The sequence below is a fragment of the Streptomyces sp. NPDC085946 genome (assembly GCF_044540485.1).
Taxonomy (GTDB): Bacteria; Actinomycetota; Actinomycetes; order Streptomycetales; family Streptomycetaceae; genus Streptomyces.
In genome coordinates this window covers 917,492-974,441 of sequence record NZ_JBITSF010000001.1, presented here as the reverse complement: position 1 = coordinate 974,441, position 56,950 = coordinate 917,492, and the positions used below count along the sequence as shown (strand labels likewise).

Here is a 56,950-nt window from a genome sequence, read left to right as displayed (position 1 = left end):
GCTGGCCGGGGCGGTGGCGGCACCGGGCGCCGAGGCGGCCGAGGCGCGGGACGCCGGCGGGAAGAAGTCCGCCAAGCGGTACTCCTTCACCGTGATGGGGACGACCGACCTGCACGGAAACGTCTTCAACTGGGACTACTTCACGGACGCCGAGTTCGACGACAAGGCGCACAACGACATCGGCCTGGCGAAGATCTCCACGCTGGTGAACCGGGTGCGGGCCGAGAAGGGCCGCCGCAACACGCTGCTGATCGACGCGGGCGACACGATCCAGGGCACGCAGCTGTCGTACTACTACGCCAAGGTCGATCCGATCACGGCCGAGGGCGGCCCGGTGCACCCGATGGCGCAGGCCATGAACGCGATCGGGTACGACGCGGCGGCGCTCGGCAACCACGAGTTCAACTACGGCATCCCGGTGCTGCGCAGGTTCGAGGAGCAGTGCCGCTTCCCGCTGCTGGGGGCGAACGCGCTGGACGCGAAGACGCTGCGGCCGGCGTTCCCGCCCTACAGCATGCACCGGTTGCGGACGCCGTTCGGGCGGGACGTGAAGGTGGCGGTGCTGGGGCTGACGAACCCGGGGATCGCGATCTGGGACAAGGCGAACGTGCAGGGGAGGATGACGTTCCCGGGTCTGGAGGAGCAGGCGGCGAAGTGGGTGCCGAAGCTGCGGTCGATGGGCGCGGACGTGGTCGTCGTCTCGGCGCACTCGGGCTCGTCGGGGACGTCGTCGTACGGTGACCAGCTGCCGTACGTCGAGAACGCGGCGGGGCTGGTGGCGGAGCAGGTGCCGGGGATCGACGCGATCCTGGTGGGGCACGCGCACACCGAGATCCCCGAGTACTTCGTCACCAACGAGCGGACCGGCAAGCAGGTCGTGCTGTCCGAGCCGCTCAAGTGGGGCCAGCGGCTCACCCTCTTCGACTTCGAGCTGGTGTGGGACAAGGGCCGCTGGACGGTCGAGAAGGTGGGCGCGCAGGTCCTGAACAGCAACGCCGTCGAGGAGGACCCGAAGATCGTCGGGCTGCTGTCGGACGAGCACGAGAAGGTGGTGGCGTACGTCAACCAGGTGATCGGGACGAACGCGGCGGAGATGACGTCGGCGCAGGCGCCCTACCGGGACGTGCCGATCATCGACCTGATCAACCACATCCAGGCGGACACGGTGCGGCAGGCGCTGGCGGGCACGGAGTACGCGTCGCTGCCGGTGCTGTCGCAGGCGGCGTGCTTCTCGCGCACGGCGCGGATCCCGGCGGGCGAGGTGACGATCCGGGACGTGGCGGGGCTGTACGTGTTCGAGAACACGCTGGAGGCGCGTCTGATGACGGGCGCGCAGATCAAGGCGTACCTGGAGTTCTCGGCGAACTACTACGTGCAGACGCCGGCGGGCGCGCAGGTGGATCCGGCGAAGCTGACGAACGCGAACGGGACGCCGGACTACAACTACGACGTGGTGAGCGGTCTGACGTACGAGATCGACATCGCGAAGCCGGCGGGGTCGCGGGTGACGGACGTGCGGTTCGAGGGGGCGCCGCTGGCGGACGACGCGCGGTTCGTGTTCGCGGTGAACAACTACCGGGCGAACGGCGGCGGCAACTTCCCGCACGTCGCGGCGGCCCGGCTGCTGTGGTCGAACTCGGACGAGATCCGCAACACCATGATCGCCTGGGTGAAGGCGAAGGGCACGCTGGACCCGGCCGAGTTCGCGTCGGTGGACTGGCGGCTGACGCGCGACGGCGTGCCGGTGTTCTAGGGCGCGGTGTTCCGGCGCGCCGCGGTCCGGGGCGCGCCGGGGCGTGGCCGGCCCTCCTGCCTCCGGTCGTCGAGGAGGGGGATGAGCTCCGGTGCCCGCCGGGCGGGCGGTACCTGCGGTCGCGGGTCGAGGCCGAAGGTGGTGAAGGCGGTGCGCCGGGGCAGGGGGTAGCTCTCCTTCCCGGTGAGGGAGTTGAGGATGGTGGCGCTGCGCCACGCGGCGAGGCCGAGGTCGGGGGCGCCGACGCCGTGGGGGCGGTTCCCGGCGTTCTGGACGTACACGGTGCCGGTGACGGACGGGTCGAGGACGAGCCGGTGCTGTGCGTCGACGCGGGGGCGTTCGCCGCCGTCGCGGCGCAGGTAGGGGTCGAGGCCGGCGAGGACGCGGTCGAGGGGGCGCTCGCGGTAGCCGGTGGCCAGGACGACGGCGCCAGTGGTGAGGCGGGAGCGGGTGTCCTGCTGGACGTGTTCGAGGTGGAGTTCGATCCGGGTGGCGGCGATGCGGCCGGCGGTGCGGACGCGGACGCCGGGGGTGAGGACGGCGTCGGGCCAGCCGCCGTGCAGGGAGCGGCGGTAGAGCTCGTCGTGGATGGCGGCGAGGGTGTCGGCTCCGATGCCCCCGTGCATCTGCCACGGGGAGGCGGCGAGGCGGTCGCGGACGGGTTCCGCGAGGGCGTGGAAGTAGCGGGTGTAGTCGGGGGTGAAGTGCTCCAGGCCGAGCTTGGAGCACTCCGTGGGGGCGAGGGCCTCGGTGCGGCCGAGCCAGTGGACCCGCTCGCGGCCGGCGGGCCGGTGCCGGAGCAGGTCGAGGAAGATCTCCGCGCCGGACTGTCCGGTGCCGACGACGGTGACGTGGTCGGCGGCGAGGAGGGCGTCGCGGTGCCGGAGGTAGTCGGCGGCGTGGAGGACGGGCACGCCGGGGGCGTCGGCGAGGGGTCTGAGCGGTTCGGGGACGTGGGGTTCGGAGCCGATGCCGAGGACGACGTTCCTGGTGCAGGTGCGGCCGGGGGCCTCGGCTTCGCCGTCGGGGCCGAGCCGGGTGTGGTCGACTTCGAAGAGGCCGCGTTCGGGGTTCCAGCGGACGGCGTCGACCCGGTGGCCGAAGCGGAGTCCGGGCAGGCGTTCGGCGACCCAGCGGCAGTAGGCGTCGTACTCGGCGCGCTGGATGTGGAGGCGCCCGGCGAAGCAGAAGGGGTAGAGCCGCTCCCGGTCCTTGAGGTAGCTGAGGAAGGTCCAGGGGCTGGCGGGGTCGGCGAGGGTGACGAGGTCGGCGAGGAACGACCCGTGGACGGTGGTGCCGTCGAGGAGCAGGCCCGGGTGCCAGGTGAAGGCGGGGCGCTGGTCGTAGAAGACGGCGTCGAGTGCGGTGAGCGGGTGGGCGAGGGCGGCGAGGGAGAGGTTGAAGGGGCCGATGCCGATGCCGACGAGGTCGCGGGGGGCGTCGGGCTCGCGGGGCGGCGGGGGTGCGGCGGGGGTGTGCGGGGCCGGGGAGGTCATGCGGGGGTGGTTCCTTCCGCGAAGGGGGCGTCGGCGGGGCGTCAACCGGGGGGCGTGGCCGTGGGGGCGCTCAGGCGGGGGGTGCGTCCGTGCGGGGCGCTGCCGCGGGGGTCGTGTCCGGGCGGGGCGCTGCCGCGGGGGTGGCGTCCGTGCGAGCCACGTCCGCAGGGGCGGCGTCCGTACGGGCCGCTCCCGCAGAGGCAGCGTCCGTGCGAGCCACGTCCGCAGGGGCGGCGTCCGTGCGAGCCGCTCCCGCAGGGGCGGCGTCCGTGCGAGCCGCTCCCGCAGAGGCAGCGTCCGTGCGAGCCACGTCCGCAGAGGCAGCGTCCGTGCGAGCCACGTCCGCAGAGGCAGCGTCCGTACGGGCCGCTTCCGCGAGGGTGAGGAGGGCGGCGAGGTCGTCGGGCCGGGCGGTGGGGTTGAGGAGGGTGGCCTTGAGCCAGAGCCGGCCGTCGGGGCGGGCGCGGCCGAGGACGGCCCGCCCGTCGGCGAGGAGCGCGCGGCGGACGGCGGCGACGGTGTCGTCGCAGGCGCCGGCGGGCCGGAAGAGGACCGTGCTGAGGGTGGGCCGGTCGTACAGCTCGAACGCGGGATGGTCGCGGACGAGGTCGGCGAAGTCCTGGGCGAGGGCGCAGACCCGGTCGACGAGGTGGCCGAGACCGGTGCGGCCCAGGGTCTTGAGGGTGACGGCGATCTTGAGGACGTCGGGGCGGCGGGAGGTGCGCAGGGACCGGCCGAGGAGGTCGGGCAGGCCGGCCTCGGTGTCGTCGTCGGCGTTGAGGTAGTCGGCGCGCTGGTGGAGCGCGGTGAGGTCGCGGGGGTCCTTGACCGCGAGGAGACCGGCGGCGACGGGTTGCCAGCCGAGTTTGTGCAGGTCGAGGGTGACGGTGTCGGCGGTGCCGAGACCGGTGAGCCTGCCGCGGTGGCGGTCGCTGAAGAGCAGGCCGGCGCCGTAGGCGGCGTCGATGTGCAGGCGGGCGCCGTGGGCGGCGCAGCGGGCGGCGATCTCGGGCAGCGGGTCGATGAGCCCGGCGTCGGTGGTGCCGGCGGTGGCGGCGACGACGGCGGGGCCGGTCAGGCCGGCGAGGGCCCTGTCGAGGGCGGCCGGGTCGAGGATGCCGCCGGGTGCGGGGACGATCACGGGGTCGGGCAGGCCGAGCAGCCAGGCGGCGCGGGGCAGCGAGTGGTGGGCGTTGGCGCCGCACACCAGTCGTACGGTGCCGCCGCGCGCCTCGCGGGCCAGCAGGAGGGCGAGGTGGTTGGACTCGGTGCCGCCGGTGGTGACGAGCGCGTCGGCGTGGCCGGCCAGCCGGGCCAGGGCGCGGGTGACGGCGGCCTCCAGCTCCGAGGCGGCCGGGGCCTGGTCCCAGGAGTCGAGGGAGGGGTTGAGGGCGGAGGCGGCGAGGTCGGCGGCGGTGGCGACGGCGAGGGGCGGGCCGTGCAGGTGGGCGGCGCACCGCGGGTCCGCCGGGTCGGCGGCGCCCTCGGCGACCGCGTGCACGAGGGCGTACAGGGCGTCCGGGTCGCCCTCGTCGGGCAGCACGTCCCCCAGGGCGTGCCGTATCCGCGCGGCGACCGCCTCCGGGCCGCCCGCGGGCAGGGGTCCCCCGCGCGCCCGCGTCCCGGCGCGCAGCGCGTCGAGCACGGTGTGGAGCAACGGCCCCAGGGCGTCGGGGCCGTGGGGGCCTGAGGCGAGGGGCGGCGTGCTCATGGGTGTCCTCCGGGGCGCGGGGCGGGATGTCCGCAGGGAGGGGTCCAGCTTGTACCCGCTGAGCACGGCCGCGTCCGGAAAGCGGGGCGATCGGACCCGAAAGGGGGTAGCGGGGTGGAGTTCCGGCCGGCCGGATGCCTACGGGGCCCCGGGGCGGCCGGCCCGGGCCCGGCGGCCCGCCGGGCCCGGGCACGCCCGCGCCCCGGCCACGGGCGGCGCTGCTTCCGTCGGGGCCGGACGGGGCGCCGCGCGGGCCCGCCCCCGGTGAGGCCCGCGGGCGGGGGGACCGTGCGGGTCCGCGGGGGCTACGCCTCGCGGACCCGCAACGCCCGCTCCAGGTCGTCCAGTTGGTCGACCAGCTTGCGGCGCAGGGCGGGCGTGGGGTCGGTGTCGCGCAGGCAGTCCCGGCCCCAGCGGAGGTTCTCCTCGTCGACGGCGTGGGCGGGGAAGGCCCAGCGGCCGGCGGCCTCGGCGATGGCGGGGCCGCGGCGGGTGCCGACGGCGACCGCGTCCTGGTAGAAGCGCGGCACGTACTCCCGTACCAGGTCGGCCTGTTCGGGCTGCCAGAAGCCGCGGGCGGTGGCGGTGAAGAGGTAGTTGGACAGGTCGTCGCCGTGGAACATCGCCTGCCAGGCCCGCCGCTTGGCCGCCTCGTCGGGCAGGGCGGCGCGGCAGCGGGCGGCGCCCTCCTGGCCGGTGGCGCTGGGGTCGTGCGCGAGTTCGGCGGCGATGGTGTCCTCGTCGACGGCGCCGAGGACGGCCAGGCGGGCCAGGATCCGCCAGCGCAGTTCGGGGTCGAGCTCCGGTCCGCCGGGCACGACGCCGTCGGCGAGCCAGGCGGCGATCGTGTCGGGGTGGGCGGCGACGTCGATGAAGTGGCGCACGGCGATCAGCCGCAGTCCGGGGTGGTCGCCGTCCTCGGTGCGGCGGATGAGGTCGCGGCACAGGTCGGTGAGGGTGGCCAGGGCGGCGGGCCGCTGCTCGGGCGCCAGGTAGTGGTCGGCGATGTCGGTGGCGGCGAAGGCGAGGACGCCCTGGACGACGGCGAGGTCGGTCTCGTGGGGCAGGTGGGCGCGGGCGGTCCGCAGGTAGGTGTCGGGCGGGAGTTCGCCGTCGCGGACGGCGTCCCGCAGGGCGTTCCAGGCGACCGCGCGGGTGAGCGGCTCGGGCAGGCCGGACAGGCCGGCGCGGACGGCCTCGAAGGACCGGGGGTCGAAGCGGATCTTGGCGTAGGTGAGGTCGCCGTCGTTGAGGAGGACCAGGGCGGGGCGCGGGCCGAGCGGCTGGGGCGCGGTCTGCGGCAGGTCGAGGTCGAGGCGCTCGCGCAGGGTGAAGCGGTCGGGGTCGGTGAGGTCCCGGTCGTACAGGCCGACGGCGACGCGGTGCGGACGGCTGCCGGTGCGGTCGACGGTGAGCACGCCGGTGCCGTTGGCGCCGGAGGCGAGGCGCGGGACGAGGGTGTCGGCGCCGGTGGTGCGCAGCCAGGCGTCGGCCCAGGCGTGGACGTCGCGGTCGGTGGCGGAGGAGAGGGAGTCGATGAAGTCGGCGAGGGTGGCGTTGGCGAAGCGGTGGCGGGCGAAGTGGGTGTTGATGCCGGCCAGGAAGTCCTTCTCGCCGAGCCAGGTGACGAGCTGGCGCAGGGCCGAGGCGCCCTTGGCGTAGGAGATGCCGTCGAAGTTGAGCAGGGCGGAGGCGGTGTCCTCGACGGCCTCGGGGGCGACGGGGTGGGTGGAGGGGCGCTGGTCGGCGTCGTAGCCCCAGGCCTTGCGGTGGACGCCGAACTCGGTCCAGGTGTCGGTGAAGCGGCTCGCCTCGGTGAGGATCTGGTAGCCCATGTACTCGGCGAAGGACTCGTTCAGCCAGATGTCGTCCCACCACTTGAGCGTGACGAGGTCGCCGAACCACATGTGGGCCATCTCGTGGGCGATGACCATGGCGCGGGTCTGCCGCTCGGTGTCGGTGACGGCGGAGCGGTAGACGAACTCGTCGCGGAAGGTGACCAGGCCGGGGTTCTCCATGGCGCCCCCGTTGAACTCGGGGACGAAGGCCTGGTCGTAGGAGTCGAAGGGGTAGGGCTCGTCGAACTTCTCGTGGTAGCGGTCGAAGCAGGCGCGGGTGACGTCGAGGAGTTCGCCGGCGTCCGCGTCGAGGTACGGGGCGAGGGAGCGGCGGCAGTGCAGGCCGAAGGGCAGGCCGCGGTGTTCGGTGCGCACGGAGTGCCAGGGCCCGGCGGCGACGGCGACGAGGTAGGTGGCGATGAGCGGGGTGGTGGCGGCCCGCCAGCGGCCCCCGCCGAGGTGTTCGGTGACGCCGTTGGCGAGGACGGTCCAGTGTTCGGGGGCCGTGACCGTCAGGTCGAAGACGGCCTTGAGGTCGGGCTGGTCGAAGGCGGCGAAGACGCGCTGCACGTCGTCCAGGAACAGCTGGGTGTAGACGTAGGTCTCGCCGTCGGTGGGGTCGGTGAAGCGGTGCATGCCCTCGCCGGTGCGGGAGTAGCGCATCGCCGCGTCGACGCGCAGCTCGTGCTCGCCGGCGGCGAGGTTCTTCAGGGGCAGCCGGTTGCCGTCCAGCGCGTCCGGGTCCAGGGGCTGTCCGTCGAGGGTGGCGGAGCGCAGCTCGGCGGGCCTGAGCTCGACGAAGGTGTCCGTGTCCGTGCGCGCGGTGAAGCGGATCAGGGTGCGGGAGTCGAAGGTCTCCTCCCCGGTGGTCAGATCGAGTTCGATCGTGTACCGGTGGACGTCGAGGTGCTCTGCTCGGATCTGCGCTTCGTCGCGCGTCAGTACGGACATGCAGGACATGCTGCCTGATGCCGCGGACCGGGCACAGAGGCGGATCGGTACGCGCGCTATGTCCGTTCTCCGTACGGTCTCGTCCGAGCTCTCCGGCGTGCGCCCCGGGGACCGTCGCGGGGGTGCGCGCGCGTCGGGGTGGGACGCGGCGGGACGCGGACGGCGGTCGGCCGTCGGCGGGGTCTCGCGGCGGGGCGCGCAGGTCGTGCATCTCGCGCCGGAGGGCCGGGGGCGCTGGTGGGCGTCGTCCGGACAGCGGATCTCGCTGCGCGGCGGCCGGGGGTCGGCGGGTCCGGTGACGGGACCGGCGGCACCGGGCCGGAAGGCGGCGGGGGTCAGTCGCCGTTGACGGCCTCCTCGGCGATCCGCTCGTGGTGGCGGATCACCTCGGCGACGATGAAGTTGAGGAACTTCTCGGCGAACGCCGGGTCGAGTTTGGCGTTCTCGGCGAGGGCGCGCAGCCGGGCGATCTGGCGGGCCTCGCGGGCCGGGTCGGCGGGCGGCAGCTGGTGCTCGGCCTTGAGGTGCCCGACCTGCTGGGTGCACTTGAAGCGCTCGGCGAGCATGTGGACGACGGCCGCGTCGATGTTGTCGATGCTGTCGCGCAGCCGGGCGAGCTCCTCGCCGACGGCGGGGTCGACCTTGCGGATGTCGGTGTCGCTGGTGGTCATGGGGCGTCAGCCTACGGGTCGGGCGGGCGGTCGCCCACTCGGCGCGTCCCTGGCCGGGGCGGGTGCGACGGCCTTGCGGACGTGCGCGCCGGCGTGGCCGCCGGGGGCGCCCCGGCGCGGCCGGCCTCCGTGGAACCGGGCCTTCGGCGGAAGCCGGGGCCTGGGAGGTGTACGGGGAGACGGCCGTGCCGGTGCGGCCGCGCCGGGCGCCCTCCTCCTCGGCCGCCCGCGCCGGCCGTGTGCCCCGGCCGGCGTGCCGCCGGTCCGCGCGGACCCACGGCGTGCCGACGGAGCACCGGCCGCCCCGGACGCGGACGGCGGGGCCGCCGGCGAGGCCGCCCGCACCGTCCGTGACGCGGACGGCGCGCGCCCCGGGCCCGGTCGCGCCGGTCGCGCCGGTCACTCCGGCGCCGAAGGCGGTGAGTTCCTCGTCGAGCCGCTTCCCCGGGGCGTGGTCCTGGCCGTCCGCCCGCGGGGCGCGGGGTGCCGGTCGTCGCTCACGGTGCGGATCGTGCCGGGCCGCCGGGGTGCCCGGCGGTTTCCGGCCGACGCGCGCGGGTCCGTGCCCGGGGGCGTCCCCGTACAGTGGAATCGGGTTCCGGGCGTCTGGGGGTGCGGCGTGGCGAACGACGGACCGGTCGAGCACGGCTACCCGCACCTGCGGACGGTGCGGGCCGCCGTCACCGCGCTGTACAGGCGCCTGTCGTACGACACGATCCAGACGTTCTCGGCGAGCGTGGCCCCCGCCGACGTGGCGTTCTGCGACACCGACGACCTGTACCTGGGGGCGCAGCGGGTGGCCCGCGAGCTGGTGCGGCACTACCGGCTGCCGGATGCCCGGCTGATCGTGTCCTTCCGGGAGATGTCGCACGCGGCGAACATCGAACTGGCCGCGGGCCCGGAGTACTTCGTGGAGCTGAACGACCGGTTCCGCAGGCACCGCCGGGACATCGGCGCGGCCCTGGCCCACGAGATCATGCACGTCTACCTGCACCGGCTGGACCTGTCGTTCCCGGGCACCCGGGAGAACGAGATCCTGACCGACACGGCGGCGACGTACCTGGGCGCGGGCTGGCTGCTGCTGGACGCCTACCGGGAGGACGCGGCGTCGTCGCAGAAGCTGGGCTACCTGACCCCGGAGGAGTTCGGGTACGTGCTGGCCAAGCGGGCGCTGCTGTTCGGCGAGGACCCGTCGGTGTGGTTCACCAGTCCGCAGGCGTACACGGCGTACGTGAAGGGCCTGGCGCGGGCCCGGCACGACGGGCAGCAGCCGCCGCTGACGGCGGCGGGCTGGGCGGGGCGCCGCCGCTACGCGCGCGACCGGCGGCACGCCCAGGACCGGGCGGACCTCCCGCCCGAGGGCGGCGCCCCGTACTCCTTCACCCCGGACGGGCACGGGCCGCTGCGGGTCAGCTTCCCGTGCCCGACGTGCCACCAGCGGATCAGGGTGCCGGTGCGGGGGCGGGTGCGGGCGCGGTGCGCGCTGTGCCGGACGGTGCTGGAGTGCGACACGTGAGGCCGGCGGGCCGCCCCCGTGCGCCGGGCCCGCCCGGCGGGCCGGGGGTGCTCAGTGGGGCTCGCCCCGGGTGAGTTCCCGGTACTCCTCGGCCGTCGGCTTCTCGATGCGCGCGTCGGGCCCGAACATGGCCTTCGACAGCCGGGCGCGCAGCCGCTGCGACCGCCTGACCCGGCGGCGGACCCCGCCCGCGTCGACCAGGGGCCCGATCTCGTACGGCGGGTTCTGCTCGTGCTGGGTGAGGGTGAACAGCTCCGCCTGCGACAGGGGGGCGTGCGTCTCGACGTACTCGCCGTTGGGGAGCCGTTTGACGGTGCCGGTCTCCCTGCCGTGCAGCACCTTGGCGCGGTCCCGGCGCTGCAGGCCCATGCAGATCTTCTTGGTGACGACGAAGGCGAGGACGGGGACGGCGAAGACGGCGATCCGCACGAACCAGGTGATGGCGTTGATGGACAGGTGCAGGTGGGTGGCCACGATGTCGTTGCCGCCGCCGATCAGCAGCACGGTGTACAGGCTGAGCCAGGCCACGCCCAGTGCGGTGCGCACGGGCGCGTTGCGCGGCCGGTCCAGGATGTGGTGCTCGCGCTTGTCGCCCGTGATCCACGCCTCGACGAAGGGGTAGACCCCGATGGCGATCATGACGAGCGGGAACAGCGCGAACGGGATGAACACGCCCGGCACGAGCGTGTGGCCCCACAGGTCGATCTCCCATCCCGGCATCACCCGGATCAGCCCCTCGGAGAAGCCGAGGTACCAGTCGGGCTGGGCGCCGGTGGTGACGAGGTCGGGCCGGTAGGGGCCGAAGGCCCACACGGGGTTGATCTGGGCGAGGGCGCCCATCAGCGCGAGGACGCCGAAGACGAGGAAGAAGAAGCCGCCCGCCTTGGCGAGGTACACCGGCAGGAAGGGCATGCCGACGACACTCTTCTCGGTGCGGCCGGGGCCCGGGTACTGGGTGTGCTTGTGGTGGAAGACCAGGATCAGGTGGGCGGCCACCAGGCCGAGCATGATCCCGGGCAGCAGCAGGATGTGGATCGGGTACAGCCGGGCGATGAAGTCCTCCCCGGGGAACTCCCCGCCGAACAGGAAGAACGCCAGGTACGTCCCCACCACCGGGACGGACAGGATCGCGCCGTGCGCGAAGCGCAGGCCGGTGCCGGACAGCAGGTCGTCGGGCAGGGAGTAGCCGGTCAGGCCGGTGATGATGCCGAGCATCAGCAGCGACCAGCCGAACAGCCAGTTGACCTCGCGCGGCTTGCGGAAGGCGCCGGTGAAGAACACCCGCATCATGTGCACGAGCATGGCGGTGACGAAGACCAGCGCGGCCCAGTGGTGGATCTGCCGGATCAGCAGCCCGCCGCGCACGTCGAAGCTGATGTCGAGGGCGGACTCGTACGCGCGGGTCATGACGATCCCGTTGAGCGGTGTGTAGGAGCCCCGGTAGACGACCTCGGCGCTGCTCGGCTCGAAGAACAGGGTGAGGTAGACACCGGTGAGGATCAGGACGAGGAAGCTGTAGAGGCTGACCTCGCCCAGCATGAAGGACCAGTGGTCCGGGAAGACCTTGCGCATGTTGGCCTTGGCCACCGCGTAGATCCCGAGCCGGCCGTCGGCCCAGTCCGCGAGCCTGCCGCCCGGACCGGAGGCGTCCTCGCGCGGGGAGTCCGCCGTCCGGTACTTCGGTCGTGCGCCGTCGCCCATGGGTCGTCGCCCTCCGCGTCGCTTCCCTTCAGCGTGCCACGGCACCGGGACCGCGCCAACGCGGCGAGGAGTGCGGCTGGGCCGTCGGGACGAGCCGGCCGCGCCCCCGCGGCGGTCAGGCGGACCGTACGATCCCCTGCGCCCGGGCGGCCACCAGCCACTTCGGGAACTCGCCGACCAGGCGGTCGTACAGCTCCGCGTCGGAGAGCCGCCGCGGGTCGGCGCCGGCGTGGAAGAAGCCGGCGTTGTCGACGGCCCGCTTCCCCGGCACGGCCAGTTCGTCGAGCCGGCGCAGGAAGTCGAACTGCCTGCTGTCCGGGTCCCCGAAGCCGATGAACTGCCAGAACAGCGGCAGCCTGGCCGCCTTGCACAGGTACCGCTCCGCGGCGAGCTTGTTGATCGGCCCGCCGTCGGTCTGGAAGACCACCAGGGCGGGTTCGGCCGTGCCGCTGTCGAGGTAGTGGTCGATGACCGCGTCCATGGCCAGGTGGTAGCTGGTCTTGCCCATGTGCCCGAGTCCGGCCACGATCCGTTCGACGCTGCCCCGGTGGCCGGCGAGCGGGATCTCGGTGACCGCGTCGACGTCCGTGGAGAAGAACACCACCGGCACGGTGCCGTCGTCGTCGAGGTGCGCCGACAGTCCGAGCACCCGGTCGGCGAGCGCCTGCACGGTGCCGTCCCGGTAGTACGGCTTCATGGACCCCGAGTGGTCGACGACCAGGTAGACCGCGGCCCGCAGCCCGTCCAGCCCGTGCTTGCGCAGGGACACCCCGGCGCTCCGGTACGGGGCGACCAGCGCGGGCGCGGTCTCCTCCACCGTGCGCAGACTGATCGCGGCCATGCGTGTTCCCCCCTGGATCACCGGACGTGCAGGCCGAGAGTACGGCACCCGCGGCCCCTGCTCTCAGCCCGTCCACAGGTGTTCGATATTTTGTTCGCCGCCGCCCCCGCCGGGCCGGTGCGGACACGGGTCCGGCGAACCGCCTCGTGGCGGTGCTGCCGTGGCCGCCGGTCTCCGCGGGACTCGCCTCCCGGCAGGGCCACCCCGGCGGTCTGCCGGCGGGCGGCGCGGTGCCCCTGGCGTACGCTTACGCGCCCCGCGACCGCCGTGCGCCGGCGCGGACGGGGGCGTACGTCGGGCTGCCGCTGGTGACGGTGGCCGTGACGGCGGTCAAGGTGAACAAACCGACAGGCGTAGGTGGTCCCCAGTGAAACGTTCCGGTGTGCTGTTTCTCGCCGCCGTTCCGGTCGTCGCCACGGCGGCGGCCTACTTCCTGGTGTCTCCGGACTCCGGCGAGGCCCCGGCCCGGCCGCGGGTCTCCTCGGCCCAGGAGGCCCGGGAGGAGGCCAAGGACCGGGCCGAGCACGAACGGGCGGCGGACGACAAGGTGATCGCCGGCCTGCCGGCGGGCCTGGCCGACCCCGCGAAGAAGGAGCTGGCGCAGCGGATCCTGGCGAGCGCCCAGCAGTCCACCCTGGACTGGCGCAGCCTGTACGGCTCCATCGAGGACCTCGGCGACGGCCGGGGCTACACGGCGGGCGTCGTCGGCTTCTGCACCGGCACGCACGACCTGCTCGCCCTGGTCGAGCGGTACACCGAGGAGCACCCCGGCAACGGCCTGGCCCGCTATCTGCCCGCCCTGCGGAAGGTCGACGGCACGGACTCCCACGAGGGCCTGGACCCCGGGTTCACCGCCGCCTGGCAGGCGGAGGCGGAGCTGCCGGCCTTCCGCGCGGCCCAGGAGGAGGAGCGCGACCGCGTCTACTTCGACCCGGCGGTCCGCCTCGCCAAGCTGGACGGCCTGGGCACGCTCGGCCAGTTCGTGTACTACGACGCCCTGGTCTTCCACGGCCCGGACACCCACCCGCACGGCTTCTACGGCCTGCGCGAGCGGGTGCTGCGCACGGCGAAGACCCCGGCCGCGGGCGGCAGCGAGAAGGCGTACCTGGCCGCCTTCCTCGACGTCCGCCGCGCGGTCATGACCGACCGCCACCCGGGCGCGGACACCAGCCGCATCGACACCGCCCAGCGCCGCTTCCTGGACGAGGGCAACCTGGAGCTCCGGACGCCGCTGGTGTGGCAGACGTACGGGGACACGTTCAGGGTGCCGTGACCGGCCCGGCACGCGCGACGGCGCCCGCCCTTCGTCCGGTCGGGGACAGGGGCGGGCGCCGTCTCGGGAGGGTCTGGGGGGCATGCCCCCCAGATGACCCGCCCGCACGCCGTTGTGCGGGACGTCCGGGGGTGACCCTCGGGTCACCCGGGCCCGTCAGACCGCCAGGGCGCGGTCCGTCGGGCGGATCGGGGCCGGCAGGTCGCTGGCGCCCGTGAGGAAGCGGTCCACGCCGCGGGCGGCCGAGCGGCCCTCCGCGATGGCCCAGACGATGAGCGACTGGCCGCGGCCGGCGTCACCGGCGACGAACACGCCCGGCACGTTGGTCTGGAAGTCGGCGTCGCGGGCGATGTTGCCGCGCGCGTCGAGCTCCAGGCCGAGCTGCTCGACCAGGCCGTTCTCCCGGTCGGTGCCGGTGAAGCCCATGGCGAGGGTGACCAGCTGGGCCGGGATCTTGCGCTCGGTGCCCGGCTTCTGGGTCAGCTTGCCGTCGACGAACTCCACCTCGGTCAGGTGCAGCCACTGGACGTTGCCGTCCTCGTCGCCCTCGAAGTGGGTGGTGGAGACGGAGTAGACCCGCTCGCCGCCCTCCTCGTGCGCCGAGGTGACCTTGTAGAGCATCGGGAAGGTCGGCCACGGCTGGGAGACCGGGTTCCGCTCCTCGTTCGGGCGGGGCATGATCTCCAGCTGCGTGACGGAGGCCGCGCCCTGGCGGTGGGCGGTGCCCACGCAGTCGGCGCCGGTGTCGCCGCCGCCGATGACGACGACGTGCTTGCCCTCGGCCGAGACCGGCGGGGAGACGTAGTCGCCCTCCTGGACCTTGTTGGCCAGCGGCAGGTACTCCATCGCCTGGTAGACGCCCTTGAGCTCGCGGCCCGGCACCGGCAGGTCGCGCGCGGTGGTGGCGCCGACGGCCAGCACCACGGCGTCGTACCGCTTGCGCAGGTCCGTCGCCTTCAGGTCGCGGCCGATCTCGATGCCGGTGCGGAAGCGGGTGCCCTCCGCGCGCATCTGCTCGATGCGGCGGTTGATGTGCCGCTTCTCCATCTTGAACTCGGGGATGCCGTACCGCAGGAGGCCTCCGACGCGGTCCGCGCGCTCGTAGACGGCGACGGTGTGGCCGGCCCGGGTCAGCTGCTGGGCGGCGGCCAGGCCCGCGGGGCCGGAGCCGATGACGGCGACGGTCTTGCCCGACAGGCGCTCGGGGATCTGCGGGGCGACGTCCCCGGTCTCCCACGCCTTGTCGATGATCGAGACCTCGACGTTCTTGATGGTGACCGGCGGCTGGTTGATGCCGAGCACGCACGCCGACTCGCAGGGAGCGGGGCACAGCCGGCCCGTGAACTCCGGGAAGTTGTTGGTGGCGTGCAGGCGCTCCTGCGCGGCCGACCAGTCCTCGCGGTAGGCGTAGTCGTTCCACTCGGGGATGAGGTTCCCCAGCGGACAGCCGTTGTGGCAGAACGGGATGCCGCAGTCCATGCACCGGCTGGCCTGCTTGCTGATGATCGGCAGCAGGGAGCCGGGGACGTAGACCTCGTTCCAGTCCCTGACGCGCTCCTCGACCGGGCGGGACTTGGCGACCTCGCGGCCGTGGTTCAGAAAGCCCTTCGGGTCAGCCATTGATCGCCGCCTCCATCATCTTCTCGGTGATCTCGGTCTCGGACAGACCGGCTCGCTCGGCGGCGTCCTTGGCGGCGAGCACTGCCTTGTACGTACTGGGGATGATCTTGCTGAAGCGCTCCACGGCGGTGTCCCACTCGGCGAGCAGCTTCTCGGCGACGGTCGAGCCCGTCTCCTCGTGGTGCCGGCGGACGACGTCGTGCAGCCACTGCCGGTCGGCGTCGTCGAGCGCCTCGACGGCGCCCAGGTTGCCGGCGTTGACGTTGTCGCGGTCCAGGTCGATGACGTACGCGACGCCGCCGGACATGCCGGCCGCGAAGTTGCGGCCCGTCTCGCCGAGCACGACCGCGTGACCGCCGGTCATGTACTCGCAGCCGTGGTCGCCCACGCCCTCGGAGACGACCAGCGCGCCGGAGTTGCGGACGCAGAACCGCTCGCCGACCCGGCCCCGCAGGAACATCTCGCCGCCGGTGGCGCCGTAGCCGATGGTGTTGCCGGCGATGACGCTGTACTCGGCGAGGTGGTCGGCCGCGCGGTCCGGGCGGACCACGATGCGGCCGCCCGAGAGGCCCTTGCCGACGTAGTCGTTGGCGTCGCCCTCCAGGCGCAGCGTGACACCGCGCGGGACGAAGGCGCCGAAGGACTGGCCGGCGGAGCCGGTGAAGGTGATGTCGATGGTGTCGTCGGGCAGGCCCGCGCCGCCGAACTTCTTCGTCACCTCGTGGCCGAGCATGGTGCCGACCGTGCGGTTGATGTTGCGGATCGCGACCTGGGCGCGCACCGGCTGGGCGTCGGTGGCGGAGTTCGCGGCCAGCGCGTCGGCGGCGAGCCGGATCAGCTCGTTGTCGAGCGCCTTCTCCAGGCCGTGGTCCTGGGCGACGACCTGGTGGCGGACCGCGCCCTCGGGCAGCTCGGGCACGTGGAACAGCGGGGCCAGGTTCAGGCCCTGCGCCTTCCAGTGGTTCACCGCGCGGGTGACGTCGAGGACCTCGGCGTGGCCGACGGCCTCCTCGATGGAGCGGAAGCCCAGCTCGGCCAGCAGCTCGCGGACCTCCTCGGCGATGAACTGGAAGAAGTTCACGACGAACTCGGCCTTGCCGGAGAACCGCTCGCGCAGCACCGGGTTCTGCGTGGCGATGCCGACCGGGCAGGTGTCCAGGTGGCAGACGCGCATCATGACGCAGCCGGAGACGACGAGCGGCGCGGTCGCGAAACCGAACTCCTCGGCGCCGAGCAGCGCGGCGATGACGACGTCGCGGCCGGTCTTGAGCTGGCCGTCGGTCTGCACCACGATCCGGTCGCGCAGGCCGTTGAGCAGCAGCGTCTGCTGGGTCTCGGCCAGGCCGAGCTCCCAGGGACCGCCGGCGTGCTTCAGCGAGGTGAGCGGCGAGGCGCCGGTGCCGCCGTCGTGGCCGGAGATGAGCACCACGTCCGCGTGCGCCTTGGAGACGCCCGCGGCGACCGTGCCGACGCCGACCTCGGAGACCAGCTTGACGTGAATGCGCGCCTGGGGGTTGGCGTTCTTCAGGTCGTGGATCAGCTGGGCCAGGTCCTCGATGGAGTAGATGTCGTGGTGCGGCGGCGGCGAGATGAGGCCGACGCCGGGCGTCGAGTGACGCGTCTTGGCGACCCACGGGTAGACCTTGTGGCCGGGCAGCTGGCCGCCCTCGCCGGGCTTGGCGCCCTGGGCCATCTTGATCTGGATGTCGTCGGAGTTGACCAGGTACTCGGAGGTCACGCCGAAGCGGCCGGAGGCGACCTGCTTGATGCTGGACCGGCGCGCCGGGTCGTACAGGCGCTCCGGGTCCTCGCCGCCCTCACCGGTGTTGGACTTGCCGCCCAGCTGGTTCATGGCGATGGCGAGGGTCTCGTGCGCCTCCTTGGAGATGGAGCCGTACGACATGGCGCCCGTCGAGAACCGCTTGACGATCTCGGAGACCGGCTCGACCTCCTCGATCGGGATGGGGCCCCGGTCGGACTTGAAGCCGAACAGGCCGCGCAGCGTCATCAGGCGCTCGGACTGCTCGTTCACGCGCTCGGTGTACTGCTTGAAGATGTCGTAGCGGCCGGTGCGCGTGGAGTGCTGGAGGCGGAAGACCGTCTCCGGGTCGAACAGGTGCGGCTCGCCCTCGCGGCGCCACTGGTACTCGCCGCCGATCTCCAGCGCGCGGTGCGCGGGAGCGATGCCGGAGGCCGGGTAGGCCTTGGCGTGGCGGGCGGCGACCTCCTTGGCGATGACGTCGATGCCGACGCCGCCGATCTTGGTGGCGGTGCCGTTGAAGTACTTCTCCACGAAGCCCTCGTCGAGGCCGACGGCCTCGAAGACCTGGGCGCCGCGGTAGGAGGCGACGGTCGAGATGCCCATCTTGGACATGACCTTCAGCACGCCCTTGCCGAGCGCGTAGATCAGGTTGCGGATGGCCTGCTCGGGCTCGACGCCGGGCAGGAAGGTGCCCGCGCGGACCAGGTCCTCGACGGACTCCATGGCCAGGTACGGGTTGACCGCGGCGGCGCCGTAGCCGATGAGCAGGGCGACGTGGTGGACCTCGCGGACGTCGCCGGCCTCGACCAGCAGGCCCACCTGGGTGCGCTGCTTGGTGCGGATGAGGTGGTGGTGGACGGCCGCGGTGAGCAGCAGCGACGGGATCGGGGCGTGCTCGGCGTCCGAGTGGCGGTCGGACAGGACGATCAGGCGGGCGCCGTTCTCGATGGCCGCGTCGGCCTCGGCGCAGATCTCCTCGATGCGGGCGGCCAGCGCGTCGCCGCCGCCGTGCACCCGGTACAGGCCGGACAGGGTCGCGGCCTTGAAGCCGGGCATGTCGCCGTCGGCGTTGATGTGGATGAGCTTGGCCAGCTCGTCGTTGTCGATCACCGGGAAGGGCAGGACGACGCTGCGGCAGGACGCGGCGGACGGCTCCAGCAGGTTGCCCTGCGGGCCGAGCGAGCTGCGCAGCGAGGTAACGAGCTCCTCGCGGATGGCGTCCAGCGGCGGGTTGGTGACCTGCGCGAACAGCTGGGTGAAGTAGTCGAAGAGCAGGCGCGGGCGCTCGCTCAGCGCGGCGATCGGCGAGTCGGTGCCCATCGAGCCGATCGGCTCGGCACCGGCCTTGGCCATCGGCGCGAGGATGACGCGCAGCTCCTCCTCGGTGTACCCGAAGGTCTGCTGGCGGCGGGTGACCGAGGCGTGCGTGTGCACGATGTGCTCGCGCTCGGGCAGGTCGGACAGCTCGATCTCGCCGGCCTCCAGCCACTCCGCGTAGGGGTTCTCCGCGGCGAGCTGGGCCTTGATCTCGTCGTCCTCGATGATGCGGTGCTCGGCGGTGTCGACGAGGAACATGCGGCCGGGCTGCAGGCGGCCCTTGCGGACGACCTTGGCGGGGTCGATGTCCAGGACGCCGACCTCGGAGCCGAGGACGACCAGGCCGTCGTCGGTGACCCAGTAGCGGCCGGGGCGCAGACCGTTGCGGTCGAGCACGGCGCCGACCTGGGTGCCGTCGGTGAAGGTGACGCAGGCGGGGCCGTCCCAGGGCTCCATCATCGTGGAGTGGAACTGGTAGAAGGCGCGCCGGGCCGGGTCCATGGAGTCGTGGTTCTCCCACGCCTCCGGGATCATCATCAGCACGGAGTGCGGCAGCGACCGGCCGCCCAGGTGCAGCAGCTCCAGGACCTCGTCGAAGGAGGCGGAGTCGGAGGCGTCGGGCGTGCAGATCGGGAAGATCCGGTCGATCTTCTCCTGGTCGCCGAAGAGGTCGGAGACGATCTGGGACTCGCGGGCCGCCATCCAGTTGCGGTTGCCCTTGACCGTGTTGATCTCGCCGTTGTGCGCGACGAACCGGTAGGGGTGTGCCAGCGGCCACGACGGGAAGGTGTTGGTCGAGAACCGGGAGTGCACGAGCGCGATCGCGGAGGCGAAGCGGCGGTCGGACAGGTCCGGGAAGAAGGGCTCCAGCTGGCCGGTGGTCAGCATGCCCTTGTAGACGATCGTGCGGGAGGACAGCGAGGGGAAGTAGACGCCGGCCTCGCGCTCGGCGCGCTTGCGCAGCACGAAGGCCCGGCGGTCGAGGTCCAGGCCCGTGGAGGCGCCGTCCGTGACGAAGATCTGCCGGAAGGCGGGCATCGTCGAGCGGGCGGTGGCGCCCAGCAGCTCGGGGGCGACGGGCACCTCGCGCCAGCCGAGGACGGTCAGGCCCTCGTCGCTCGCGATCGTCTCGATCCGCGCGACGGCGTCGGCGGTGGAGTCCTCCGGCAGGAAGGCGATGCCGACGGCGTAGGAACCGGCCTCGGGCAGGTCGAATCCGGCCACCTCGCGGAGGAAGGCGTCCGGCACCTGCGCGAGGATGCCCGCGCCGTCGCCGGAGTCCGGCTCGGAGCCGGTGGCGCCGCGGTGCTCCAGGTTGCGCAGCACGGTGAGGGCCTGCTCGACCAGCGTGTGGGACGCCTCGCCGGTGAGGGTGGCGACGAAGCCGACGCCGCAGGCGTCGTGCTCGTTGCGGGGGTCGTACATACCCTGCGCAGCAGGGCGAGCATCCATGAAGGACCAGTTCTGGCCATTCGCGGAGTGCTGGGACGGCTGGCGCGGCGTACGCATCGGCTCTCCCGTCGTCGTCATGTGGCTGGTGATGCTGCCTCCCGGGCACTGGGGCTCCGGGGGAACAGATGCCGAGGGACGACGTTGGCCCTCTGCGTAGGTGCAAAATTTCGTGCAGGTTACATGATGGAGCGGTTCTCGGGAACCGGGATAATCCGTTCCATCATGCGGACGCCGCAGGGGTCGCGGCGGGGTGCCGCACCCGGCGGCGGAAGCTGTGGGGACCGGCGCGGACTGATCGGTCGGATCGGTGTCCGGCGGCCCGAGGGGGCGGGAAGGGCGTCGTCGCCCACCCCGCGGGTGCGCGCTGCGGGCCTCATTGCCCACAGCGCTTACGGCTCATGCCCGATCGTTAAGCGGGCGAAACCAGTGAGTAACGGCTACTTATGCGGCCCAACGCATAAGTTCCAGTCGCGCTATCCTACGGCCGTTCCGAACAAGCTGCCCAGGACGTACGTCACACCGGCCGCCGCGCCGCCCAGGGCGAGCTGCCGCAGTCCGCTGAACCACCAGGTGCGCGCCGTCACCTTGGCCACCACCGCACCGCACAGGAACAGTCCGAGCAGCGCCAGGAGCACGGCCGGCCACAGGCTGCTCGCGCCGAGCAGGTACGGCAGGACGGGCAGCAGGGCGCCCACCGCGAAGGAGCCGAAGCTCGACACCGCGGCGACGGCCGGGGAGGGCAGGTCGGAGGGGTCGATGCCGAGCTCCTCCCGGGCGTGGATCTCCAGCGCCTGCTCGGGGTCCCGGGACAGCTGCCGGGCGACCTCGCGCGCCAGCTCCGGTTCGACGCCCCGGGCCTGGTAGAGCGCGGCGAGTTCGGCCTCCTCGTCCTGGGGGTGCTTCCTCAGCTCGCGCCGCTCGACGTCCAGCTCCGCCTCGACGAGCTCGCGCTGGGAGGCGACGGAGGTGTACTCGCCGGCGGCCATCGAGAAGGCGCCGGCGGCCAGGCCCGCGAGCCCGGACAGCACGACGGTCTGATGGCTGACCGAGCCGCCCGCGACACCGGTCATCAGGGCGAGGTTGGAGACCAGTCCGTCCATCGCGCCGAAGACGGCGGGGCGCAGCCAGCCGCCGTTGACGTCCCGGTGGGTGTGGTTGTCGCGGTGCGCCTCGTGCAGTGTCGCTTCGGTCTCGATGATGGCCATGCGGTCCCCCTGCGGTGGTGCGGACGTACGCGCCGAGCGCTTCTTTGGATTCGTTCTACTCTTCGACAACGCCCAAAGTACGCCTCGCCATTCCCGCCCGCCAGCAAGGAAAGGCTGGGCTAACCTGCGGTTTTACCCTTTGCCGCTCATTCGATGACGACCTTGCACATATGTCGACCGGGTGACGCTGGGGCCGGTGAGGCTGCGCCGGCCGCCCCACCGGGGACAGTTCCGCAAAGGACTCCCGTGTCCGGAGAGGAGGCCGGTATGGCGTCGATCGCCTGCACCCCCTCGGTCCCCGTGCCCGGGGACGCCGCCGAACTGCGTGAGCGGGCGCGCGGCGCGCTGCTCGGCCTGGCCGTCGGCGACGCCCTCGGGGCACCGGCCGAGAACATGAAGCCCTCCGAGATCCGGGCGAAGTGGGGCCGCATCACGGGGTTCGTCGTCGACCGCCCCGCGGGCACCGACGACACCGAGTACGCGATCTTCTCCGGCCTCCTGCTGGCCCGGCACGGCCGCGCGCTCACCCCGGCCCACGTCGAGGCGGCCTGGCACGAGTGGATCGCCGACCGCGAGGAGGGCCCGTTCCGCGGCGCCGGCTTCAGCGAACGCGGCACCCTGGAGAACCTGCGCCGGGGCCTGGCCGCCCCGATCTCCGCCCAGCACCGCCACGCCTGGAGCGACGGTCTGGCCATGCGCGCGGCGCCGCACGGCGTGTTCGCGGCGGGCCGCCCCGCGGAGGCGGCCCGCCTGGTGGCGATCGACGGCTCGGTGAGCCACGACGGCGAGGGCATCTACGGCGGCCAGGCGGTCGCGGCGGGGGTGGCGGCGGCGATGGCCGGCGCGCCGGTGACCGCGGTCGTGGCCGCGGCCCTCGCGGTCGTCCCGGACGACTCCTGGACCGCCCGCTCGCTGCGCCGGGCGGCGGCCGCCGCCCACCGGGGCGAGCGGGCGGTCCGCTCCGCGGTCGTCATCGGCGGCTACCCGTGGACCGACCTGGCCCCCGAGGCCGTCGCCCTCGCCTTCGGCGCGTACGCGGCCGCCGACGGCGACTTCAGGCAGGCCGTGCTGACGGCCGTGAACATGGGCCGCGACGCCGACACCACCGCGGCGGTCGCGGGCGCCCTGGCCGGCGCGACCCAGGGCGTCTCGGCGATCCCGCCCCCGTGGGCGGCGGCGATCGGCCCGGCCCGGGGCAGCTGCCTGCCGGCCATGGCGGGCCACCACGTCCTGGCGATCGCGGACCTGCTGACCGGCCACGACGGCGCCGTACTGCACACCGAACCCGTGCGGGGGAACGGCGCCGCACCTGCGGACCCGGCCGCGTACGCGCTGACGTCCCACGAGACGGAGACCGCCCCATGAGACCACCCGCCCCGGGGGACCAGGAGAACGCGGTGGGCACAGCCCACGTCACGATCGCCCACGCGCCGACGGCCCATCAGGCGGAGGGTGCTCCATGAGGCCGCCGGCCCCTTGGGGCGAGGGCGGGGCGGGCACCGTCACCGGCCCGGCGGCCGCCGACGGCGGGGACCCGCCGCCGGGGCCCTCCGCACCCGGCGGCCGAGGCCGCTCGGGCGGGCACACGGCGGCCGAAGGCGCAGCCGGGGCCACGTCCGCCCGGCCCCCGCGGGCACGCCGTGTCGAGGGCCTCCTGCTCGGCCTCGCCGCGGGCGACGCCGCCGGCTGGCCCGCCGCCCGGCACAGGGCGGCCCGCATGCCCGAGTGGACCCGCCGCCTCACCCGCGAGCTGGACCTCTTCGCCGAGCGGAACGCCACGACGACCCTTCCCGTGCCGATCGCCCTCAACCAGCCCCCCGAACCCCTGCGCCTCGGCCCCTCCGACGACGCCGAGTGGGCGGTCTTCGCCGCGGAGGCCGTCCTGCACGCCGGCGACGACACCGCCCTCGGCGACCTGAGCCGCGAACGCCGCACCCGCGCCGCCATCGACCTCACCTGGAGCGCCCTGGCCGCCGAGGTGGCCGCGGCCACCGAACGGGCCCCCGAGACCGAGTCGGCCGTCCTCCCCCTGCGCGCCCGCATCTCCGTACGGGCCGGACTGGGCAACCTCGCCACCGGCCTGCGCCCGCCCGCCACCGGACACGACAACCCGCACTACTTCGACGACGCGGCCTGCGTGCGCGCCTGCGTCCTGGCCGCGGCCCACCCCGGCGACCCGCGGCGCGCCGCCGCCCTGGCCGAGTTCGACGCCCGCTACACCCAGGACGGCGACGGGGTGCACGGGGCGCGGGCCATGGCGGCGGCCCTCGCGCTCGCCCTGGCGGGCGCGGACGTCGACGCCTGCGTCACCGCCGCGCTCGGCGAACTGCCCGAGGAGACGGAGATCGGCCGCAACGCCCGCCACGCCCTGGCGCTGGCCCGCGGCGCCGACAGCGCCTTCGCCCTGGTCCCGTCCCTGGAGCACCAGATCGTCGACCACGTCTACAGCTACGGCATCGCCGCCGCCGAGACCGTCCCGGTCGCCCTGGCCCTGGCGACCGCCGCCCGCGGCCGTATCGCGGAGGCGGTCCCCGCGGCGGCCTGCCTGTCCCGGGTGGCCGACTCCGCCCCGGCCCTGGCGGGCGCCCTGACCGGCGCGCTGGGCGGCGGCGCGGCGATCCCGGCGTCCTGGCGGGAGGCCTGCCGCACGCTCCCCGGCTGCGTCCTGCCCCGGCTCACCGGCACGGACCTGGTGGAACTCGCCGGACTGCTGGAAGCCGCGCAACCGGCCCCACCAGGAGGATGATTCGGGGCATGACCCCCACAGAGGAAGAAAGCACCCAGAGCCCGGGAGCCCGTCTGGACGAACGGATCACCGGCGCCCTGGTGGGAGCCGCCGTCGGCGACGCCCTCGGCGGTCCGGTCGAGGGCTACTCCCCGGAGCAGATCACCGAACGCCACGGCGGCCGCGTCCACGGCGTCGTCGGCCCCTGGAACGGCGAGGCCTGGCGCACCGCCCGCCCCCTCGCCCCCTACCACAAGGGCGACGGCCACGTCACCGACGACACCCTCATGACGCACGCGCTGGTCCGCGTGTACGCCGCGGTCCGCGACCACCTCGACGCCTACGCGGTCGCCGAGCACCTGGTCCCGGACCTGATGACGACCCCGCGCTGGATCCCGGAGCTGGAGAGCGAGGCCCTGCCCCTGCACCGGATCTTCCTGGCGGAGAAGTGGCTGGTGGCGCGGCTGCACTACGGCCACGTGGACCCGCGCGAGGCGGGCGTCGGCAACATCGTCAACTGCGGTGCCGCGATGTACATGGCCCCGGTCGGGCTGGTCAACGCGGCCCACCCGCGCGCCGCGTACGCCGAGGCGCTGGACGTCGCGGGCGCCCACCAGTCGTCGTACGGCCGTGAGGCGGCGGGCGTGTTCGCGGCGGCGGTGGCGGCGGCCTGCGCGCCCGGCGCCACCCCGGACTCGGTGGTCGCGGCCTGCCTGGCGCTGGCCAAGGACGGCACCCGGACCGCCGTCGAGCGGGTCTGCGAGGAGGCGTCCCGGCACCGGGACTTCGAGTCGGCGCTGCGCCCCCTGCGGGCGGCGGTCGCCCCGTACGACACGGTGGGCCCCGACTACCGCTCCCCCTCCCTGGGCGCCCGCCGCCCCTCGCGCCTGCACGCCGTCGAGGAGCTCCCCGTCGCGCTCGGCATGCTGGTCGTCGCCCGCGGCGACTACCGGCACGCGGTCCTCGGCGCCGTCAACTACGGCCGCGACTGCGACTCCATCGCCACGATGGCGGGCGCGCTGGCCGGGGCGCTCGGCTCGCCCGTCCCGGAGGACTGGGCGAAGACGGTGGCCGAGGCCAGCCGCCTGGACCTGTGGGAACCGGCGCGCACCCTCACCGCGACCGCCCGCGAGATCTTCGCGCGGGACGTCCGCCGGCGCCGCGCCCACGAGGACGCCTTCGCGGCACTCGGAGGCACCGGATGCTCCGACTGACCTGGGTCCAGCCGGAAGACCTGATCGGCCACGAGCTGCGGCAGGCGGCGCTGGACGGCCGCGAGGCGTCCGTGATCGCCGCGCGCTGGAGGGCGGCCGGCGGCGCGCCGGCCCCCGAACGGGCGGGCGCGTCCCCGCGGCCGCCCTCCCGCTACCTGCGGCAACTGGCGGAGGACCTGCTGGACGAACTGGCGGACCTGCCCGCCAGGTCGGCGGACGACGAGCCGACCGGCCTGGCCGGGATCAGGGCCCTGTGCCCCGACTGGCCCGCCCCGGCCGGCCGGAGGCCGGTGTCCCCGGCGGCCCTGGAGGCCGCCTGGCTGGGCCGGGCCGTCGGCTGCCTGCTGGGCAAGCCCGTGGAGAAACTCCCCCTCGACGGCATCCGCCGACTCGCCGCGGCCACCGGCAACTGGCCGCTGACCACGTACTTCACGGCCCGGGGAGTCCCCCCGGACCTCCTCGCCGCGTACCCCTGGAACCGCCGCTCGGCCCCCACCTCCCTGGCCGAGACCATCGACGGCATGCCCGAGGACGACGACCTCAACTACCCCTTGCTCAACCTCGTCCTCCTGCAGCGCCACGGCAGGGCCTTCACCACTGCGGACGTGGCCCGCGTCTGGCTCGACGAGCTCCCGGCCGGGCGGACCTTCACCGCCGAGCGCGTCGCCTACCGCAACCTGCTCACCGGCCTGGAGCCCCCGCGCACCGCCCGCCACCGCAACCCGTTCCGCGAGTGGATCGGCGCCCTGATCCGCGCCGACCTGCACGGCTGGACCAACCCCGGCGACCCGGCCGCCGCCGCCGAGCAGGCCCACCGCGACGCCACTCTCACCCACACCGCCAACGGCGTCTACGCGGCGATGTTCGCGGCGGCCGTCACCGCCGCCGCCGCGACCGGCGCCCACGACGTGCACGGCTGCCTGCGCACCGGCCTGTCGGTCGTCCCGCCGCGCTCCCGGCTGGCCCGGGCCGTGCGGCACGCGATCCGGCTGGCGCACGCCCACGAGGAGTTCGACACCGTCGTCGACCACCTGCACGCCGCCTACGGCGCGACGCACCACTGGGTGCACGCCGTCCCCAACACCGCCCTGATCGCCGCCGCCCTCACCCACGCCGACGGCGACTTCGGCGGCTCCGTCTGCCGCGCCGTCTCGGGCGGCTGGGACACCGACTCCAACGGCGCGACCGCCGGCGGCGTCGCCGCCCTCCTCGCCGGTTCCCCCGCCGCCCTGCCCGACCGCTGGACGGCCCCGCTCAAGAACCGGCTGGCCACCTCCGTCGGCGACTTCCACGGCACCGGCTTCGACACCCTGGCCCACCTCACGCACCTGGAGGCCTCCCGCCCATGACCCGGCCCGCCCCCGCCGCAGCGCAGGCACCCGCCGCCCCCCGGCCCGCCGCCCCGCTCACCGGCCTCCGCGTCCTCGACCTCGCCACCCTCTTCGCCGGCCCGCTCGCCGCCACCCTCCTCGGCGACTTCGGCGCGGAGGTCGTCAAGGTCGAGCACCCCGCCAAGCCCGACCCCTCCCGCGGCCACGGCCCGGCGAAGAACGGCGTGGGGCTGTGGTGGAAGCTGCTCGGCCGCAACAAGCGCACCATCACCCTGGACCTGTCGACGCCCGGCGGCCGCGCCACCCTGCTGCGCCTCGCCGCCGGCACCGACGTGATCATCGAGAACTTCCGCCCCGGCACCCTGGAGAAGTGGGAGCTGGGCTGGCCGGAGCTGTCGGCCGCCAACCCGCGCCTGGTCCTCGCCCGCGTCACCGGCTTCGGCCAGTTCGGCCCCTACGCCCACCGCCCCGGCTTCGGCACCCTGGCCGAGGCGATGAGCGGCTTCGCCGCGATCACCGGTGAGCCCGGGGCGCCCCCGACCCTGCCGCCGTTCGGCCTGGCGGACTCCATCGCGGGCCTGACCACGGCCTACGCCGTCATGACCGCGTTGGCCGCGCGCGAGCGCACCGGCGAGGGCCAGGTCGTCGACCTCGCCCTGATCGAGCCGATGCTGACCGCCCTGGGCCCCCAGCCGATCTGGTACGACCAGCTCGGCCACGTCCAGCCCCGCACCGGCAACCGCTCCCAGAACAACGCGCCGCGCAACACCTACCGCACCGCCGACGGCACCTGGGTCGCCGTCTCCACCTCGGCCCAGTCGGTCGCCGAACGCGTCATGCACCTGGTGGGCCGCCCGGAGCTGATCGACGAGCCGTGGTTCGCCACGGGCGCCGACCGGGCCCGCCACGCCGACGTCCTGGACGAGGCGGTCGGCGCCTGGATCGGCGCCCGCTCCCGCGCGGACGTTCTCGCGGCGTTCGAGAAGGCGGAGGCGGCGGTGGCCCCCGTCCAGGACGTCCGGGACGTGATGGCGGACCCGCAGTACCAGGCCCTGGACACGATCACCGCCGTGGACGACCCGGAGCTGGGCACCGTCCGCATGCAGAACGTCCTGTTCCGTCTCTCCGCCACCCCCGGCCGGATCCGCTGGGCCGGCCGCCCGCACGGCGCGGACACCGACGAGGTCCTGGCCGAGGCGGGCCTCACCCCCGACGAGGTGGCCGCCCTGCGCGCGGAGGGCGCGCTGTGACGTTCCCCCTCACCTGGCTGTACGCCCCGGGCGACCGCCCGCACGTGGTCGCCAAGGCCCTGCGCTCCGGCGCCGACGTGGTGGTGATCGACCTGGAGGACGCGGTCGCCCCCGACCGCAAACCGTACGCCCGCGCCGCCACCGCCGAACTGCTCCACGACCGGCCCCCCGTCCCGGTGCACGTCCGCGTCAACGCCCTCGGCGGCCCCTGGGCCGAGGCCGACCTCGCAGCCGTGATCCCGGCCCCGGGCCTGTCCGGACTCCGCCTCCCCAAGGTGTCCTCCCCCGCCGACGTCGTACGGGTCGCGCGCCGCGCGGTGTCCGCGCACGCGGGCCCGCTGCCGCTGTACGCGCTCCTGGAGACGGCCCTCGGCGTCGAGCACGCCTTCGCCGTCGCCACGGCCCACGCCTCCCTGCGCGGCATCGCGCTCGGCGAGGCCGACCTCGGCGCCGACCTGGGCGTCCGCGACGACGCGGGCCTCGACTGGTCCCGCTCCCGGGTGGTCGTCGCGGCCCGTGCGGCGGGCCTGCCCCCGCCGACGCAGTCCGTCCACCCCGACACCCGCGACCTGCGGTCCCTGGCCGCGTCCTGCGCGCACGGCCGCGCCCTGGGCTTCCTGGGCCGCGCGGCCATCCACCCCCGTCAGCTCCCGGTGATCGAGCGGGCGTACCTGCCCACCCTGCGGGAGATCGACCGGGCGGAGACGATCGTCAAGGCCGCCCTGGCCGAGCAGGGCGCCCAGGCGCTCCCGGACGGCACCTTCATCGACGCGGCGGTGGTGGCGGCGGCCCGCCGCACCCTGTCCCTGGCCCGCCGGGGCTGACCCGCACGCCGAGGGGCGCCCGGAAAGCTCCGGGCGCCCCTCGTGGCATCGTGCCGGCGTCAGCTCTTCTTCAGCGACCCGGCCCCGTCCTGCGCGTCCGCCTTCTCCCCGGCGTCGGACTTCTCCTCGGACGCGTCGCCGCCCCGCTTCCGCCCGGCGGGCTCCGCGTCGGACGTCCCGCCGTCCGCGGCCGCGCCGTCGGCGTCCACGCCCTCGGCGTCCGCCGTCCCGGCGTCCCCGCCGGAGGACCCGGCGCCCGGCTCCACGACCTCTTCCCGGCCGGGCCGCTTCTTCGCCGACAGCACGATGTAGACCACCGCGAGCACGAACACGACCATCGCGGTCCAGTTGTTCAGCCGCAGGCCGAGGATGTGGTGGGCGTCGTCGACGCGCATGTACTCGATCCAGAAGCGGCCCGCGCAGTACGCGGCGACGTACAGCGCGAACGCCCGGCCGTGGCCCAGCTTGAAGCGGCGGTCGGCCCAGACGACCAGCAGCGCGACGCCGACGCACCACAGCGACTCGTACAGGAACGTCGGGTGGTACGTGCCCGGAACCCGCCCGTCCGCCGAGGACGTGATCTCCAGCGCCCACGGCAGGTCGGTGGACCGCCCGTACAGTTCCTGGTTGAACCAGTTGCCCCAGCGGCCGATGGCCTGCGCGAGGGCGATGCCCGGCGCGACGGCGTCGGCGTACGCGGGCATCGGGATGCCCCGGCGCCGGCAGCCGATCCACGCGCCCAGCGCGCCGAGCGCGATCGCGCCCCAGATGCCGAGGCCGCCCTCCCAGATCTTGAAGGCGTCCACCCAGTCACGGCCCTCGCTGAAGTACAGCTCGTAGTCCGTGATCACGTGGTAGAGCCGGCCGCCGACCAGGCCGAACGGCACGGCCCAGACGGCGATGTCGGCGACCGTGCCGGCCCGCCCACCCCGGGCGATCCAGCGCCTGTTGCCGAGCCAGACGGCGACGAAGACGCCGGCGATGATGCAGAACGCGTAGCCGCGCAGCGGAATGGGGCCGAGGTACAGCACCCCGCGCGAAGGGCTGGGAATGTAGGCAAGTTCCATGGCAAGGTCGACGCTACCGTGCCGGGCCGGACCCACGGCGGGCAGCCCGGCAACGGCTCCATAACAGGCGGCGCCTCAGCCCTTCGCGGCCTGCTGCACGAGCTGCTTCAGCTTGGCGGGGGTCATCGTGCGGTCCTGGTAGATGTTCTTGCCGTCCAGCAGCACGGTCGGGGTGCCGGAGAAGTCGCCGTCGCGGAAGGCCTGGTGCGACTTGGCGACCCAGCCGTCGTGCGTGCCGTCCTCGACGCAGGTGCGGAAGGCGGGCGTGTCCAGGCCGTCGACCTTGCCGGCCAGCTCGATCAGTTTGTCGTTCTCCGCGTAGGCGTCGTCGATCTCCCGGGGCTGGTTGTCGAACAGCACGTCGTGGTACGCGGTGAACTTCCCGGCGTCCTGGGCGCAGGCCGCGGCGTTGGCCGAGGCGCCGGAGCCGGTGCCGCCCATGTTGCCGTCGATGAGGGTGACCAGGTGGTACTCCACCTTCAGCTGCCCGGCGTCCGTCAGCTCGTGGATCGTGGGGCGGTACGCCTGCTCGAAGGCCTTGCAGGCCGGGCAGCGGAAGTCCTCCCACACCGTGAGCGTGGACGCGGCGGAGTCCTTGCCGACCGGGATCGCCAGGGCGTCCTTGCCCTGCGCGCCCGAGGGCGCCACGACCGGGCCCGCGTCGGCGCCGTCGTCCTTGCCGGCGTTGGCGGCGACGACGCCGATCACCGCCGCGAGCCCCAGGACGCCGACGACGGTGGCGCCCACGATGAGCGTCCGCCGACGCCTCTCCGCGGACTTCTGCTTCTCACGCTCTTCCGCCAGCCGCTCCCGGGCGGTGCGCTTTCCCTCACGGTTCTTCTCGCTCACACCCCGCAGAACGAACCGGGGAGGCGCAGCGCGCCTCCCCGGTCCCAGGTCCACCCGTACGAGGGACCCGTGCGGTCTCCGGGCCGTCACACCCGGGGTGTCACGCCCGGCCGCGCACTCCGCGGGCGAGGTCGGCGGCGAGCGCGCGGACGGCCTCGACGCCGGCCTCCTCGTCCGGGGCGTCCAGCATCCGCTTGACGAACGCCGAGCCGACGATCACACCGTCGGCGAAGCCGGCGACCTCGGCGGCCTGGGCGGGGGTGGAGACGCCGAGTCCGACGCAGACCGGCAGGTCGGTGCCGGTGGCCCGGGTGCGTTCCACCAGGTCCCGGGCCTGCGAGCTGACCGACGCGCGGGTGCCGGTGACGCCCATCAGGGAGGCGGCGTAGACGAAGCCGCTGCCCGCCGCGGTGATCTCGGCGAGCCGTGCGTCCTTGCTGCTGGGGGCGACGACGAAGACGGTCGCGAGACCGTGCTTCTCGGCGTGCTCCCGCCACAGCGCCGACTCCTGGACGGGCAGGTCGGGCAGGATGCACCCGGCGCCGCCCGCCTCGGCGAGCTCGGCGGTGAAGCGCTCCACGCCGTAGCGGTCGACGGGGTTCCAGTACGTCATGACGAGGACGGGCTTGCCGGTGGCCTCGTGGGCCTCGCGGACCGTCCGCATGACGTCGGCGATCCTCACGCCGCCGCGCAGGGCGATGTCGTCGGCGGTCTGGATGACCGGGCCGTCGAGGACCGGGTCGCTGTGCGGCAGGCCCACCTCCACGACGTCGGCGCCGCCGTCGAAGACGGCCTTGATCGCCTCGATGCCGCCGTCCACGGTCGGGAACCCGGCCGGGAGGTAGGCGATGAGCGCCGCGCGCCCCTCGGACCGCGCCGCGGCGAGGGTGTCCGACAACAGCTGGATGTTCCCGCTCACTTGGCGTCCCCCTGGATCTCGGCGGTGCCGCCGGCCTCGTCGGCGGCGACCTCGGCGTCGGTGTCGTACAGGCCGAAGTAGCGCGCGGCGGTGTCCATGTCCTTGTCGCCGCGGCCGGAGAGGTTGACGACGATCAGGCCGTCCTCGCCCAGCTCCCTGCCGACCTCCAGGGCGCCGGCCAGCGCGTGGGCGCTCTCGATGGCCGGGATGATGCCCTCGGTGCGCGACAGCAGGCGCAGGGCCTGCATGGCCGCGTCGTCGGTGACCGCGCGGTACTCGCCGCGGCCGGAGTCCTTCAGGTACGCGTGCTCCGGTCCGATGCCGGGGTAGTCCAGACCGGCCGAGATGGAGTACGGCTCGGTGATTTGGCCCTCGTCGTCCTGGAGGACGTACGAGCGCGAGCCGTGCAGGATGCCGGGCTCGCCCGCGGTCAGGGTCGCCGCGTGCTCGCCGGTCTCGACGCCGTGCCCGGCGGGCTCGCAGCCGATGAGGCGGACGGAGGCGTCCGGGATGAACGCGTGGAACAGGCCGATGGCGTTGGAACCGCCGCCGACGCAGGCGACGGCGGCGTCCGGCAGGCGTCCGGCGCGCTCCAGGAGCTGGCGGCGGGCCTCGACGCCGATCACGCGGTGGAAGTCGCGGACCATGGCCGGGAAGGGGTGGGGCCCGGCGACGGTCCCGAAGAGGTAGTGGGTGTGGTCGACGTTGGCGACCCAGTCGCGGAACGCCTCGTTGATGGCGTCCTTCAGGGTGCGGCTGCCGGACTTCACGGCGATGACCTCGGCGCCGAGCATGCGCATCCGGGCCACGTTCAGGGCCTGGCGCTGCGTGTCGATCTCGCCCATGTAGATGGTGCAGTCGAGGCCGAACAGGGCGCACGCGGTGGCGGTGGCGACGCCGTGCTGCCCGGCGCCGGTCTCGGCGATCACCCGGGTCTTGCCCATGCGCCTGGTGAGCAGGGCCTGGCCGAGCACGTTGTTGATCTTGTGGGAGCCGGTGTGGTTGAGGTCCTCCCGCTTGAGGAAGACGCGGGCGCCGCCGGCGTGCTCGGCGAACCGGGGCACCTCGGTGAGGGCGCTCGGGCGGCCGGTGTAGTGGACCAGCAGGTCGTCGAGTTCGCGGGCGAACTCGGGGTCGTGCTTGGCCTTGTCGTACTCGACGGCGACCTCGTCCACGGCGGCGACGAGCGCCTCCGGGATGAACTTGCCGCCGAACGCGCCGAAGTAGCCGTCGGCGCCGGGGACCCGACCCTCGGGGTCGGGAACGAAGAACTCGCTGGGCATGCGGAAACCTCACGGTGAGTGTGTTGTCGACACTGGTCGCCGTGGGGGGCGGGGTGGCTCGTCGGCCTCAGGCCGTGGGTGGTCGCTCGCGCAGTTCCCCGCGCCCCTTCAGGGGCGCTGCCATCGCATGCCGTTCACCTGGCCGGGCTCGTCGCCGATGACGTACCGCACCCGGCGGCCGTGCACCCGGCGGGCGGGCGCGCGGCAGCCACGGGGCCGGCAGCCGCGCGCGAGGCGGGCGTAGCGGTCCGTGGTCGGCACGGTCGTCGGGAGTGTCATCGGCGCCAAGCCTACCGGGGAATCAGTCCCGCCCGTGGCGGAGTGCGGGATGCGCACCGGCGGCCACCAGGTCGGCGACGGCGGTCTTGGGGTCGCGGCCGGTGACGAGGGACTCGCCGACCAGGACCGCGTCGGCGCCGGCGTTGGCGTACGCGATGAGGTCGTGGGGGCCGCGGATGCCCGACTCGGCGATCTTGACGAGGTGGTCGGGGATCTCGGGGGCGACCCGCTCGAAGGTGGAGCGGTCGACCTCCAGCGTCTTCAGGTTGCGCGCGTTGACGCCGATGACCCGGGCGCCCGCGTCCACGGCGCGCTCCACCTCGTCCTCGTCGTGCACCTCGACCAGCGGGGTGAGCCCGATGGACACCGCGCGCTCGATCAGCGACTCCAGGGCCGGCTGGTCGAGGGCCGCCACGATCAGCAGCGCGAGGTCGGCGCCGTACGCCCGGGCCTCCCACAGCTGGTACGACGTGACGATGAAGTCCTTGCGCAGCACGGGGATGTCCACGCGCGCGCGGACCGCCTCCAGGTCGGCCAGCGAGCCGCCGAAGCGGCGCTGCTCGGTCAGGACGGAGATGACGGACGCGCCGCCCGCCTCGTAGTCCGCGGCGAGCGCGGCCGGGTCGGCGATCGCGGCGAGCGCGCCCTTGGACGGGCTGGAGCGCTTGACCTCGCAGATGACCTTGACGCCGTCGCCCTTCAGCGCGGCGACGCCGTCCTTGGCGGCGGGAGCCTTCGCGGCGCGCTCCTTGAGCTCGTCGAGGCTGACGCGCGCCTGCCGCTCCGCGAGGTCGGCACGGACTCCGTCGATGATCTCGTCGAGCACACTCACGCGAGTGGCCCCCTTCCAGACGGTCGGCTGTTCGAAGCGGTCGACTCCGCCGCGGGCCGCCCGGGGGCGGATCGTGAGGCGAAACCGGTGGTCACTGTGATGGTATCCGGACCCGGGCGAAGGCTTCGCCTCCGGTTGACGCCGGTCCCACGGTGCGGACGCCCGGCCGGTGATCAGGGACGCAGCCAGCCGCCGAACGGCAGGTTGCGCACCACGGTGAAGACCAGCAGCAACGCCCCCACGGTCCACAGGTGCGCCGACGAGGGTTCGACGCGCAGCGGCCGGCCCCGCACGACGTGGACCACCCAGACGGTCCACAGCACGGCGAAGCCCAGACAGCCGACGACGGCCGCCGCGTTGTCCCGCAGCGCCGTCAGGAGGTCCCCGTGGGCGACGGCGTGGGCGCTGCGCAGCCCGCCGCACCCGGGGCAGTACAGGCCGGTCAGGCGCAGCAGCGGGCAGACCGGGTAGTGGCCGGGCTCGTTGGGGTCCACCGCCCCCACGTACGCGAAGGCGCCGGCGACGGCCGCGAGCACTCCGGCGGGGAGGGCCAGGCGGCCCGGCAGGCTCCGTGTCTCCCTCGGGCTGTCGGTGTTCACGACAGGCATTGTGCCCCGCGCACGCGTGAGGGGCGGCCGCGGCACCCCGGTGCCGGCCCGCCCCTCGGCGCGGTGCGTCCGCCCGCCCGGTGCCGCGCGGTTCAGCCCTGGGCGCCCGCCGGCTCCCGGTCGCCGGTCCGCTGGTGCACGGGGTGCAGGTCCTTCGGCTGGCCCATGCCCATCGCGCGCATGACGGCGCCGACGACACCGCCGAGGATCACGATGCCCATGCCGGCCCAGAAGCCCACCGGCTGGGCCATGACCATGAACGCGCCCGCGACGCAGAAACCGATGAAGGCGATGATGACACCGGTCCAGGCGGCCGGGGTGTGACCGTGGCTGCTGCCCGCCATTGCTTGCTCCTCGTTGCTGTGTGCGTGTCTGAGCAGGACGCTCGTGGTCATTGTCCCGCACCCGCGGGCGGGCGGTGAGCGGGGGTGGTGTCCCGCGCGTCCGCCGCGGCCGGGTTCACGCCCCGGTCGGGTCCTCGCCCCGGTCCAGGGCCTTCCACAGCTCCTCGGGCCGGTCGGGGTCGACGGCCGGGGCGCGGCGGCGCGTCCGGGGCGCTCCGCCGCGCTCGTAGCGGCCGGACATCGCGGGCCACAGCCGGCCGAAGCGCAGGGCGAGCAGTCCGGCCAGCAGGATGAGGACGCCGCCGGCGGCCGCGACGTACGGCCAGGCCGTGTGGGTGAGGGCGGCGACGGTGGCGGAGGTGTCGCCGGAGGCCTCGGCGGCCTTCTCGTCGAGCGCGGAGCCGTCGGAGGCGCCGAGCAGGGCCGCGACGACGGTGCCCGCGCCGCAGAGCGCGAGCAGCGCGGCGACCACGAGGCGCCCGGCGCGGCGGACGGCGAACACGGCGACGAGCGCGGCGAGGCCCACGACGGCCAGGGCCGCGGGGACACCCGTGACGTCACTGCCCCGGGCGGTCAGGGGGAAGGCGCCGCCGGCCACCGTCGCGGTGCCCTCCGACCACTTCTGCCGGGTGGCGAGCAGCGCCACGGCCGCGCCCGCCGCGCCGCACAGCAGCGCGGCGGCGAGGCTGAGGCGGCCGGCCCGGGCGGATCCGGAGGCTTCGGAACGGGGGTGAGGTACGGCAGTCACATCCCCCACTATCGCCTGAACCCCGGGCGAACCCTCACCCGGGGCTGACGTGAGAAACGCCCCACCGGCCCGCGGGGCGGTCCGCTAGGGGCTGTCGTTCGGATCAGGTCGCGGGGAATCGACTGTGTGTCGTCGGCGCCGGTGAGCGGGGCCCGGTGCGTGCGGCCGCAAGGCGGAGGAGGGCGGCGATGCGGAGCATCGGCAACCGACGACAACGCCGCGGACGCGCGTGCCGGGCCCCGCGTCCGCGGCGTGATCCGAACGACAGCCCCTAGCGCCCCAGCCGGTTCGCCGTGTGCACGGCGCGCAGCACGGCCGCCGCCTTGTTGCGGCACTCGGTGTCCTCGGCGACCGGGTCGGAGTCGGCGACGACGCCCGCGCCGGCCTGGACGTACGCGGTGCCGTCGCGCAGCAGGGCGGTGCGGATGGCGATGGCGGTGTCGGAGTCGCCGGCGAAGTCGAGGTAGCCGACGCAGCCGCCGTACAGGCCGCGCCGGGACGGTTCGAGCTCGTCGATGATCTGCATCGCGCGGGGCTTCGGGGCGCCGGAGAGGGTGCCGGCCGGGAAGCACGCCGTCAGCACGTCGAAGGCGGTGCGGCCGGGCGCGACGCGCCCGGTCACCGTGGAGACGATGTGCATGACGTGCGAGTACCGCTCGATGGACATGAAGTCCACGACCTCGACCGAGCCCGGCTCGCAGACCCGGCCGAGGTCGTTGCGGCCGAGGTCGACGAGCATGAGGTGCTCGGCGCGCTCCTTGGGGTCGGCGAGGAGCTCCTCGGCGAGGGCCTGGTCCTCGCGCGGGGTGGCGCCGCGGTGCCGGGTGCCGGCGATGGGGTGCACCATGGCCCGCCCGTCCTCGACCTTCACCAGCGCCTCGGGGGACGAGCCGACCACGTCGAACGCGCTTCCGTCCCCGCAGGGGAACCGGAACAGGTACATGTACGGCGAGGGGTTGGTGGCCCGCAGCACCCGGTAGACGTCCAGCGCGCTCGCCGCGCACGGCGTCTGGAAGCGCTGGGAGGGGACCACCTGGAAGGCCTCCCCGGCCCGGATGCGCTCCTTGATGTCCTCGACGGCGGCCTGGTAGTCGGGGCCGCCCCACAGCGCGGTGTACTCGGGGAGTTCGGAGGGCGGCAGGACGGCGGGGGGCTGGGGAACCGCGCGCGAGAGGTCCGCCTCCATGGCGTCGAGGCGGGCGACGGCGTCCGCGTAGGCCTCGTCGACGCCGGTGTCGAGGTCGTTGTGGTTGATCGCGTTGGCGATCAGCAGGACGGAGCCCTCCCAGTGGTCCATGACGGCCAGGTCGCTGGTGAGGAGCATGGTCAGCTCGGGCAGCCGCAGGTCGTCGCGGTCGCCGGGGCCGATCTTCTCCAGGCGGCGCACGATGTCGTAGCCGAGGTAGCCGACCATGCCGCCGGTGAACGGCGGCAGGCCCAGGTCGTGGGCGAGGTCGCGGGGGGTGTGCAGGGCCTCCAGGGTGGCGCGCAGGGCGGCCAGCGGGTCGCCCTCGGCGGGCAGGCCGACGGGCGGGGTGCCCAGCCAGTGGGCCTGCCCGTCGCGCTCGGTCAGGGTGGCCGCGGACCGCACGCCGACGAAGGAGTAACGGGACCAGGAGCGTCCGTTCTCGGCGGACTCCAGCAGGAAGGTGCCGGGGCGTTCGCCGGCGAGCTTGCGGTACAGCCCGACCGGGGTGTCGCCGTCGGCGAGGAGCTTGCGGGTGACGGGGATGACGCGGCGGTCGCCGGCCAGCTTGCGGAACGTCTCGAGGTCCATGGCCGGTGACCTTACTGATCCGGGGCGGACCCGCGGGAGCCCGCGCCGTCGTCCTGCAGCAGCACGTCGGCGTCGAAGCAGGTGCGGGCGCCGGTGTGGCAGGCGGCGCCGAGCTGGTCGACCTTGACCAGCACGGTGTCGGCGTCGCAGTCCAGGGCGACGGACCTCACCAGCTGGACGTGGCCGGAGGTGTCGCCCTTGACCCAGTACTCGCGGCGGCTGCGCGACCAGTACGTGCAGCGGCCGGTGGTCAGGGTGCGGTGCAGCGCCTCGTCGTCCATCCAGCCGAGCATGAGCACCTCACCGGTGTCGTACTGCTGGGCGATGGCGGGCAGGAGGCCGTCCGGGCTGCGCTTGAGGCGGGCGGCGAGCTCCGGGGCGAGGCGGCTGGGCCGGGGGGACGTGCTGGTCATGGCGACCATTGTGCCGCGCCTCGGCGGCGGGGCCCGGCCGCGTCCACTGTCCGGACCGGACGGCCGGTCGTAGGCTGGCCCCATGTCGACCCATGCCAAGCGTGAACGACTTCTCCTGGCCGACCTGTTGGAGACGGCGGGTCCGGACGCGCCCACCCTGTGCGAGGGCTGGACGACCCGTGACCTGGCCGCCCACGTGGTGGTGCGCGAGCGCCGCCCCGACGCGGCCGGCGGCATCCTGGTCAAGCAGCTCGCGCCGCGCCTGGAGCGGGTGATGGCGGAGTACACCGCCAAGCCGTACGAGGAGCTCGTCCAGCTGGTCCGTACGGGTCCGCCGCGGTTCTCGCCGTTCGCGTTCAAGCCGGTCGACGAGCTGTCGAACCTCGTCGAGTACTACGTCCACGCCGAGGACGTCCGGCGCGCCCAGCCGGAGTGGACGCCGCGCGAGCTGGACCCGGTCCTCCAGGACGCCCTGTGGTCGCGCCTGGAGCGCAGCGCCCGCCTGATGGGCCGCGGCGTGCCCACGGGCCTGGTGCTGCGCCGCCCGGACGGCCAGACCGCGGTCGCCCAGCGCGGCACCCCGGTGGTCACGGTGACCGGCGAGCCGTCCGAACTGGTGCTCTTCCTGTACGGCCGCCAGAACGCCGCCAGGGTCGACCTGACCGGCGACGAGAACGCCGTCGCCAAGCTCCGCGAGAGCAGGCAGCTCGGCATCTGAGCCCCGCCGGATCGCCGGAGCGGCCCGGCGCGGCGCGGGGGCCCGGAGCGCTCCCCGCGTGCCGGCGGAAAACCCCGGCCGCACCCGCGCGGCCGGGGCCCGGGACGGGTCTCAGCGGACGGGGTGCCCCGCTCCGCGGAGGGTCTCCTTGACCTGGCCGATGCGCAGGTCGCCGAAGTGGAAGACCGACGCCGCGAGGACCGCGTCGGCGCCCGCCGCGACGGCCGGGGGGAAGTCGGCCAGCTTGCCGGCGCCGCCCGAGGCGATGACGGGGACGGTCACGTGCTTGCGGACCGCCGCGATCATCTCCAGGTCGTAGCCGTCCTTGGTGCCGTCCGCGTCCATCGAGTTGAGCAGGATCTCGCCCGCGCCGAGCTCGGCGGCGCGGTGCGCCCACTCGACGGCGTCGATGCCGGTGCCGCGCCGGCCGCCGTGCGTGGTCACCTCGAAGGAGCCCGACTCCGTGCGGCGGGCGTCGACCGAGAGGACCAGGACCTGCCGGCCGAAGCGTTCGGCGATCTCGCGGATCAGCTCCGGGCGGGCGATGGCGGCGGTGTTCACGCCGACCTTGTCGGCGCCGGCCCGCAGCAGCCGGTCCACGTCCTCGGCGGTGCGCACGCCGCCGCCGACCGTCAGCGGGATGAAGACCTGCTCGGCCGTGCGGCGCACCACGTCGTACGTCGTCTCGCGGTTGCCCGACGAGGCGGTGATGTCGAGGAACGTCAGCTCGTCGGCGCCCTCGGCGTCGTACACCTTGGCCATCTCGACGGGGTCGCCCGCGTCGCGCAGGTTCTGGAAGTTGACGCCCTTGACGACCCGGCCGTTGTCCACGTCCAGGCAGGGGATGACTCGGACCGCCAGGGTCATGAATCGTGCTCCTCTAGTGTGTCCCTCTGAGTGCTTCCACTTCCACCGACACCAGGACCCGGGAGTCGATGAAGCCCTGCACGACCAGCAGGGTCGTGACCGGGCGTACGGCGTCGAACAGCTCCTTGTGGGCCCGCCCCACCGCGTCGACGTCCCGTGCGTGTGCCAGGTACACACGGGTGCGGAGCACGGACTCGATGCCGAGCCCGAACTCGCCGATCGCCTCCAGCGCGGTGGTGAAGGCCACCTTGGCCTGTTCGTACGGGTCGCCGTCGCCGTGGAGCACGTCGCCCTTGAAGGCGGTCGTGCCGGCGACCAGCACCCGGTCGCCCGCCGCGACGGCGCGTGAGAAACCGAAGGACTCTTCCCAGGGACTTCCGCTCTGCACGCGCCGCACGGCTTCCGACATCATGACGACACAGCCTCCAAGGCCTCTTCCAGGGTGAACGCCTTTGCGTACAGCGCCTTCCCTACGATCGCGCCCTCGACACCGAGCGGGACCAGCTCGGCGATCGCGCGCAGGTCGTCCAGCGACGACACGCCGCCCGACGCCACGACCGGGCGGTCGGTGGCCGCGCACACGTTCTTCAGCAGCTCCAGGTTCGGGCCCTGGAGCGTGCCGTCCTTGGCGATGTCGGTGACGACGTAGCGGGCGCAGCCCTCCTTGTTCAGGCGCTCCAGCGTCTCGTAGAGGTCGCCGCCGTCGCGGGTCCAGCCGCGCCCGCGCAGGGTGGTGCCGCGGACGTCGAGGCCGACCGCGATCTTGTCGCCGTGCTCGGCGATGACCTTGGCGACCCACTCGGGGGTCTCCAGCGCGGCGGTGCCCAGGTTCACGCGGGTGCAGCCGGTGGCGAGGGCGGCGGCGAGGGTGTCGTCGTCGCGGATGCCGCCGGAGAGCTCCACCTTGATGTCCATCGCCTTCGCGACCTCGGCGATCAGCTCGCGGTTGTCCCCGGTGCCGAACGCGGCGTCCAGGTCGACCAGGTGCAGCCACTCGGCGCCCGACCGCTGCCAGGCGAGGGCGGCCTCCAGCGGGGAGCCGTAGGAGGTCTCCGTACCGGACTCGCCGTGCACCAGGCGGACCGCCTGGCCGTCGCGGACGTCGACGGCGGGGAGGAGTTCGAGCTTCGAAGCCATCAGAGGGTTCCGATCCAGTTGTTCAGCAGCTGGGCTCCGGCGTCGCCGGACTTCTCGGGGTGGAACTGCGTGGCCCACAGGGCGCCGTTCTCGACGGCGGCGACGAACGGCTTGCCGTGCGTGGACCAGGTGACCTTGGGGGCGGCGAAGGCCGGGTTGTGCGTCTCCAGGGACCAGTCGTGGACGGCGTAGGAGTGCACGAAGTAGAAGCGGGCGTCGGCGTCGAGGCCGGCGAACAGCTCGGAGCCGGCCGGGACGTCGACGGTGTTCCAGCCCATGTGGGGCACGATCTCGGCCTGGAGCGGCTCGACCGCGCCGGGCCACTCGTCGAGGCCCTCGCTCTCCACGCCGTGCTCGATGCCGCGGGCGAAGAGGATCTGCATGCCGACGCAGATGCCCATCACCGGGCGGCCGCCGGACAGCCGGCGCTCGATGATCCAGTCGCCGCGCGCCTCCTTCAGCCCCTTCATGCAGGCGGCGAAGGCGCCGACGCCGGGGACCAGCAGGCCGTCGGCGTTCATGGCCCGGTCGTAGTCGCGGGTGATCTCGACGTCGGCCCCGGTGCGCGCGAGGGCGCGCTCGGCGGAGCGGACGTTGCCGAAGCCGTAGTCGAAGACCACGACCTTCTTGGCGGTGCTCATCAGTTCCACACCTCCAGCCGCACGACGCCCGCGATCAGGCACATCGCGGCGCCGACCGAGAGCAGCACGATCAGGCTCCTGGGCATCTGCTGCTTGACGAAGGAGATGATGCCGCCGACCAGGAACAGGCCGACGACGATCAGGACGGTGGACAGTCCGTTCATGGGCTTACAGCGCGCCCTTCGTGGACGGCAGGATGCCGGCCGCGCGCGGGTCGCGCTCGGACGCGTACCGCAGGGCCCGGGCGAGCGCCTTGAACTGGCACTCCACGATGTGGTGCGCGTTGCGCCCGTAGGGCACGTGCACGTGCAGCGCGATCTGCGCCTGGGCGACGAAGGACTCCAGGATGTGCCGGGTCATCGTGGTGTCGTACTCGCCGATCATCGGCGCCATCTTCTCGGGCTCGGTGTGCACGAGGTAGGGGCGGCCGGACAGGTCGACGGTGACCTGGGCGAGGGACTCGTCCAGCGGGACCGTGCAGTTGCCGAAGCGGTAGATGCCCACCTTGTCGCCGAGGGCCTGCCGGAAGGCGGCGCCCAGCGCGAGGGCGGAGTCCTCGATGGTGTGGTGGGAGTCGATGTGCAGGTCGCCCTCGGTCTTGACGGTCAGGTCGAACAGACCGTGCCGGCCGAGCTGGTCGAGCATGTGGTCGTAGAAGCCGACGCCGGTCGCGATGTCGGTCTTGCCGGTGCCGTCGAGGTCTATCTCGACGAGGACCGAGGTCTCCTTGGTCGTGCGCTCCACGCGTCCCACGCGGCTCATGCGTTCTGCTCCTTCTTCAGTTCACGGACCGCGTCGAGGAACGCGTCGTTCTCTTCGGGGGTGCCGGCGGTGACCCGCAGCCACCCCGGCACGCCGTTGTCCCGGACCAGCACGCCCCGGTCGAGGATCCTCTGCCAGGTCCCGTGCGCGTCGGCGAACCGTCCGAACTGCACGAAGTTCGCGTCGGAGGCGGTCACCTCGTAGCCGATCGCGCGCAGCTCGTCGACCAGGCGGTCCCGCTCGGCCTTCAGCTGTTCCACGTAACCGAGCAGCGTGTCCGTGTGTTCCAGGGCGGCCAGCGCGGTGGCCTGGGTCACGGCCGACAGGTGGTACGGCAGCCGGACGAGCTGGACGGCGTCCACGACGGCCGGGTGCGCGGCGAGGTAGCCCAGGCGCAGGCCCGCCGCGCCGAACGCCTTGGACATCGTGCGGGAGACGACCAGGTGCGGGCGGCCCTCCAGGAGCGGCAGCAGCGAGTCGCCGTGGCTGAACTCGATGTACGCCTCGTCCACGATCACCATGGACGGCTTGGCCGCCTGCGCGGCGTCGTACAGCGCGCGGACCGTCCCGGGCGGCACCGCGGTGCCGGTGGGGTTGTTGGGGGTGGTGACGAAGACGACGTCCGGCCGGTGCTCGGCGATCGCCCGCTCGGCGGCGGCCAGGTCGATGGTGAAGTCCTCGCCCCGCGGGCCGGAGATCCAGCCCGTGCCCGTGCCGCGCGCGATGAGGGCGTGCATCGAGTACGACGGCTCGAAGCCGATCGCCGTGCGGCCCGGTCCGCCGAAGGTCTGCAGCAACTGCTGGATGACCTCGTTGGAGCCGTTGGCCGCCCACACGTTGTCCGGGCCGACCGGGTGGCCGGTCGTCTTCGTCAGGTACTCGGCGAGCCGGGTGCGCAGCTCGACCGCGTCCCGGTCCGGGTAGCGGTTGAGGGTGCGGGCGGCCTCGCGGACGCGCTCGGCGATCCGCTCGACCAGCGGCTCGGGCAGCGGGTAGGGGTTCTCGTTGGTGTTCAGCCGTACGGGGACGTCCAGCTGGGGCGCGCCGTAGGGGGACTTGCCGCGCAGCTCGTCCCGGACGGGGAGATCGTCGATGCGGGTCACTTGCTCTCGGGAACCTTCCAGCCGAACCGGGCCTTGATCGCCGCGCCGTGCGCGGGCAGGTCCTCCGCCTCCGCCAGCGTCACCACGTGGTGCGCGACCTCGGCCAGCGCGTCCTGCGTGTAGTCGACGATGTGGATGCCGCGCAGGAAGGACTGGACGGACAGGCCCGAGGAGTGGCAGGCGCAGCCGCCGGTGGGCAGGACGTGGTTGGAGCCGGCCGCGTAGTCGCCGAGCGAGACGGGCGCCCAGGGGCCGACGAAGATCGCGCCGGCGTTCTTCACGCGGTCGGCGACCGCGGCGGCGTCGGCGGTCTGGATCTCCAGGTGCTCGGCGCCGTACGCGTCGACCACGCGCAGGCCCTCGTCGAGGCCGTCGACGAGCACGATCGCGGACTGCCGGCCGGACAGCGCCGGGCGGATCCGGTCCTCGACGTGCTTGCTGGCCGCGACCTGCGGCTCCAGCTCCTTCTCCACCGCGGCCGCGAGGTCCTCGGAGTCGGTGACCAGGACGGCCGCCGCCAGCGGGTCGTGCTCGGCCTGGCTGATCAGGTCGGAGGCCACGTGCACCGGGTCGGCGGTGGAGTCCGCGAGGATCGCGATCTCGGTCGGGCCGGCCTCGGCGTCGATGCCGATCCGGCCGGTGAAGTAGCGCTTGGCGGCGGCGACCCAGATGTTGCCGGGGCCGGTGACCATGTTCGCGGGCGGGCAGGACTCGGTGCCGTAGGCGAACATCGCGACGGCGGTGGCGCCGCCGGCGGCGTAGACCTCGTCGACGCCGAGCAGCGCGCACGCGGCGAGGATCGTCGGGTGCGGCAGACCGCCGAACTCGGCCTGCGCCGGGGAGGCGAGCGCGACGGACCCGACGCCGGCCTCCTGGGCGGGCACCACGTTCATGACCACGGAGGACGGGTAGACCGAGCGGCCGCCCGGCGCGTACAGCCCCACGCGCTCCACCGGCACCCACTTCTCGGTCACCGAGCCGCCGGGCACCACCTGGGTGGTGTGGGTGGCGCGGCGCTGCGCGCGGTGCACGAGGCGGGCGCGGCGGATGGACTCCTCCAGGGCCGCGCGCACGGCCGGGTCCAGCTCGTCGAGGGCGCGGGCGAGCGCCTCGGCCGGCACCCGCACCCGCTCCAGCCGCACGCCGTCGAACTTCTCGGCGAAGTCGACCAGCGCCGCGTCGCCCCGATGATGCACGGCCTCGCAGATCGGCCGCACCTTCTCCAGGGCGGCCGCCACGTCGAAGTCGGCTCGGGGCAGCAGGTCGCGCAGGGCGGGGCCCTCGGGAAGGGCGTCGCCGCGCAGATCGATTCGGGAGATCACGGTCCCAATTCTCTCAGACGTCCACGGTGACTCGGTCGCACGTTTCAGTGGCTGATACGGGAACGGCCGCGCGGCACGGAAGATGCCCCCTCACCCGGAGTGTTGGGCGTGTCACACAGCGGGCATGACCGGATGTACGAAGGAACGAACCGGCGAGTACCTGAGGGAGGAAGGAAGAACCGTGACCGAGGGGGCCGGCGTGCGCGCCGGGGATCTGCCGGACGACCTGACCGCCGCCGAGGCCGGCATGTGGCAGGCCTTCCGCAACGGCAGCGTGTACGACCTGAGCAGCGGCGACCCGGCCGCCGACGACCCGCACGGCGGCCACCCCTGGGGACCGGAGCGGACCGTGCGGGCCCGGATCATCTGCTGGCTGCTGCTGGACGGGCCGCCCGCCCTGGCGGGCCGGGTGGCGTCGCTCAAGCTGGTCGGCGTGCAGGTCAGCGGCACGATGGACCTCGCGGGCGGCACGGTCGGGCCGTACGTGGAGCTGCGCGACTGCCGTTTCGAGCGGGAGGTCCTGCTGCCGGAGTCCCGCTTCACCACCGTCCGGCTGGTGGACTGCTCGGTGCCGCGCCTGGAGGCCGCCCGGCTGCACACCGAGGGCGACCTGCACCTGCCGCGCTCCCGGTTCCACCACGGCATCCGGCTCACCGACGCGCAGATCGGCACGGACCTGCTGCTGAACCAGGCGGTCGTGCACCGCGACCGCAGCGGCCGCTCGATCGCCGCGGACGGCATGACCGTGGGCCAGGACCTCCAGGCGGAGATGCTGGAGTCGCACGGCGAGATCAGCCTGCGCAGCGCGAAGATCGGCGTCTCGCTCAGCCTGCGCGGCGCCCGGCTCCTCAACCCGTACACGCGGCTCGCGCTGAACGCGCCCCAGCTCACCGTCGAGCGCACCCTGTACCTCACCCCGGCGGGGCTCGGCGCCCAGGCGATGAGCGGCATGACCCCGGCGCGCGGCACGCGCGTGCAGCGGTTCGAGTGCCAGGGCGGGATGCGGCTGGACGACGGGCGGTTCGGGGACGCCCTGGACCTGGAGGCGGCCCGGTTCGTGCTCACCGAGGACCAGGAGCTGTCGCTGCGCCGGGTGCAGACCCCGGAGCTGCGCTTCCTCGGGGAGCGGCCGGCCCGCGGGCGCGTGGTGCTGTCGGGGGCGCGGGTGGTCAACCTGATGGACCGGGCGGACAGCTGGCCGGGCCCGGGCCGGCTGCACATGGGCGGCTTCACCTACGAGAACCTGGTGCCGCGCGGGCCGTTCCCGCTCGCCGAGCGGCTGGACTGGGTGGCCGCGGCGACCGCCGAGTACAACCCGGAGCCGTACGAGCGCCTGGCCGCGGTGCTGCGGGCCGGCGGCGAGGACGAGGACGCCCGCGAGGTGCTGCTCGCCAAGCAGCGCCGGCGCCGCGAGAGCCTGCCGCCGGCCGCCAAGCTGTGGGGGTACGCGCAGGACTGGACGGTCGCCTACGGCTACCGGCCGGGCCGGGCCGCGGTGTGGATGGCGGTGCTGTGGGCGGCCGGCACGGTGGCCTTCGCGCGCGTCGAGCACCCGCCCCTCGAGAGCGGCGAGCACTCCGCCCGGAACCCGGCCCTGTTCGCGCTCGACCTGCTGCTGCCGGTCATCGACCTGGGCCAGGTGGGGTTCTGGCGGCTGCGGGGCGGCTGGCAGTGGCTGGCCGCGGCGCTGGTCCTGCTCGGCTGGGTGCTGGCGACGACGGTGGCGGCGGGGGCGACGCGGCTGCTGCGGCGCAACTGAGAGCCCGGCGGGCGGCCCGCACGCCGTCCCGGGAGCCCTTGTGAGGTATGTGTGGCTGTTGTGGTTGAACAGTCACCATTTTGCGCCTCTTTGACCTTCCGGCGTACAACTTTGCACGAGTTGCGGCTCGGGTCTGGCGCCGTGGTGACCAGCGGTCTTTCAATGGTCGGCACCATGGCTCTGCTGCACCCGTTCATCCGCGCGACGCGGAGGACCAGGACCGCCGCGCACCCCGCCGACGCGCCCCGCGCCGACGACGAGGTGCTCCTCGACGCGCCCGACGCCCGGCTCGCCCCGGCCCTGGTCGCGGCCGCGGACGGCAGGTACGACACCCCCGCCGCGCTGCTCGCCGCCACCCGCGCCGCCGCCGAGTGGGAGCGCCGCGACCGGTACGCCACCCGGCTGGCCGCGTTCGCGCACGCGCGTCCCGAGTGGCTCGACGCCTGGCGCGCCGCCGCCCCGCACGACCCCGGCGCGCTGCTGGTCGCGGCCCAGCTGGCGGTGGACCGGGCCTGGCGGTCCCCCGCCCGGACCGAGGCGCTGCGCGAGGTCAGCCCGCTGATCACGGCCGCCGCGCGGGCCGACGGCCTCGACCCGGTGCCGTGGCGGGTGGCGCTGGACCACGCGCGCGGCGCACGGGCCGGGCACACGTACTTCGAGGAGCTGTGGGCGGCGGCCGTGCGCCGCGCCCCGCACCACTACGGCTGCCACGTGGCGGCCCTGCGGTACCTGGCCGAGTACTGGCACGGTTCGCACCGGGAGTGCTTCGACTTCGCCGACCGGGCCGCGCAGGACGCGCCGGCCGGGGCGCTCGTCCAAGCGCTGCCGCTGCAGGCCGCCTTCGCCTACCTCACCGACGGCTGCGGGCCCGAGGTGCCGCGCGCGCGGCTGGACGCGGCGGCCGACCGGGCCATCGCCCTGTCCGCCCGGCTCCCGGCCGCCGACCCCTGGCCGGCCCGGACCCGGAACCTGCTGCTGTGCGTCCTGGTCCGCCTGGAGCGCTGGGCGGACGCCGCGGAGCAGCTGCGCCTGAACGGCCCGTACGCCACGTCCTTCCCCTGGGACCGGCTGTCGGACGACCCGCTCGGCCACTACCTGCGGGTGCGCGACGACGTCCGGGCCGCGCAGGCCGGACGCCGGCCGGGACGCCCGGTGGATCCCTGGCATCCGCCGGGCCCGTGGCATCCACCCAGTGAACACGACGGACGCGTCCGCTCGGGCGACCATTAGGCTCTTGCGTCGTGACCACCGTCCGGCTTCCGCTCTTCCCCCTGAACTCGGTGCTCTACCCGGGCCTCGTGCTTCCCCTCAACGTCTTCGAGGAGCGCTATCGCGCGATGATGCGCGAGTTGCTGAAGACCCCGGAGGACGAGCCGCGCCGGTTCGCCGTCGTGGCGATCCGCGACGGCCACGAGGTGGCGCCCAGCGCCCCGGGCATGCCGGACCCGACGGCGCTGCCCGAGCTCGGGCCCGCGGCCGGCTTCGGCCCCGACCCGCTCAAGGCGCTGTACGGGGTGGGCTGCGTCGCCGACGCGGCGACCGTCCGCGAGCGGGCCGACGGCACCTTCGAGGTGCTGGCGACCGGGACGACCCGGGTGCGGCTGCTGTCGGTCGACGCGTCCGGCCCCTTCCTGACGGCCGAGCTGGAGACCCTGGCCGAGGAGCCGGGCGACGAGCCGGGCCCGCTGGCCGAGGGGGTGCTGCGGTCCTTCCGCCAGTACCAGAAGCGGCTGGCGGGCGCCCGGGAGCGGTCGCTGGCGTCCGGCGCCGAGCTGCCCGACGAGCCGGGGGTCGTCTCCTACCTGGTGGCCGCCGCGATGATGCTGGACACCCCGACCAAGCAGCGCCTGCTCCAGGCCCCGGACACCGCCTCCCGGCTGCGCGACGAGCTGAAACTCCTTCGCTCCGAGACGGCGATCCTCCGTAGTCTGCCGTCGTTGCCGGCGTCGGACCTGACGCGCGGCCCGACGAGTCTGAACTGACACGAGCACTTCTCTGGGGAACAGGCCGGATGGCGAAGAAGGCGAAGAAGCAGCAGCCGGGCGGCACGCCCGCGACGGTGGCGCTCACGGCGGCCGGAGTGGCGTTCACGGTCCACTCCTACGACCACGACCCCTCCCACCCGTCGTACGGCGAGGAGGCGGCCGAGGCGACGGGCGTCTCCCCCGACCGGGTCTTCAAGACGCTGGTCGCGGACGTCGACGGCGCCCTGACGGTCGCGGTGGTGCCCGTGGCGGGCCAGCTGGACCTGAAGGCCCTGGCGGCGGCGGTCGGCGGCAAGCGGGCCGCGATGGCGGACCCGGCCCTCGCCGAGCGCGTGACCGGCTACGTCCGGGGCGGCATCTCCCCGCTCGGCCAGCGCAGGAAGCTGCCGACGGTCCTGGACGACTCGGCCGCCCGGCACGAGACGATCTGCGTCTCGGCGGGCCGCCGCGGCCTGGAGGTCGAGCTCGCGCCCGACGACCTGGCGAAGCTCACCCAGGCGGTCCTCGCCCCCGTCGGACGTGCGTGACCCCGACCGGGCGCCCCTGCCGTCTCCGTACGCGGAGACCGGCGCCGTACGCGGAGACCGGCGCCGTACGCGGAGACCGGCGCCGTACGCGGAGACGGGCCGCCCGGCCGCGGCAGGCGGCCCGCACAGCCGCCCGGGGAGTCGGCTCCCCCTCCCGGGACCCGGACCGGGCGCTGGGGACTGTCGTCCGGGTCAGGTCGCGGGGAATCGGCCGTAGGTCGTCGGCGCCGGTGAGCGGGCCCGGTGCGTGCGGCCGCACGGCGCAGGAGGGCGGCGGTGCGGAGCACCGGCGACCGACGACGACGCCGCGGACGCGCGGGCCGGGCCCCGCGTCCGCGGCGTGATCCGAACGACAGCCCCTAGGCCGCCGGCGGCCCCCCGTACGGGTCCTGCGGGTGTCCCGGCTCCGGGTACACCGGCTCGGGGTCGCGCGGCCCGAACATCGCCGTCAGCCCGAGGTGCAGCACCAGCGCGCCGAGCGGCCAGGCCAGCAGCGCCCCCTTGGCCTCCAGCCGGAGCGGCGCGGAGAACGTGACGCCCCGGCCCACCTCCCTGGCGTGCGCGACGACGTCCTGCGCGGGCCCGAGCCAGACCCCGGTCCGCCAGGCCAGCAGCGCCCCGAGCAGCCCCCCGACGCCGAGCCCCGCCACCAGCGGCACCCCGCCGCGGCGCCGCACGGCGAAGACGGCCAGCGCGCTGAGCGCGCCGAAGGCCAGCGCCAGCAGGGTGAACGTTCCGTCCCCTCCGACGGCCTGCTCGCCCTCGGTCTCCTTGAGGTAGACGACCCAGTTGCCGTCCGTCACCTCACCGACCAGCGGCACGCGCGGCGCCAGCCACCACCACAGCACCCCGAGCAGCACCCCGCCGAGCGCCACCGCGACCGCGGTGACGACGGCCTCCCGCACTTCGGTCTTCATCCCGGGGCCGTCCTGTTCGTACGCGCCGGTCTTCGCGTCGGGACCGGCGGGCGGCACCTGCCATTCCTGGTACGTGGAGTGCTCGTGCGGTGGCGGAGTCAGAGGTGCGGTCACCCTGACATCGTGCCAGGCGCGGCCGTGCGCCGCGTCACCGGACGGCGGCCCGCCGGTACGCCCAGGTGGCGACGGCCAGCGAGATGACGCCGACGAACCCGCACACGGCGAGGTCGCCGAGCACCCGGGCCCAGTCGGGCTCCTGCCCGAAGGTCCGCGCGAAGGCCTCGACCCCGTACGTGGACGGCAGCAGGTCCCGCGCGAACCGCACCGCCTCCGGCATCCGCTCGGCCGGCAGCACGCCCAGCAGCAGCGCGGCCGACATGCCGAGCTGCCCGAGCAGCGTGGCCAGCTCCGGCCGCGGCGCGAGCAGCCCCAGCGCCGCCCCCAGCCCGGCGAGCGCGGCGCCCGCGAGCGGGATCACGGCGGCGAGCACCCACAGGTGCGCGAGCGGCAGCCCGAACAGCACGCACCCGAAGACGGCGGTCACCACGGTCCCCGGCACGGTGAACGACGCGTACGCGCCCGCCGCCCCCAGCACCACCGCGGCCGGCGGCACCGGCAGCGTCGCGTAGTGGTCGAGCCCGCCGCTGGCCCGCAGCTGCCCGAAGTACTGCGCGAGCAGGTTCAGCGCGACGAAGGCCACGACGAGCACCGCGGACCCGGCGACCACCGCCCGCGCCTCGCCGCCGCCGTCGACGACCCCGCGCATCAGGATCATGATGCCGACCGACTGGAAGGTCGCCACGAACAGCAGCGGGATCCGCGCGACGCGCGCCCGGGACAGCTGGGCCCGGTACACGGCCGCCAGCGACGGCCACAGCCGCGCCCGGGGGCCGAGCTCGGCCGGTCCGGTGGCGGCCTGCGCCCCGGCCAGGGCACCGCCCGGCAGGACATCGGCGGGTACGACACTCACGTCGCGCTGCTCCCCTTCGTTCGGGTCCTTCGCGGCCCTCGCCCCGTTCCGTACGGATGCGGCGGTCCGTGCGCTCACGGCTCGGGCGGCCGGGGCCGGCGTGCTCACACCTTCACCAGCCCCTGCTGCGCGGCGCCGCCCAGCGCCAGGTACACGTCCTCCAGGCTCGGCGTGGCCAGCGTGAAGTCGTCCAGGGCCGCGAAGGCGGCCCCGCCGGTGACCGTGGCGACGATCGTACGGGCCTCCTCCGGCCCGAGCCGCAGCGTCCAGCGGCGCCCCGACTCCACGGCCCGGTCCCGCAGCGCGGCGACCTCGGGCACGTGCAGCGGTGCCGTCTCGCGCCACACCAGGTCGACGCGGACCTCCCCGGCGACCTTCTCCTTCAGCCCGGCCGGCGAGTCGCAGGCGATGACGCGCCCCCGGTCGAGGACGGCCACCCGGTCCAGCACGGTCTCGGCCTCGATGACGTTGTGGGTGACGAGCAGCACGGTCGTGCCGTGCTCGGCCCGGCGCCGGTCGACGGCGGACCACACCGCCCGCCGCGCCACCGGGTCCATCCCGGTGGTCGGCTCGTCGAGCACCAGCAGCGGCCGCTCCCCCACCAGCGCGGCGGCGAAGCAGGCCAGCCGCCGCTGGCCACCGGACAGCTTCTTCAGCGGGCGCCCGGCGATCGGCGTGAGGCCCAGCTCGTCGAGGACGGCGTCCCGTTCGGCCCGCGCCCGGCGCACGTCCAGGCCGCGCAGCCGCCCGGTGGTCTCGGCGGCGAGGGACACGGTCAGCTCGTCCAGGGCGGTGGACTCCTGCCCCAGGTAGGCGAGGATGCGCGAGGCCCGCTCGGGATGGCGGACGATGTCGTGCCCGAGGATCTCCACGCTTCCGCGGTCCGGCCGCATCAGCCCGGTGAGCTGCCGTACGAGGGTGGACTTCCCGGCGCCGTTGGGCCCGAGCAGGCCGAAGATCTCGCCGCGCCGGATGTCGAGTTCCACGGCGTCGGTGGCGCGGATCGCGGGCGTGCCGGGCGTGCCGCGCCGCCCGCGCACCGCCGGATAGGTCTTGGTCAGCCCGCGCACCGCACACACGACGTCACCACCGTGCCGGAATGCCTGTGCCGCGCGCGTACTCACAAGGGACGAGCCTACGGGGTCGGGAACGCCCGCCCGTTCCCGGGTGGGTCCATCACGGCGAATCGGCAGGAAAACCCCGCCGGGCGGGGCGCGGGGTCAGTCCCCCGCGTGCGCCCGTTCGGTCCCCGTCCGGACGTCGACCTCCCGCCAGAACCCGGCCCGGATCGCGTACCGGTCCCGCTCGTCGATCTGGTCGTCCTTGTGGGCGAGCAGGCCGAAGCGGGCCGCGTACCGCAGCAGCTCGCCGTCGATGCGGTGCGGGATGCGCGGGTACATGCCGGACAGCCTCTGCAGGTGGCCGTGGTCGCCGAGCCGCTCCACCCAGCGGCGCGCGAAGACCTGCCCGACCTCGTAGGGGTCGCCGCCGACCGTCGTGATGTCCTCCTCCCGGTCGGCCCAGCGCTGCTCGGCCGTGGTGAGCTGGGCGAGCGTCGGCATGGAGGCCGCCTCGGGCGGCTCGGCGGCCGGCCGGTCCACCCAGCCCTTGTCGGAGGACCAGCGCAGGGTGGCGGTGGCGGGGTGCTGCGCGGTGTTCGGGCCGGGCGCGCGCAGGGCGGCCAGGTCCTTCGGGGTGGGCACCACCTTGGCGGCGGGCGCGCGCTCGGCCGTGCCGTTCTGCGCGGCGGCGGGGTGCCGGGGCTCGGGGGCGGGCCGTTCGGCCGTCGCGGCGAGCGCGGACTCGGGCAGCGGCGCGGAGAGGATCGCGGCGATCTCGGGCCGGGGCACGGGCGGTGGCGCGCACACCCCGGTGAGCTCCTTCGCGCGGACCGCCTTGGTGATCCACGCGCGGTCCAGGACGCGCCGCTCGTCGGCCTCGGCGACCAGGTCCTCGGACTGGTTGTAGTCGCCGTCGGCGGCCTGGACGGCCCACAGGTGGACGGCGACACCGTGCTCCTTGGCGGCCATCATGCCCGGCAGCAGGTCGCCGTCGCCGGTGACCAGGACGATGTCGGAGCAGGCGCGGTTGCGGGCCAGCTCGGTGAGTTCGGCCTGCATCGCGGCGTCCACGCCCTTCTGCGCCCAGCGGCCGTCGCTGCGGGTCAGCGCGCCGAGCCGGACGGTGACCCGGGGCATCACCCGCAGCCTGCGGTGCTCGGGCTGCGGGACGCGGTCGGGGGCGCCGTCGAACCAGTAGATGCGCAGCAGCGGCTGCTGCGTGTCGGACTCGGCGCGCTCGCGCAGCCCCTGGATGAGGGCGGCGTGGTCGACGGTGATGCGGGAACGCGAGGGCTCTCCGGCGAGGAGACTGGCGGCGGCCCCCAGCAGATACCCGGCGTCCACCAGGACGATGCAGCGGTCCACGCGATCCACCCTCTTTCCGGGAGGTTTGCTTCGGGCTTGCTTCGAGTCTGCCCGACGACGCGTGGGTTAACGGCCCGAACTCGATCTTCGGCGTGGCGTTTCCGGACTTCCCCGCCCGACCAGCCCTGTCACAGACGGTAATTGTCCGACATGCGTGCGTTCACAGCCTATGTGAATCTGGTCCCGGCCCTGGCCCCTAGATCCCCACAGGAGGCACCACCATGGCCAAGAACAAGAACCGTGACCGTAAGCAGCGACCGACCGAACGCGGCCAGCGGGCCGGACGGACGCCCACCGCGCAGACGGAGCCCCAGCCCGACGTCGAGACGGCCCCCGGCGAGGTGGCCACCCGCAAGCGGAAGCGCAGCTTCGGCCACAACTGACCCCGGCACGACGGGTCGTTGGGACCCGGGCACGAGAGGGAGGGGCGCACCCGGACCGGGGGCGCCCCTCACGCGTGTGACGGCTCAGCCGGCCAGGCAGGACGGGCCGAGCAGCACCTTGAGGTCGCCGAAGAGCGCCGGGTCGGGCTTCACCCGGTGCCGGTCCAGGCGCAGCACGGTGGTCCTGGTCGGTCCCTGGAGCTTGATCCTGACCTCGCTGTCGCCCTTGTGGTGGCTGAGGATCTCGCCGAGGCGGCTGACCATCGGCGGGGTGACCCGGGTGGCCGGGATGGTGAGGACCACGGGCGCGTTGGCGCCCGCGTTGGACAGGTCCGGGATCATCAGCTCCATCGCGACCAGGCGCGGCACGTCCTCGCGCTTGTCGAGCCGGCCCTTGACGAACACCACGGCGTCCTCGACGAGTTGGGTCGAGACGAGCTGGTAGGTCGCGGGGAAGAACATGCACTCGATGGAGCCGGCGAGGTCCTCGACCGTGGCGATGGCCCAGGCGTTGCCCTGCTTGGTCATCTTGCGCTGCAGGCCCGAGATGATGCCGCCGATGGTGACGACCGCGCCGTCCGCGTGCTCACCGCCGGTGAGCTGGGAGATGCCCGCGTCGGCCTTGTCGGACAGGATGTGCTCCAGGCCGAACAGCGGGTGGTCGGAGACGTACAGGCCGAGCATCTCCCGCTCCTGGGCGAGCAGGTACGTCTTGTCCCACTCCTCGGTGGAGAACTCCACGTCCAGGCCGAAGCCCGGCTCGCTGCTGGTCTCCTCGCCCATGCCGCCGAAGAGGTCGAACTGCCCCTCGGCCTCCTTGCGCTTGACCGCGACCACGTTGTCGATCATCGGCTCGTACTGCGCCGTCAGGCCCTTGCGGGTGTGGCCCATGGAGTCGAAGGCGCCCGCCTTGATCAGCGATTCCGTGGTCCGCTTGTTGCAGACGACCGCCTCGACCTTGTCGAGGTAGTCCGGGAAGGAGGTGTACTTCCCCTTCGCCTTGCGGCACTTGATGATCGACTCGACGACGTTGGTGCCGACGTTGCGGACCGCGGAGAGGCCGAAGAGGATCACGTCGTCGCCCTGGGCGGCGAAGTTGGCCTCCGACTCGTTGACGTTCGGCGGGAGCACCTTGATGCCCATGCGGCGGCACTCGTTGAGGTAGACCGCCGACTTGTCCTTGTCGTCCTTGACCGAGGTGAGCAGCGCGGCCATGTACTCGGCGGGGTGGTTCGCCTTCAGGTACGCGGTCCAGTAGGAGACCAGGCCGTACGCGGCGGAGTGCGCCTTGTTGAACGCGTAGCCGGCGAAGGGGACCAGCACGTCCCACAGGGCCTGGATGGCCTCGTCGCTGTAGCCGTTCTTGCGGGCGCCGGCCTGGAAGATGGTGAAGTTCTTCGCCAGCTCCTCGGGCTTCTTCTTGCCCATCACGCGGCGCAGGATGTCTGCCTCGCCGAGCGAGTAGCCCGCGATGATCTGGGCGGCCTTCTGCACCTGCTCCTGGTAGACGATCAGGCCGTAGGTGACGTCCAGGACCTCCTTGAGCGGCTCCTCCAGCTCGGGGTGGATGGGCGTGATCTCCTGCTGCCCGTTCTTGCGCAGCGCGTAGTTCGTGTGGGAGTTCATGCCCATGGGGCCCGGGCGGTACAGGGCCGACACGGCGGAGATGTCTTCGAAGTTGTCCGGCTTCATCAGCCGCAGCAGCGAGCGCATGGGGCCGCCGTCGAACTGGAAGACGCCGAGGGTGTCGCCGCGCTGGAGCAGGTCGAAGGTCGTGGGGTCGTCGAGCGGCAGGCTCAGGAGATCGATGTCGATCCCCTTGTTGGCCTTCACCATCTTGACGGCGTCGTCCATGATCGTGAGGTTGCGCAGGCCCAGGAAGTCCATCTTCAGCAGGCCGAGCGACTCGCAGCTCGGGTAGTCCCACTGCGTGATGGTCACGCCGTCGGTGTGCCGGACCCAGACGGGGACGTGCTCGGTGATGGTCTCGCTGGACATGATCACGCCGGCGGCGTGCACGCCCATCTGCCGGACCAGGCCCTCCACGCCGCGCGCGGTGTCGATGACCTTCTTCACGTCCGGCTCGTTCTCGTACATCGACCGGACCTCGGCCGCCTCCGAGTAGCGCGGGTGGTTCGGGTCGGTGATGCCGGACAGCGGGATGCCCTTGCCGAGGACGTCGGCGGGCATCGCCTTGGTGATGCGGTCGCCCATCGCGTACGGGTAGCCCAGCACGCGCGCGGAGTCCTTGATCGCGTTCTTGGCCTTGATGGTGCCGTACGTGCCGATCATGGCGACCTTGTCGGCGCCGTACTTCTCCGTCACGTACCGGATGACCTCGACGCGCCGGCGCTCGTCGAAGTCGATGTCGACGTCGGGCATCGAGATGCGCTCGGGGTTGAGGAACCGCTCGAAGATCAGGCCGTGCGGGATCGGGTCGAGGTCGGTGATGCCGAGCGCGTAGGCGACGATCGAGCCGGCCGCGGAGCCCCGGCCGGGGCCGACGGCGATGCCCTGCTTCTTCGCCCACATGATGAAGTCGGCGACCACGAGGAAGTAGCCCGGGAAGCCCATCGAGATGATGGTGTCCATCTCGTACTCGACCTGCTTCATGCGGTCGTCCGGGATGCCGTCCGGGAAGCGGCGGTGCATGCCGCGCAGGGTCTCCTCGCGGAACCAGCTGACCTCGGTGTAGCCCTCGGGGATGTCGAACTTGGGCATGAGGTCGCGCTTCTGGAACATGCCCGTGGTGTCGACCATCTCGGCGATCAGCCGCGTGTTGGCGCAGCCCTCCTGCCAGGCGTCCGAGGAGTCGATGGCGTACATCTCCTCGGTGGACTTCAGGTAGTAGCCGGTGCCGTCGAACTTGAAGCGGTCCGGGTCGGAGAGGTTCTTGCCGGTCTGGATGCACAGCAGCGCGTCGTGGGCGCCCGCCTCGTGCGCGTACGTGTAGTGCGAGTCGTTGGTGACCAGCGGGGGGATGCCGAGCTTCCTGCCGATCTCCAGCAGGCCGTCGCGGACCCGGTGCTCGATGTCGATGCCGTGGTCCATCAGCTCCAGGAAGTAGCGGTCCTTGCCGAAGATGTCCTGGTAGTCGGCGGCGGCCTTGAGGGCCTCGTCGAAGTGGCCGAGGCGCAGCCGGGTCTGCACCTCGCCGGAGGGGCAGCCGGTGGAGGCGACCAGCCCCTCGGACCACTGGGCGATGGTCTCCTTGTCCATCCGGGGCCACTTCTGCAGCCAGCCCTCGGCGTAGGCGTCGGAGGAGAGCCGGAAGAGGTTGTGCAGGCCCGTCCTGTTCACGGCCCAGATCGTCTTGTGGGTGTACCCGCCGGAACCGGAGACGTCGTCGCGCTTCTGGTGCGGCTGGCCCCAGAGGATCTTGCGCTTGTTGCGCCGCGACTCGGGCGCGACGTACGCCTCGATCCCGATGATCGGGGTGATCCCGGCCTTCTGCGCGGAGTGGAAGAAGTCGTACGCCCCGTGCAGGTTGCCGTGGTCGGACATGGCGATGTGCGTCATGCCCATCTCGTTGCAGGCGTTGAACATGTCCTTCAGCCGCGCGGCACCGTCCAGCAGCGAGTACTGGGTGTGGACGTGCAGGTGCGTGAACGGCGGCTTCGACACGGCTGCGGCCTCCAGGAGTGACGCGGATGGACGGGGGTCCGACAGGCTGCGGGCAGTCTGGGGGACAGCGTCGAAGTCTATGCCTCGGCACTGACACCCGGGGCGTCGGCCCGCGTACCGTCGTGGGGGGGGGGGGGGGCGGCCCCCCGCCCCCCCCCCCGGGGCGCCGGGGGGGGGCGGCGCCCCCCCCCCCCGCCGCCCCCCCGCCCCCCCCCCCCGGCGCGCGCCCGCCCGACCCG

47 protein-coding genes and 1 pseudogene (1 of these 48 only partly in view) are annotated in these 56,950 nt (G+C 73.8%); 15 read left to right on the top strand and 33 right to left on the bottom strand.

Annotated features, from left to right (window positions below):
• A protein-coding gene (locus ACIF8T_RS04315) for a bifunctional metallophosphatase/5'-nucleotidase (protein WP_400030955.1) crosses the window boundary here: on the top strand, positions 1–1,753 show its 3' portion. It extends 59 nt beyond the left edge of the window; 1,753 of the gene's 1,812 nt are visible here — the last part of the coding sequence; its start codon lies off the left edge, out of view; its stop codon occupies positions 1,751–1,753.
• On the opposite strand, the gene ACIF8T_RS04310 is transcribed toward ACIF8T_RS04315, so the two are convergent.
• The 4 genes and pseudogenes from ACIF8T_RS04310 to ACIF8T_RS04295 form a co-directional block, all read right to left on the bottom strand.
• Positions 1,750–3,249, bottom strand: a complete 1,500-nt coding sequence (locus tag ACIF8T_RS04310; RefSeq protein WP_400030953.1) for a lysine N(6)-hydroxylase/L-ornithine N(5)-oxygenase family protein — start codon at positions 3,247–3,249, stop codon at positions 1,750–1,752. The genes ACIF8T_RS04315 and ACIF8T_RS04310 overlap by 4 nt on opposite strands.
• A 370-nt stretch (positions 3,250–3,619) precedes the next feature.
• Positions 3,620–4,960, bottom strand: a pseudogene (locus tag ACIF8T_RS04305) (pyridoxal phosphate-dependent decarboxylase family protein); the annotation flags it as partial.
• Between the two features lie 305 nt (positions 4,961–5,265).
• On the bottom strand, positions 5,266–7,749 hold the full coding sequence (gene pepN, locus ACIF8T_RS04300) for an aminopeptidase N (RefSeq protein ID WP_400030951.1): 2,484 nt from the start codon (positions 7,747–7,749) through the stop codon (positions 5,266–5,268).
• A 335-nt stretch (positions 7,750–8,084) separates the two neighbouring features.
• Positions 8,085–8,420, bottom strand: coding sequence for a chorismate mutase (locus ACIF8T_RS04295; RefSeq protein WP_400030949.1), 336 nt, complete (start codon positions 8,418–8,420; stop codon positions 8,085–8,087).
• 619 nt (positions 8,421–9,039) lie between these two features.
• Between ACIF8T_RS04295 and ACIF8T_RS04290 the strand changes: the two genes are divergently transcribed.
• Positions 9,040–9,936, top strand: coding sequence for a hypothetical protein (locus ACIF8T_RS04290; RefSeq protein ID WP_400030947.1), 897 nt, complete (start codon positions 9,040–9,042; stop codon positions 9,934–9,936).
• 51 nt (positions 9,937–9,987) lie between these two features.
• Here ACIF8T_RS04290 and ACIF8T_RS04285 read toward each other — a convergent pair whose 3' ends face one another.
• Complete coding sequence (locus ACIF8T_RS04285; RefSeq protein ID WP_400030945.1) at positions 9,988–11,637, bottom strand: cytochrome bc complex cytochrome b subunit; 1,650 nt, start codon at positions 11,635–11,637, stop codon at positions 9,988–9,990.
• A gap of 115 nt (positions 11,638–11,752) precedes the next feature.
• Positions 11,753–12,478, bottom strand: a complete 726-nt coding sequence (locus ACIF8T_RS04280) for a vWA domain-containing protein (protein ID WP_400030943.1) — start codon at positions 12,476–12,478, stop codon at positions 11,753–11,755.
• A gap of 367 nt (positions 12,479–12,845) precedes the next feature.
• Between ACIF8T_RS04280 and ACIF8T_RS04275 the strand changes: the two genes are divergently transcribed.
• A complete protein-coding gene (locus ACIF8T_RS04275; RefSeq protein ID WP_400030941.1) occupies positions 12,846–13,751 on the top strand; it encodes a chitosanase in 906 nt (301 codons plus the stop codon).
• A gap of 156 nt (positions 13,752–13,907) precedes the next feature.
• Here the strand turns inward: ACIF8T_RS04275 and ACIF8T_RS04270 are convergent, their stop codons facing one another.
• The 3 genes from ACIF8T_RS04270 to ACIF8T_RS04260 all read right to left on the bottom strand — a co-directional run bounded on the left by ACIF8T_RS04270 (position 13,908) and on the right by ACIF8T_RS04260 (position 21,107).
• Positions 13,908–15,371: a glutamate synthase subunit beta gene (locus ACIF8T_RS04270; protein ID WP_400030939.1), complete on the bottom strand. Its 1,464-nt coding sequence runs from the start codon at positions 15,369–15,371 to the stop codon at positions 13,908–13,910.
• The gene (gene gltB / locus ACIF8T_RS04265; protein ID WP_400031492.1) at positions 15,364–19,959 is read right to left on the bottom strand and encodes a glutamate synthase large subunit; all 4,596 of its coding nucleotides are present in this window, start codon (positions 19,957–19,959) and stop codon (positions 15,364–15,366) included. The genes ACIF8T_RS04270 and gltB overlap by 8 nt, the downstream gene beginning before the upstream one ends.
• A 416-nt stretch (positions 19,960–20,375) precedes the next feature.
• Positions 20,376–21,107 (bottom strand): VIT1/CCC1 transporter family protein, encoded by a 732-nt coding sequence (locus tag ACIF8T_RS04260; protein ID WP_400030937.1) that lies wholly within the window; start codon positions 21,105–21,107, stop codon positions 20,376–20,378.
• A gap of 267 nt (positions 21,108–21,374) precedes the next feature.
• Here ACIF8T_RS04260 and ACIF8T_RS04255 point away from each other — a divergent pair, with 267 nt between their 5' ends.
• The 6 genes from ACIF8T_RS04255 to ACIF8T_RS04230 all read left to right on the top strand — a co-directional run bounded on the left by ACIF8T_RS04255 (position 21,375) and on the right by ACIF8T_RS04230 (position 28,451).
• Positions 21,375–22,472 (top strand): ADP-ribosylglycohydrolase family protein, encoded by a 1,098-nt coding sequence (locus ACIF8T_RS04255; protein ID WP_400030935.1) that lies wholly within the window; start codon positions 21,375–21,377, stop codon positions 22,470–22,472.
• A 94-nt stretch (positions 22,473–22,566) separates the two neighbouring features.
• Positions 22,567–23,853: an ADP-ribosylglycohydrolase family protein gene (locus tag ACIF8T_RS04250; protein ID WP_400030933.1), complete on the top strand. Its 1,287-nt coding sequence runs from the start codon at positions 22,567–22,569 to the stop codon at positions 23,851–23,853.
• An 8-nt stretch (positions 23,854–23,861) separates the two neighbouring features.
• Positions 23,862–25,046 (top strand): ADP-ribosylglycohydrolase family protein, encoded by a 1,185-nt coding sequence (locus tag ACIF8T_RS04245; RefSeq protein WP_400030931.1) that lies wholly within the window; start codon positions 23,862–23,864, stop codon positions 25,044–25,046.
• A complete protein-coding gene (locus ACIF8T_RS04240; protein WP_400030929.1) occupies positions 25,034–26,395 on the top strand; it encodes an ADP-ribosylglycohydrolase family protein in 1,362 nt (453 codons plus the stop codon). Before ACIF8T_RS04245 ends, ACIF8T_RS04240 begins: the two co-directional genes overlap by 13 nt.
• Positions 26,392–27,627 (top strand): CaiB/BaiF CoA transferase family protein, encoded by a 1,236-nt coding sequence (locus ACIF8T_RS04235; RefSeq protein WP_400030927.1) that lies wholly within the window; start codon positions 26,392–26,394, stop codon positions 27,625–27,627. The genes ACIF8T_RS04240 and ACIF8T_RS04235 overlap by 4 nt, the downstream gene beginning before the upstream one ends.
• Positions 27,624–28,451, top strand: coding sequence for an HpcH/HpaI aldolase/citrate lyase family protein (locus tag ACIF8T_RS04230; RefSeq protein WP_400030925.1), 828 nt, complete (start codon positions 27,624–27,626; stop codon positions 28,449–28,451). The genes ACIF8T_RS04235 and ACIF8T_RS04230 overlap by 4 nt, the downstream gene beginning before the upstream one ends.
• Positions 28,452–28,510: 59 nt before the next feature.
• Here the strand turns inward: ACIF8T_RS04230 and lgt are convergent, their stop codons facing one another.
• The 11 genes from lgt to hisI all read right to left on the bottom strand — a co-directional run bounded on the left by lgt (position 28,511) and on the right by hisI (position 37,570).
• Entirely contained in the window at positions 28,511–29,518 is a 1,008-nt protein-coding gene (gene lgt / locus ACIF8T_RS04225) for a prolipoprotein diacylglyceryl transferase (RefSeq protein WP_400030923.1), read from the bottom strand.
• Positions 29,519–29,593: 75 nt separating this feature from the next.
• Positions 29,594–30,367, bottom strand: coding sequence for a DsbA family protein (locus ACIF8T_RS04220; RefSeq protein ID WP_400030921.1), 774 nt, complete (start codon positions 30,365–30,367; stop codon positions 29,594–29,596).
• Positions 30,368–30,467: 100 nt separating this feature from the next.
• On the bottom strand, positions 30,468–31,286 hold the full coding sequence (gene trpA / locus ACIF8T_RS04215; RefSeq protein WP_400030919.1) for a tryptophan synthase subunit alpha: 819 nt from the start codon (positions 31,284–31,286) through the stop codon (positions 30,468–30,470).
• On the bottom strand, positions 31,283–32,569 hold the full coding sequence (trpB, locus tag ACIF8T_RS04210) for a tryptophan synthase subunit beta (protein ID WP_400030917.1): 1,287 nt from the start codon (positions 32,567–32,569) through the stop codon (positions 31,283–31,285). Before trpB ends, trpA begins: the two co-directional genes overlap by 4 nt.
• Before the next feature lie 108 nt (positions 32,570–32,677).
• Complete coding sequence (gene trpM / locus ACIF8T_RS04205) at positions 32,678–32,848, bottom strand: tryptophan biosynthesis modulator TrpM (protein WP_400030915.1); 171 nt, start codon at positions 32,846–32,848, stop codon at positions 32,678–32,680.
• Between the two features lie 22 nt (positions 32,849–32,870).
• Entirely contained in the window at positions 32,871–33,680 is an 810-nt protein-coding gene (trpC, locus tag ACIF8T_RS04200) for an indole-3-glycerol phosphate synthase TrpC (protein WP_400030913.1), read from the bottom strand.
• Between the two features lie 173 nt (positions 33,681–33,853).
• Entirely contained in the window at positions 33,854–34,288 is a 435-nt protein-coding gene (locus ACIF8T_RS04195; protein ID WP_400030911.1) for a DUF2752 domain-containing protein, read from the bottom strand.
• 92 nt (positions 34,289–34,380) lie between these two features.
• Positions 34,381–34,632, bottom strand: a complete 252-nt coding sequence (locus ACIF8T_RS04190; protein ID WP_400030909.1) for an HGxxPAAW family protein — start codon at positions 34,630–34,632, stop codon at positions 34,381–34,383.
• Positions 34,633–34,747: 115 nt separating this feature from the next.
• Positions 34,748–35,389 (bottom strand): TIGR02234 family membrane protein, encoded by a 642-nt coding sequence (locus ACIF8T_RS04185; protein WP_400030907.1) that lies wholly within the window; start codon positions 35,387–35,389, stop codon positions 34,748–34,750.
• Positions 35,390–35,651: 262 nt separating this feature from the next.
• Positions 35,652–37,157: an anthranilate synthase component I gene (locus tag ACIF8T_RS04180; RefSeq protein WP_400030905.1), complete on the bottom strand. Its 1,506-nt coding sequence runs from the start codon at positions 37,155–37,157 to the stop codon at positions 35,652–35,654.
• Positions 37,158–37,168: 11 nt separating this feature from the next.
• Complete coding sequence (gene hisI / locus ACIF8T_RS04175) at positions 37,169–37,570, bottom strand: phosphoribosyl-AMP cyclohydrolase (protein ID WP_400030903.1); 402 nt, start codon at positions 37,568–37,570, stop codon at positions 37,169–37,171.
• 82 nt (positions 37,571–37,652) lie between these two features.
• Here hisI and ACIF8T_RS04170 point away from each other — a divergent pair, with 82 nt between their 5' ends.
• Positions 37,653–38,288 (top strand): TIGR03085 family metal-binding protein, encoded by a 636-nt coding sequence (locus tag ACIF8T_RS04170; protein ID WP_400030901.1) that lies wholly within the window; start codon positions 37,653–37,655, stop codon positions 38,286–38,288.
• A 111-nt stretch (positions 38,289–38,399) separates the two neighbouring features.
• On the opposite strand, the gene hisF is transcribed toward ACIF8T_RS04170, so the two are convergent.
• Genes hisF through hisD form a run of 8 tightly spaced genes read right to left on the bottom strand, consistent with a single transcriptional unit; the run spans position 38,400 to position 44,120 of the window.
• The gene (gene hisF, locus ACIF8T_RS04165; protein WP_400030899.1) at positions 38,400–39,155 is read right to left on the bottom strand and encodes an imidazole glycerol phosphate synthase subunit HisF; all 756 of its coding nucleotides are present in this window, start codon (positions 39,153–39,155) and stop codon (positions 38,400–38,402) included.
• Positions 39,156–39,168: 13 nt separating this feature from the next.
• A complete protein-coding gene (locus ACIF8T_RS04160) occupies positions 39,169–39,567 on the bottom strand; it encodes a RidA family protein (RefSeq protein WP_400030897.1) in 399 nt (132 codons plus the stop codon).
• On the bottom strand, positions 39,564–40,292 hold the full coding sequence (priA, locus tag ACIF8T_RS04155; protein WP_400030895.1) for a bifunctional 1-(5-phosphoribosyl)-5-((5-phosphoribosylamino)methylideneamino)imidazole-4-carboxamide isomerase/phosphoribosylanthranilate isomerase PriA: 729 nt from the start codon (positions 40,290–40,292) through the stop codon (positions 39,564–39,566). The genes ACIF8T_RS04160 and priA overlap by 4 nt, the downstream gene beginning before the upstream one ends.
• Positions 40,292–40,933, bottom strand: a complete 642-nt coding sequence (gene hisH, locus ACIF8T_RS04150) for an imidazole glycerol phosphate synthase subunit HisH (RefSeq protein WP_400030893.1) — start codon at positions 40,931–40,933, stop codon at positions 40,292–40,294. Before hisH ends, priA begins: the two co-directional genes overlap by 1 nt.
• On the bottom strand, positions 40,933–41,097 hold the full coding sequence (locus ACIF8T_RS04145; RefSeq protein WP_400030891.1) for a hypothetical protein: 165 nt from the start codon (positions 41,095–41,097) through the stop codon (positions 40,933–40,935). The genes hisH and ACIF8T_RS04145 overlap by 1 nt, the downstream gene beginning before the upstream one ends.
• Before the next feature lie 4 nt (positions 41,098–41,101).
• Positions 41,102–41,695 (bottom strand): imidazoleglycerol-phosphate dehydratase HisB, encoded by a 594-nt coding sequence (gene hisB / locus ACIF8T_RS04140; RefSeq protein WP_400030889.1) that lies wholly within the window; start codon positions 41,693–41,695, stop codon positions 41,102–41,104.
• Positions 41,692–42,798 carry a histidinol-phosphate transaminase gene (locus ACIF8T_RS04135; RefSeq protein ID WP_400030887.1) on the bottom strand — a complete coding sequence of 369 codons (1,107 nt, stop codon included), beginning with the start codon at positions 42,796–42,798 and terminating at the stop codon, positions 41,692–41,694. The genes hisB and ACIF8T_RS04135 overlap by 4 nt, the downstream gene beginning before the upstream one ends.
• Positions 42,795–44,120 carry a histidinol dehydrogenase gene (gene hisD, locus ACIF8T_RS04130; protein WP_400030885.1) on the bottom strand — a complete coding sequence of 442 codons (1,326 nt, stop codon included), beginning with the start codon at positions 44,118–44,120 and terminating at the stop codon, positions 42,795–42,797. Before hisD ends, ACIF8T_RS04135 begins: the two co-directional genes overlap by 4 nt.
• A gap of 181 nt (positions 44,121–44,301) precedes the next feature.
• On the opposite strand from hisD, the gene ACIF8T_RS04125 reads away from it, so the two are divergent.
• The 4 genes from ACIF8T_RS04125 to ybaK all read left to right on the top strand — a co-directional run bounded on the left by ACIF8T_RS04125 (position 44,302) and on the right by ybaK (position 48,391).
• Positions 44,302–45,879 carry an oxidoreductase gene (locus ACIF8T_RS04125; RefSeq protein ID WP_400030883.1) on the top strand — a complete coding sequence of 526 codons (1,578 nt, stop codon included), beginning with the start codon at positions 44,302–44,304 and terminating at the stop codon, positions 45,877–45,879.
• Positions 45,880–46,041: 162 nt separating this feature from the next.
• A complete protein-coding gene (locus ACIF8T_RS04120) occupies positions 46,042–47,109 on the top strand; it encodes a hypothetical protein (protein ID WP_400030881.1) in 1,068 nt (355 codons plus the stop codon).
• Between the two features lie 11 nt (positions 47,110–47,120).
• Entirely contained in the window at positions 47,121–47,861 is a 741-nt protein-coding gene (locus ACIF8T_RS04115) for an LON peptidase substrate-binding domain-containing protein (RefSeq protein ID WP_400030879.1), read from the top strand.
• Positions 47,862–47,890: 29 nt separating this feature from the next.
• Positions 47,891–48,391 (top strand): Cys-tRNA(Pro) deacylase, encoded by a 501-nt coding sequence (gene ybaK, locus ACIF8T_RS04110; protein ID WP_400030877.1) that lies wholly within the window; start codon positions 47,891–47,893, stop codon positions 48,389–48,391.
• A gap of 359 nt (positions 48,392–48,750) precedes the next feature.
• Here the strand turns inward: ybaK and ACIF8T_RS04105 are convergent, their stop codons facing one another.
• From ACIF8T_RS04105 to ACIF8T_RS04090, 4 genes are all read right to left on the bottom strand, one after another.
• Positions 48,751–49,422, bottom strand: coding sequence for an AAA family ATPase (locus ACIF8T_RS04105; protein WP_400030875.1), 672 nt, complete (start codon positions 49,420–49,422; stop codon positions 48,751–48,753).
• Between the two features lie 34 nt (positions 49,423–49,456).
• Positions 49,457–50,278: an ABC transporter permease gene (locus tag ACIF8T_RS04100; protein ID WP_400030873.1), complete on the bottom strand. Its 822-nt coding sequence runs from the start codon at positions 50,276–50,278 to the stop codon at positions 49,457–49,459.
• 104 nt (positions 50,279–50,382) lie between these two features.
• Positions 50,383–51,357, bottom strand: coding sequence for an ABC transporter ATP-binding protein (locus ACIF8T_RS04095; RefSeq protein ID WP_400031490.1), 975 nt, complete (start codon positions 51,355–51,357; stop codon positions 50,383–50,385).
• A gap of 141 nt (positions 51,358–51,498) precedes the next feature.
• Positions 51,499–52,704, bottom strand: coding sequence for an NYN domain-containing protein (locus tag ACIF8T_RS04090; protein WP_400030871.1), 1,206 nt, complete (start codon positions 52,702–52,704; stop codon positions 51,499–51,501).
• A gap of 221 nt (positions 52,705–52,925) precedes the next feature.
• On the opposite strand from ACIF8T_RS04090, the gene ACIF8T_RS04085 reads away from it, so the two are divergent.
• Positions 52,926–53,087: a hypothetical protein gene (locus tag ACIF8T_RS04085; protein ID WP_400030869.1), complete on the top strand. Its 162-nt coding sequence runs from the start codon at positions 52,926–52,928 to the stop codon at positions 53,085–53,087.
• Positions 53,088–53,171: 84 nt separating this feature from the next.
• On the opposite strand, the gene dnaE is transcribed toward ACIF8T_RS04085, so the two are convergent.
• On the bottom strand, positions 53,172–56,711 hold the full coding sequence (gene dnaE, locus ACIF8T_RS04080; protein WP_400030867.1) for a DNA polymerase III subunit alpha: 3,540 nt from the start codon (positions 56,709–56,711) through the stop codon (positions 53,172–53,174).
• Positions 56,712–56,950 lie beyond the last annotated feature (239 nt).

Bases quoted from the DNA above. Each gene is read 5' to 3' on its own strand.
- ACIF8T_RS04310 (WP_400030953.1), bottom strand. From the start codon at position 3,249: ATGACCTCCCCGGCCCCGCACACCCCCGCCGCACCCCCGCCGCCCCGC.
- pepN (WP_400030951.1), bottom strand. From the start codon at position 7,749: ATGTCCGTACTGACGCGCGACGAAGCGCAGATCCGAGCAGAGCACCTC.
- ACIF8T_RS04295 (WP_400030949.1), bottom strand. From the start codon at position 8,420: ATGACCACCAGCGACACCGACATCCGCAAGGTCGACCCCGCCGTCGGC.
- ACIF8T_RS04285 (WP_400030945.1), bottom strand. From the start codon at position 11,637: ATGGGCGACGGCGCACGACCGAAGTACCGGACGGCGGACTCCCCGCGC.
- ACIF8T_RS04280 (WP_400030943.1), bottom strand. From the start codon at position 12,478: ATGGCCGCGATCAGTCTGCGCACGGTGGAGGAGACCGCGCCCGCGCTG.
- ACIF8T_RS04270 (WP_400030939.1), bottom strand. From the start codon at position 15,371: ATGGCTGACCCGAAGGGCTTTCTGAACCACGGCCGCGAGGTCGCCAAG.
- gltB (WP_400031492.1), bottom strand. From the start codon at position 19,959: ATGCGTACGCCGCGCCAGCCGTCCCAGCACTCCGCGAATGGCCAGAAC.
- ACIF8T_RS04260 (WP_400030937.1), bottom strand. From the start codon at position 21,107: ATGGCCATCATCGAGACCGAAGCGACACTGCACGAGGCGCACCGCGAC.
- ACIF8T_RS04255 (WP_400030935.1), top strand. From the start codon at position 21,375: ATGGCGTCGATCGCCTGCACCCCCTCGGTCCCCGTGCCCGGGGACGCC.
- ACIF8T_RS04250 (WP_400030933.1), top strand. From the start codon at position 22,567: ATGAGGCCGCCGGCCCCTTGGGGCGAGGGCGGGGCGGGCACCGTCACC.
- ACIF8T_RS04245 (WP_400030931.1), top strand. From the start codon at position 23,862: ATGACCCCCACAGAGGAAGAAAGCACCCAGAGCCCGGGAGCCCGTCTG.
- ACIF8T_RS04240 (WP_400030929.1), top strand. From the start codon at position 25,034: ATGCTCCGACTGACCTGGGTCCAGCCGGAAGACCTGATCGGCCACGAG.
- ACIF8T_RS04235 (WP_400030927.1), top strand. From the start codon at position 26,392: ATGACCCGGCCCGCCCCCGCCGCAGCGCAGGCACCCGCCGCCCCCCGG.
- lgt (WP_400030923.1), bottom strand. From the start codon at position 29,518: ATGGAACTTGCCTACATTCCCAGCCCTTCGCGCGGGGTGCTGTACCTC.
- trpB (WP_400030917.1), bottom strand. From the start codon at position 32,569: ATGCCCAGCGAGTTCTTCGTTCCCGACCCCGAGGGTCGGGTCCCCGGC.
- trpM (WP_400030915.1), bottom strand. From the start codon at position 32,848: ATGACACTCCCGACGACCGTGCCGACCACGGACCGCTACGCCCGCCTC.
- ACIF8T_RS04195 (WP_400030911.1), bottom strand. From the start codon at position 34,288: ATGCCTGTCGTGAACACCGACAGCCCGAGGGAGACACGGAGCCTGCCG.
- ACIF8T_RS04190 (WP_400030909.1), bottom strand. From the start codon at position 34,632: ATGGCGGGCAGCAGCCACGGTCACACCCCGGCCGCCTGGACCGGTGTC.
- ACIF8T_RS04180 (WP_400030905.1), bottom strand. From the start codon at position 37,157: ATGGACCTCGAGACGTTCCGCAAGCTGGCCGGCGACCGCCGCGTCATC.
- hisI (WP_400030903.1), bottom strand. From the start codon at position 37,570: ATGACCAGCACGTCCCCCCGGCCCAGCCGCCTCGCCCCGGAGCTCGCC.
- ACIF8T_RS04170 (WP_400030901.1), top strand. From the start codon at position 37,653: ATGTCGACCCATGCCAAGCGTGAACGACTTCTCCTGGCCGACCTGTTG.
- hisF (WP_400030899.1), bottom strand. From the start codon at position 39,155: ATGACCCTGGCGGTCCGAGTCATCCCCTGCCTGGACGTGGACAACGGC.
- ACIF8T_RS04160 (WP_400030897.1), bottom strand. From the start codon at position 39,567: ATGATGTCGGAAGCCGTGCGGCGCGTGCAGAGCGGAAGTCCCTGGGAA.
- priA (WP_400030895.1), bottom strand. From the start codon at position 40,292: ATGGCTTCGAAGCTCGAACTCCTCCCCGCCGTCGACGTCCGCGACGGC.
- hisH (WP_400030893.1), bottom strand. From the start codon at position 40,933: ATGAGCACCGCCAAGAAGGTCGTGGTCTTCGACTACGGCTTCGGCAAC.
- ACIF8T_RS04145 (WP_400030891.1), bottom strand. From the start codon at position 41,097: ATGAACGGACTGTCCACCGTCCTGATCGTCGTCGGCCTGTTCCTGGTC.
- hisB (WP_400030889.1), bottom strand. From the start codon at position 41,695: ATGAGCCGCGTGGGACGCGTGGAGCGCACGACCAAGGAGACCTCGGTC.
- ACIF8T_RS04120 (WP_400030881.1), top strand. From the start codon at position 46,042: ATGGTCGGCACCATGGCTCTGCTGCACCCGTTCATCCGCGCGACGCGG.
- ybaK (WP_400030877.1), top strand. From the start codon at position 47,891: ATGGCGAAGAAGGCGAAGAAGCAGCAGCCGGGCGGCACGCCCGCGACG.
- ACIF8T_RS04085 (WP_400030869.1), top strand. From the start codon at position 52,926: ATGGCCAAGAACAAGAACCGTGACCGTAAGCAGCGACCGACCGAACGC.